Raw genomic sequence first — 54246 nt, forward strand, 5'->3', positions numbered from 1 at the left:
ATATATCAATTACTATAATAACGTAAGAAGAAAAGTAAATTTAAAAGGCAAGACTCCTGTTGAATACAGAAATCTTGCCTTAGGAAAATAGCTTAATCAAAAAGTTCAACTTTTTGGGTTCACTACACAATAAGGCAAGACTAGCCTTTTTAATTTATTAAATTTATTGCCTAAGTGTTAAGAAATAATGCCTAAGTGTTAATTTGACGTAAATTTATCATTCGTTTTGCTTAAGTGTTTGATTTTTATACGTAACTGTAATAAGTAAAGAAAGTGTTGGAAGCTATAACATGTGGTAAAGTTAAATAAAGCACTTTAAGAAGGGTGTGTTACGATGTTAAAAAATGAAGTTCAAAAAATAGCTGTATCAGATGATACTATGATTGAAACTTTAGTAGATACCGCAGATAATCAAGCAGTTGGGATCATACATATATTTCATGGTATGTCTGAACATATGGAACGTTATGATGCGTTAGTTCAAGTATTAAATCAAAATGGTTACCACGTTATTCGTCATAATCATCGTGGTCACGGTAAGGAAATTGATTCTAAACGAGGACATTTTGATTCTATTGCACAAGTTGTACAAGATGCATATGAAATTCAAACTACTTATCGGTCTCAATTTGAGGATCATCTACCCTACATTGTTTTAGGTCATTCAATGGGTTCTATTATTGCACGTCAATATTTGCAACAACATTCTAATGAAGTGGATGGCATGATTTTATCAGGTACAGGCTTATTCCCAATGTGGCAAGGTGTTTTTGTTATTCCATTATTGAAATTAATCACCTTGATAGGTAGTAAGAAACGAATTACAAAATGGCTTAATTATATTATGGTGCAACAGTTTAATAAGCCTTTTAAACCATTGCGTACTCCGAGTGATTGGTTAAGTTCAGACGAATCACAAGTAGACGCATATGTGAATGATCCTTATTCTGGATTTTTAGTATCAAATCAACTGATATACAGTGTAGTGAAAAGTATGATTCAAACAGGTCGACACCGTAATATTAAGAAAATTAAAAGTGATGTGCCAATTTTAATGATATCAGGTAAAGAAGATTCTTTTGGTGAACAAGGTAAAGGGGTACGTCGACTTGGTCAAAAGTTAAAAAAAGGTGGAATAGAACATATTACAATACAGTTATATACCAATAAGCGTCATGAAATTTTATTTGAAAAAGACCATGAAAATGTATGGAAGCATATGTTAGACTGGATAAGTCGTCAAATTATACGTAAAAAATAAAGTGAGTGATAATGTGAAGCAAAACAAACCATTCTTGGTCGTTATCGTAGGGCCAACAGCAAGTGGGAAAACAGAATTAGGGGTTGAACTGGCTCGAAAAATAAATGGAGAAATCATCAGTGGAGACTCGATGCAAGTTTATAAGTATATGGATATTGGAACAGCCAAAGTGACTAGAGAGGAAATGAAAGGTGTACCTCATCATTTAATAGATATTTTAACACCAGATGAAACTTTTTCAGCTTATGACTTTCAACAACAGGCTAAAAGGCTAATAGAAGACATTTCGTCTAGAGGTAAGATACCTATTATTGTAGGAGGCACGGGTCTATATATTCAATCAGTGATTTATAACTATGCTTTTGAAAAAGAAGAAATATCTGATCATCAACGCCAAAAAGTACAGGCACAGCTGAAAAAGTTTGATGATTATTCGAATGAAGCATTGCACACCTATCTTGGCACATTCGACCCGAAATCCCAGGAGAATATACATCCAAACAACCGTCAACGTGTCCTTAGAGCGATAGAATATTACTTGACTACAAAAAAAATTTTAAGTAATCGCAAGAAAAGTACCCAATTGACTGAAAATTATGATACATTATTAGTAGGGATAGAAATGTCGCGTGATACATTGTATTCACGAATAAATAATCGCGTGGACATTATGTTGTCTCAAGGTTTATTGAAAGAAGTGCAACAACTTATTGAATTAGGTTATGAAACGTATCAAAGTATGCAAGCAATTGGGTACAAGGAATTAGTCCCAGTTGTTAAAGGTGAGATGCCACTCGAATTGGCAACCGAAAAACTTAAGCAAAACTCACGTCGTTATGCTAAACGACAACTTACGTGGTTTAAAAATCAACTTAATGTTCATTGGTTAGATAGAGAGAAGATGTCACTTACTTCAATGTTATCTGAGCTCACAACCCGAATAAATCAAAGGAGCAATTAACATGGTTGAGAATCAAAACATTCAAGACAAATACTTAGAAAACTTTAAAAATGAGGAGATAGAAATCACGGTATTTTTAACGAATGGATTTCAATTACGAGGAAAAATAGAAGATTACGACAGCACAGTAATTGACTTTTTCTCACAAGGAAAACATCATGTAATTTACAAACATGCAATCAGTACATTTTTAGAAGGTACAACAGAGGCATAAAAATGACATGCGTTTACGATAAGGCAAATCACATCGTAAACATTTTCCGAACTCATGGGTTGATAGTTCATTGTTGTAAAAACGAAACCCCTAAGTAACTAAAACAGTACGGTGTTGGACACATTAAAACATCTTAATCCAACCTCGTACTGTTTTAAATTATTATAAAATTGCTTCAATATCCTTTTTAAGATTTGAAGGTGTTTTCTGAGGTGAGAAACGTTTGACCACATTACCTTCACGATCTATTAAAAACTTAGTAAAATTCCACTTTATACGTTCTCCAAACATCCCTGATTGATGTGATTTTAAGTATTGAAATAAAGGATGCGCATTGTCACCATTAACATCAATTTTTTCGTGCATTGGAAAAGTCACACCATAGTTCAATTTACAATTAGCTTCAGCTTCAATACTTGACCCAGGTTCTTGTTTCCCAAATTGGTTGCTAGGGAATCCTAAAACAATAAAACCTTGATCTTGGTATGTTTTATATAATGTTTGTAATCCTTCAAACTGTGGCGTAAACCCACATTCACTTGCTGTATTCACAATAAGTATCACTTGGTCTTTATATTCTGATAATGGATATGTTGTACCATCAGCTCGTGTCACTTCGATATCATAAAAATTCATTATATTCACCCCTAAAATCACTATATCACAATGAAGGAAATTCGTCTCAATGCATAACCTATGATAGAATACAATATAATACATATTTTTAAAGCGTGGTGAAAATATTGACAAGTGATATGCATTCTACTCAAATCGAAAGAGAAAAAGCATTGCTTGTAGGTGTTGATTTATTTCAATCAGAATACGATTTTGAAAGTACAATGGATGAATTAAGTGCACTAGCAAAAACCTGTCAACTTGATGTTGAAGGTACATTTGAACAAAGTAAAAATCAGTTTGACCAAAAATATTATGTAGGTAAAGGCAAACTTCAAGATATTCAAGACTTCGTACAAGCTCAAAATATAGAGGTCTTAGTGGCAAATGACGAGTTGACAACAGCTCAATCTAAAAATCTCAATGCTACTTTGGGGATAAAAGTTATTGACCGGACTCAGCTCATTTTAGAAATTTTTGCAATGCGTGCGCAAAGTAAAGAAGGGCAACTTCAAGTTGAATATGCACAATTAGATTATTTACTCCCTCGATTAGCAGGACATGGTAAGAGTCTTTCTAGGCTTGGTGGCGGTATAGGTACTAGAGGCCCAGGAGAGACGAAGTTAGAAATGGACAGACGTCATATTAGAACGCGAATGAATGAAATTAAACGTAAACTTCAAAAAGTGACTGCACATCGTGAAAGATATCGTCAACAAAGAATAAATCAAAACGTATTTCAAGTTTCCTTAATTGGTTATACAAACGCAGGGAAATCATCTTGGTTTAACCAATTAACAGACGCTGAAACGTATGAAAAAGATCAATTGTTTGCGACTTTAGATCCCAAGACTAGAAAGCTTAAAATAAATGAAGGATTTGAATTAATTATTTCTGACACAGTTGGATTTATTCAAAAGTTACCAACAACGCTTATTGAAGCTTTTAAATCAACGCTAGAAGAAGCGAAGCAAGCAGATTTATTACTTCACGTGGTCGATACAAGTCATTCTGAATATAAAATACAATATGATACCGTCAATCAAATCATTAATGAACTTGAGATGTCACATATTCCACAAGTTGTTTTATTTAATAAAAGAGATTTAAGAGACTCAAAAGCTACAATCCCTGTAATCGGAAAACCGTCTATTTATGTGTCGGCATATATTACTGAAGATATCGAAAGCGTGAAATCTATTTTATTTGAACAAATTAAAACTTTATTTACGTACTATGAAGAAGTACTTCAAAGTGATGAGGCGGATAGATTATATGACCTCAAACAAAATACATTAGTTGATAGTTTGACCTTTGATGAAAGTAATCAAACGTATATTGTCAAAGGATATCGAAAATAATTAGAAAGAAGTAGAGTTATGGAAAAATTAAAGAATCTTATCAAAGATGTTGAAACAACATTAGAACCCTATTTTAAAGAAATCGAATACCGTGCCTTTGAAAATCAATCACGGGTATTAGATGCATTTCATAAAGTTAAAATAACTGAAACGGATTTAGTTGGTACAACAGGATATGGTTATGATGATTTAGGACGAGATCATTTGGAGGCTGTTTATGCTGAAACGTTTAAAGCAGAAGATGCCTTAGTAAGACCGCAATTAATTTCAGGTACACATGCTATCACGGTCGCATTACAAAGTCTTTTAAAACCTGGAGATACACTCATGTACATTACAGGTAGACCTTATGATACTTTGTTGGAAGTGATTGGTGTCAATGGCAATGGTATTGAGAGTTTAAAAGAATATGGGATAGCATATAAAGATGTCGCACTAAAAGATGGGGTAATTGATGTAGAAACCGTGCTTAAATCTATAGATCAGTCCACTAAAGTAATTGCTATTCAACGCTCTAAAGGATATGATCAACGCCCTTCAGTTGCTATAAGTGACATTGAAAAAGCTATTAAGCAAATCAAGGACGTATATCCAGAGATCACTATTTTTGTTGATAATTGCTATGGAGAATTTGTTGAAACCCGTGAACCTATTGAAGTTGGAGCAGATCTCATGGCAGGATCACTGATTAAAAATCCAGGGGGTGGTTTAGCTAAAATTGGAGGTTATATTGTTGGGCGAAAAGATTTAGTTGAAAGATGCGGCTATCGTCTCACAGCTCCTGGTATTGGAAAAGAAGCAGGCGCCTCTTTGAATTCTTTACAAGAAATGTATCAAGGTTTCTTTTTGAGCCCTCATGTCGTGAGTCAAAGTTTAAAAGGAGCTTTATTTACTAGTTTGTTGCTAGAACGATTAGATATGCGTACTACACCGCGTTATGATGCACATCGTACGGATTTGATTCAAACTGTTACTTTTGATACTAAAGAACAGATGATAGATTTTTGTCAAAGCATTCAACATGCTTCGCCAATCAATGCGCATTTCAGTCCTGAACCAAGCTATATGCCAGGATATGAAGATGACGTTATCATGGCAGCTGGTACGTTTATTCAAGGTTCTTCTATCGAATTATCAGCAGATGGACCAATTCGTCCTCCGTATGAAGCTTATATTCAAGGTGGCTTAACATATGAGCATGTAAAAATTGCTGTAACGAGAGCAGTTGAAAAACTTATACAACAAGGTCTTATCGCTATATAAAACCATTTTAATCAAGAGTTAAAAATTTCATGTCAGGTTTTCTTACATATTTTTGAAATCACTTTTAAGGTATGCTATCTTTAGTGTAAGTTCACAAGTCAAGGAGATGTGGGAAATTGGATAATGATAAAATACGTCGCAATATGCCTGTATTTCCGATGAGCGTTGTGAGTAAGTTAACTGAACTGACACCAAGACAAATTCGCTATTATGAAACACATGAATTAGTTAAGCCCGCTCGAACAGAAGGCAATAAACGATTGTTTTCTTTAAATGACTTAGAGAACTTACTTTCAATTAAACATTTACTTGAAAAAGGGTTTAATATGAAAGGAATTAAACAGATAATGTGTAACACTGAACCTAGAGCAAATGATGATGAGGCAACACAGTTAAGAAAACAGATGTTAGTTGACACGACTCAAAAACCGCAACATGAATCAATTCCGTTAAATCGTGGCGACCTATCACGTTTTTTTAAATAAAAAATTACTGGGGGACAATACCTTATGTCAAAACAAAAGTTCACAAAAGATGATATTCGACATTTTGCAGAAGAAGAAAATGTAAGATATTTACGTTTACAATTTACTGATATTTTAGGCACAATTAAGAACGTAGAAGTACCTGTAAGCCAACTTGAAAAAGTGTTAGACAATCAAATGATGTTTGATGGTTCTTCTATTGAAGGATTCGTTCGTATTGAAGAATCAGATATGTATTTATATCCGGATTTAGATACTTGGGTTATTTTTCCATGGACAGCAGGACAAGGCAAAGTAGCGCGTTTAATTTGTGATATTTATACAACAGACCATAAACCATTCGAAGGGGATCCACGTAGTAACTTAAAACGTGTACTTAAAAAAATGGAAGATATGGGATACACTGATTTCAACCTAGGGCCTGAGCCAGAATTTTTCTTATTTAAATTAGACGAAAAAGGCGAACCTACTATGGAACTTAATGACCACGGTGGATACTTCGACTTAGCGCCTACTGATTTAGGTGAAAACTGCCGTCGTGATATCGTTTTAGAACTAGAAGATATGGGCTTTGACATTGAAGCATCACACCATGAAGTTGCGCCAGGTCAACATGAAATTGACTTCAAATATGCAGATGCAATTTCAGCATGTGACAACATTCAAACATTCAAATTAGTTGTAAAAACAATTGCACGTAAACATAATTTACATGCGACATTTATGCCAAAACCATTATTTGGTGTAAATGGAAGCGGTATGCACTTTAACGTTTCATTATTCAAAGGTAAGGAAAATGCTTTCTTTGATGAAAATGGAGAAATGCAATTAACTGAAGACGCGTATCATTTCATTGCAGGTTGTATGAAAAATGCACGTGGTTACACTGCAGTATGTAATCCACTTGTAAACTCATATAAACGCTTAGTACCTGGTTATGAAGCACCAAGTTATATTGCATGGAGTGGTAAGAACCGTTCACCATTAGTACGTGTCCCAACTTCACGTGGATTATCAACACGTGTTGAAATCCGCTCAGTTGACCCATCTGCAAACCCTTATATGGCATTAGCAGCAATTTTAGAAGCCGGATTAGATGGTATTGAAAATAAATTAGAAGTACCAGAGCCAGTAAATCAAAACATTTATGAAATGAATCGTGAAGAGCGTGAAGCGGTAGGTATTGAAGACTTACCTTCTACATTATATACAGCATTAAAAGCAATGCGTGAAAATTCAACGATTAAATCAGCATTAGGCGATCATATCTATAATCAATTCATTAATTCTAAATCTATCGAATGGGATTATTATAGAACACAAGTGTCTGAATGGGAAATTGACCAGTATATGAAACAATACTAAGCCAGAGAACCCTTGAAGCTATTAGCTTTGAGGGTTTTTTATTTGCACCCGGTTTTTATTTTTTTATTCAATTGGGTGCAAAATGGGTGCACACTTATCCGAAAAGATTGTTATTATTAATAAACTTTTCAAAGTCTTCTTTAGCTTTCTTATTCATATTTTCAGTTACATGACTATATACTTGTTCAGTAATAGCCATCGTCTTATGTCCCAGGCGCTCTTGAATGACTTTCATTGGTACATTACTTTCTAATAAAAGCGTTGCGTGTGTATGACGTAATTTGTGAATACTCAAACCATTTCCTTCACCTAATATTTTTTCAGTGACATATTTCATCGTGTTGTGTGTAGTACTTCGAGGAATTGCGTCGCCGAATTCATTACAAAATATAAAATCATGCGTGTCATTATAAACATCTTCATTAACTATTCGATTTGCATTTTGTAGATATTTGAATTTGGTTAATTCTTTGGCTAATTCGTCAGTAATATATATCATTCTATTCTCTTTATTTTTAGTAGTATTCCATCTATCGTGCTTTTGGTCGTATGACTTAGTAATAGATAACGTTTTATCTTTGCTGTTGTAATCAGACCATTGCAGCGCATTAGCTTCGCCTACGCGTATACCTGTTTCGAGCATTGTCCTGAACATATAATATTGATGAATATCCCTTTTTTTAACCATATTTAGAAATGGTTTGATTTTTTCTTTTGGTAAATACTGAGCTTTTTGTGGTTCGTTTAAATCTCGATGTTTAAGTTCAACGCCTTCACATGGATTAGCAACTAAAATGCGATCGTACACTGCTCTTTGTAATGCTCTTTTTAAAAATGAATGTGATTTTTTAATAGTGGATTTACTGTATTTTTTATCGATTAAATCATTAATGAATTCTTGATGTTTTGAAGGTGTGATATTTTTAATAGGGATATTCCCATAAAATTTTAACACGCGCATCTTAGAGAATTTTTCGATTTCAATCGTACTTTGGCTTAGTTTATTATTTCTCCAGGTTTTTGAATAATATTCCAACCAATCTTCGAGAAGGTAGTTAATAGTTTCATTCATACCTTGATTCATAGAGTTTTCAACTTCGATAGCAGCACGTCTAGCCTCTGCTTTAGTCATGAATCCACTTTTAGATATAGATTTTCTATTTCCATTTTCATCGGTATAAAAAATGCGATATCTCCATTTCTTTCCTCTTTTTTCAAGTTGCATAAAAAATCACTCCTTAATTAGTAAAAAAGTAAAAAATAATAAGGGTACAGGAGTACCCGATGAATTGCAAAAAAAAGACACCTATATAAAATAGGTGCCACTTATAATTATAAGATTAAAGGTTTACTATTCATAAATGAATAGCGAATATCAATAATGTTTAGGGAATCTCCCTTATATATTAGTATAGTAGCACCTTATTCAATTCTTGGCAAGGAAAGTAAATCTGAATTTATTTGATTAATGATTGCTAAAAGCGTTATAGCGTCCACACTTACATTACTAATTTCTTTAGGATAAATATTTTTTATCCTAAACTTACTAATTGGTTGAAACGAATTAACACAGGCAAAACTGGTGTTTTTTAATTTTTTTAGTTTTTCAATAGCGTCTTTAGCTTTTTTGACGTCTTTATTAAGCTTATCGATTTTTTTCGAAGATGAACTTTCCCACTCTATAAATTCAGCAAACTTTAGTCGAATCTCTTCATCAGACATCACATGTGGATTAAATTCGTTTAATTCACTCAAAATATTTTCATAATTTTTCTTTTTGTCATTCAATGTATCTAAAGCTTTTGTTATATATTTTAGTTTCATATCAATATTTATCTTTAGGTACTTAGGATTATACTTTGAAGAAAGTGGAACAACGTTTATTATATCTTCTTTGTGGCTATCATTACGATTCATGACTATAGCAAAGTGTGAGTTTGAAAATTCATGATTAACATTAAGTCCAAAGTCAACAAATACAATATCACCCTGTTGGAATTTAGGGTAATAACCCTTGTGCTTCTCCTCTGATTCAAATTTACGTAATAAATAATCAAGTTGATAATCTATATTCTTAAATTTAAAGTCACCAGAGGTTTTTAACTTATGAATTCTTTGATTAAAATTAAATTTTGACATTCCATCCCTCAACCTCCAATCCTTCTCACCTCAAAAACTCTTAACGGTTCAAACGTAATAGAGTAATTGGCGTAGTTAGTTCCAATACCATATTTATTTTTGTAATGTTCCAATGCATTGAGATTATTTAAAAACAAAATGTAAAAAACTAATTAATCTCACATGCGTAATTATCATTATCTCTGTCTAATTTTGACGCATACGCAGCGTGCCCGGCAGGAACACCATTAGGATGAACTTCTCTTAAAGCAGTACAATTAGGGAATGACTCAGTATTGCTAGTTGATTGTTCTGAATCTTCGGATTGGCCAACATCAGATGAAGGATTATCTACTTGATTTTCGGTAGTAATATCTTCATTCTCATTAGAGTCGTATACATCTTTTTGTTTTTTCTCAAATACTGAGTCTATACTCCATATACCAATTTTTTCAGATTTTGCTTGTTCTTGAGATGTTTCAAGTGTATCTAAATATCTTGTATTAGGCGGATAAGCATAAGCAACTTTTGCTAAACCTTCTCTAACTAATATATTGTTTAGCATTTCTCCATCAACATATATGTATGCTAATTTTCTATTGTATTTATCTTCTTTTTGACCAACGTCAAACTCTACTTCTATCTTCTCAGCATTAGTTAATAATTCAGCTGTTCTATCTGAAGCTTCTTGGCCGAATGGTTGTTTACCGACTTTTGGGTGTTTAGTTTCAGGTGTATCTATAAGTAAAAATCTAAATGATTCTGTTCGACCATCATAATTAAATTTTGCAGTATCACCATCAACAGTAGAGACAAGTTTGACAGGTATCCTATCTTTTGTTCCTGGGTTCAATTCTTTTTTGTCTTTGTTATTTGACTTCTCATTAGATATATTTTGTGATTTAGATTGGTTAGTTTCTTCTTTTTTATTACTTTCTTTTGAATCATCAGTTTTATCTTTATCAACAGCTTCTTTCGGCTTGTTTTTCTCTTCGGTTACTTTATCTGTATCATCGTTACTGTTACCGTCTGTAAAAATAGCAGAACAGCCACCGATTAATAATAGAATTAAAAAGATGATCCCAAAGCACCCTAGGCAGCCTGAACAGCCGTTATTATTTTCTTTTTTCTTTTGATTTTCTTCCATTATTAATTCTCCTTCATTCAATTGTTTTATATTCAAAAACTCTTAACGGTTCAAAAGTAATAGGCGTAATGGTGTAATAAAAAAGGGTAGGCGTGCTACCCTGAAAATTATTCGAAACTTGAAACTATAAGACTACGAACATTACCGTCATCAGTTAGTGATAAAGTGACGTAATAATCTTTATTTAAAGATTCAGAATGATATTTTTGTTCTGTGTCTGATTTATTAGAAACAAATTCAGCATCTTTTGCCATCAAATCTTTCGCATGTTCATTCAAGAAGTTTTTATCTGTATTTTTATTTAACGGTAAATTAGAAAAATCTTTTTCAGCTTGTAATATATCGTCGTTGTCACCTAGTATATAAGTCATATCATCAATAACCACAGGATTATTATTGTTATGCTTTTTAGTTAGCTTTCCATAAACCGTGTTATCTTCCGGTCTAACTTTTTTAGTTTCAGATGTTTTATCTTCTTGCTTTTCTTTTTCTTGTGTTTTTTTATCGTCTTGTTTTTTAGATTGTTCATCTGTTGCTTTTTGCATTTGCTTTTCAGTATCTTTTTTCTGTTTATCTTCATCGTTGCCAAATAAGGCGCTGCAACCACCAAAAACTAAAATAATTAACAGAATGATACCTAAACAACCAAGACAACCTTTTTTGTTTTCGTCTTTTGTCTGCGACATTTATATGTCCCCTTTAAATTTTATTTATATTAAACGCTATAGCGTCAAATATCTTTGTATATTATGAGTGGCTCAAATTGGATTATGTAGTTGTTATGTCTGACTGATAAGCCATATTTCAATTTATAGTGATTAATGCAATTTTCTACAAAACTTTTAGACACTTCAAAATAAAGTGACATTTCGTGCAAATTGTGCACACCATACTCAAAGGCGTCTACGATACCTTGTAATGTTATAACTGATTCATACGCCTCTCTACGGGCTTTTAATTCAAATTTACGATTGAGTATATTTGATTGATCTAAAATATTACCAGAAGACAAATAGTAATGTGCAACTTCTTCCGCTAACACTTCATGCTTTTGGAAACCGGTTAAATTTCTATCTATTAGAATTACATCATTGTCTAAAAAGCCTTTAAAGTCTCCAGGTAATTCGAATTTATCTTCCACAGTTATGTATTGATGTTTCTGTAATAATTCTTCGTATTTCCCCAAATTCCATCAGCCCTTTATTTATTTGTCTCTTGCTTTTCTTACCATTTCCGCAAATTCTCTAATTTTAGCGAGTTCCTCTTCTGAAAAATCCCCGTCTAAATGAGCAGCGATAGTATCTTGTTGTAAACTTTTATCTTCTGTAATGTCAGAGGGCATCACGCCAAAGTAATCAGCAAGTAATTCAATTTTATCTCTTCTCGGATATTTAACCGCATTTATCCAACTACTAACTGTTGATTCTTTTAAATCTAAATCTTTAGCCATATCCGTTTGTGTTTTACCTTTACGTTCTAAAAGATTTTTTAAATTTTTTGAAAGAACTTCTTTAGCCATTTGATTGCCTCTCTTCTTATTTAAGTGTTGTCTAAATTATATTAAAAAGTTTACAAAAAGTAAAGCCTTTTTCTAGAAAAATTTACTTAATGTGTTGACACTTTACTTTTAGTGTAGTAAATTAGGTACATACCTTACAGGGAGGTGACAACATGACAGACACGATCGAGACTCTTTCTCTGAAAAGTGCAAGAACCGAATTCGATTATACGCAAGAGCAAATTGCTGATAAACTAGGGGTTTCAAGAGCACAATATATTGCGTGGGAAAGAGGGGATGTAGTACCTAAAAGCATGGTCGTTTATGCTTTAGCTTACATCTACGGGATTAATGCTGACTTATTAAGAGTTAGCAAAAAAATTTAACACCAACTTCACTTTTAGTGTAGTTTAGAGGAGGATGAACAATGCAACTATTACAGGAAGTCAAAATCGAAAACAACTCGAAATTAGGGGCAGTTGTTTCTAGTCGAGTAGTAGCAAATGAATTAAATAGAACACACAAAAATGTAATTAGAGGATTGGAGAAAATTTTAACCAGCTCAAATGTGAGCTCGTTAATCGTACTTAGTGAATATAAAGATGCTAAGGGCGAAACTCGAAAAGAATACCTACTTACAAAAGACGGATTCACTCTCTACATGTTCAACATTCAAGGTCATAACGAATTTAAAATGGCATACATTAACAGATTTAACGAAATGGAAAACGCACTTCAAAACAAATTGCCTGGAACTTATAAAGAGGCATTAACTCAATTGTTGGAAACAGTTGAACGTAATGAACAATTAGCACTTGAAAATAACATGCAAAAGCAAAAGATTGCGGAATATGAACCTAAAGCATCTTATTTAGACACTATTCTTAACAACAAGAGTTTGGTGACAGTCGGACAAATCGCAAAAGATTATGGTATGTCAGCTCAAGCACTAAACAAGTTGCTGCATGAATTGAAAGTACAGTACAAACAATCAGGACAATGGTTACTTTATTCAAATCTACACGACAAAGGTTATACACATTCTTCTACAACGGAGATTGAACATAAAGACGGTAGCACATCGGTTCGCATGAACACTAAGTGGACGCAAAAAGGTCGTCTATTCATCTACGACTTACTTAAAGACAACGATATTCTACCCACAATCGAACAAACAAATTAAGGAGGGATAAAAAAATGAAACTACTCAAATACACAAAAATAGCACTCCTAATCATCATCTTGGCGGAGGAGATTAGGAATGCTAAAAGTATAAAAAATCATAAACATGGCATTAAGTTATCAATTAATAAAAATAAATGTTTGATAACTAATTATTGAATACGTGGTAAATAATTATCTTCTTTTTCATTATAGTCTAAAGCCCAATTACTTTTAATGACTATTATTTCTGGAGTTTGAATAAACATGATGTTAAAGCCATTATCATATTTTTGTTCCGTAATTTTTAAATCATTTGTGTGATAAATTTCATCACGGTGAAATTCATTTTGCCAATCCCCTTCTGAGTCAAGCCATGGAGTATCAATGCTTATTTCAGTAGTACCACCATTTTGAGGTGGCTTTATTTCATAAGTGAAAGGAAATCTTTGAACATTTACCATCCTATACACCCCCAATCTACGCAGTAGCGTTATAAACATTATACACAAAATTAGATTGAATAATGACAAAAGTAGAAGATTAACACAAAGGAGGTTTTTATATGGTTCAAACAATACAAGTAACCGTACCAATCCCAAACGATCATATCATCATTTCAAAAGTTGAATATCAAGAACTATTAGATAATCGTCCAATCAATATGACTTTGCAGGAAGTTGCTGACACTTTCCCTTAATTTATGAGACAACATATTTATTCATATTTATCACCTCCTTAGGTGATTATACCAAAACAATCGAACAAACAAATTAAGGAGGATAAACAATGCAAGAGGAGAACAAAGAGTTAGAAATAAATTTAAATATTAATGTAAAAAACCGCAATGAACTAAATGAATTGTTGGAGGCAATTCAAAAAGACATTGCAGCTTTAAAGAATGATTTTGACAAATTAAATCAATTTAATATCAAGTTCGATTTAGAGTGATTTCAGAAGAGCAACTCGGACATTTAGCTTTGTAATTTCTGAATTTGAAAGTTCGCTTTTTCTCACAGATAGGACATTTCATCTTCTTATCGAATTTAGCTAATTGTTTATTAAAAGCTTTTCTAAAGTCTTTATCGAATTGTTTTTCATCAAAATCAATTGAAACACCATGCTTTTTAGCCATAAACATCACCTCCTTATTAGGAGTATAGCAGAAAGGAGCGTACACGATTGAACGAATTACAAACATTAATTGAACAAACAAATTAAGGAGGACAAACAATGCTAAATATCCAAATCGACGACGAATTAATTAACGAATTAGTAGATAAAAAGGTAGAAGAAATTTTATCTAATTACAAGAGAACGTTAGTAACAGTCGACATAAAAGATCTGGTTGAAATTACAGGGTTAAGTAAGTCGACGCTAGAAAAGAATATTATTACTCAACCTGAAGTGATTGAAGTTACACGTCGAATTGGTTCACGTGTACTGTACAAATATCCTGATGTTATTGGCGCTCTATCGAAAGTTATAGACAGATTAGGGGGTGATTAACAATGTTAAAAGAAGAAGTCGAAAAAAGATTGTATCGCATACTAAAACACAAAAATAACTCATCATTTTTTAAAAGTGACGAGTTAGAGGATTTAACGAAATTATATAAAATTCTAAATGAAAGCAATTATAAAAACATCACTTTTACAGATATTACACCAGCCATATCAATCATAAGTATCACAAGTGTTATTATCACAATCTTAATAAAGTTGTTGTAATCATCACCTTATCAATTAGTGACTTAATTATAGCAAAAAGAAGAGACGAGCAAATCTTTGGAGGTGATTAAGTGAACAAATTAATAGCTTGGTTTATGACGTTTATCGTCGCGTTCATAACATTGACATTTTCAGTGTTTGCAGGCGTGCATTTCACGACGCTAATCATCATAGTGTTCGTGTCTGAAATAGCGACGTATCACGCAACGCTATACGTACTGAATGAATTAAAAAAGACTGAATGCTAACCACCATTAGCAAACAGTCGGAATTTAAACAAAATTAATCGAATTAATTATATCACAAAATTTAGGAGGAGTTAATAAATGACTAACTTATTCGATCTAAATCAAAACGAACTCGCTATTTTAGAAATGCTTGAAAATGAAGAGTTGAGTTTTGAGGACGTAAAAGACACTTTGGACTCAATTCGAGAAGAACAAAAGCGTAAATATGATTTCATGCAAAAAATGATTCTGTCATTAAAAGGTGATGTAAACACGTTAAAAGAGCGTGAAACTTCACTAAGTAAACGAAGAAAATCGTACGAGAATAAAATCAAATCACTTCAAAACTACATGTTAGATTCAATGAAATTTAAAGGTGAAACAAAATTCAAAACAGAAGAGTTCACATATTTCATTAGAAAATCTGAATCGACTCAAATCGATGATGAAAGTGTAGTACCTGATAAATACAAAGAGGAACAAGCACCGAAAATAAACAAAGGTCAAATTAAAAAGGACATTAAAGCAGGCATTGAAGTTAAAGGTGCGACACTCGTCGAAAATGAAAGTTTAGGGGTGAGATGATGGCAGAACTAAATCTATATCAAAAAATAGCAGATGTTAAAGCAAACATAGACGGCTTTACTAAAGATACTAAAGGTTACAACTACAGTTATGTGAGTGGTTCGCAAGTATTACACCGCATCAGAAATAAAATGATTGAACATCGCTTATTGCTTGTACCTAGTACCACGCAAGAAAACTATAAGCAAATAGAAGTTACTAGATTCAATAAAAAGGCAGGGCGTGAAGTAACTGTATCAGAGTTTGTTGTTGAAATGCAATTAACTTATACATGGATCAACGCAGATAAACCTGATGAACAAATGGAAGTTACATTCTATTCAGTAGGTCAGCAAGATGATGTATCGAAAGCACAAGGAACAGCATTAACTTATTCAGAACGATATTTCTTAATGAAGTTCTTCAATATTCCTACAGATGAAGATGACGCAGACGCAAAGCAAAAGAAAGAGCAGTACACAAAACCTGATGAAAAAGCGATTGGAACCTTAAAACAAGAAATGCTCAAATTTAGCGAACTTATGCAGTCGTTAGGTAAGCAAGTGAGTGTTGATGATGTGCAAAGACAATTGGGCATCAATGACATTCAATCTTTAAGCAACAGCCAAATTAGCGCATGTATCAAAAAGTTAGACAACTGGACTAAACAAGCAAAGGAGAATGAATAATGTTTAATAGAGTTGTATTAGTAGGACGATTAACAAAAGACCCTGAATTCAGAACGACGGCATCAGGTGTAGAAGTAACAACATTCACACTTGCGGTAAATCGCAATTTCAAAAGTAAAGACGGAAAACAACAAGCTGACTTTATTAATTGCGTTGTATTCCGCAAGCAGGCTGAAAACGTCAAAAACTTTTTAAGTAAAGGTAGCTTAGCAGGCGTTGATGGACGGATGCAATCACGCAGTTATGAGAACCAAGAAGGCCGACGTGTATATGTCACGGAAGTTGTGTGCGACAGTGTGCAATTTTTAGAGCCTAAATCAAACAGCCAGCCACAACAACAAGGGCAAGCGCCTGTGCAAGAGAATCCATTCGCAAATGCTAATGGACCGATTGATATTAATGATGAAGATTTGCCTTTTTAAGCCACATAGCGAGGCGATAACATGCAATGGATAGATAAACACCAAAAACAAGATAACGGCTTATACAGCGTCGTTGTTCGTAATGTAGAACTGTCTAATAAAGAACTATTAATTTTGGATAACGGGCTTGATGTAGAAGTCGAGGTCACGCCCGTTGATCCATACGCAATAACAGATAAGCAACGACGAAAAATATTTGCGTTGTGCAATGACATCGAAGAATATACAGGGCAACCACGTGAGTATATGCGTTATATGTTTATGGACTATGTGTCGTTTGTTGAGGGATACGAAAGGTTGTCACTCAGCAATTGCAGCAGGACACAAGCGAATCAAATCATCGAGGTCATACTCGATTGGGTGTTTCACAACGACGTGCCACTCAATTATAAGACAAGCGACCTACTCAAAAATGACAAAGCGTTTCTGTATTGGTCAACAGTGAATCGCAACTGTGTTATATGCGGTAAGCCGCATTCAGACCTTGCACATAGACATGCAGTTGGTAGAGGACGAGACCGCACTAAAATCAATAACTACGATAATCAGGTGCTAGCGCTATGTCGAGAACATCATAACGAGCAGCATCAGATAGGTATAGATAGCTTCAATAAAAAGTACCACTTAGAAAACTCGTGGGTCGATGTAGACGACCGCTTAAATAAAATGTTGAAAGGAGGAAAAAGTACATGAATAAAAAAGATTACGTCATTTATTTATCATTAATTCTTTTAAATTTAATAGCGCTTGTCCTTGCGGTAATTTCTCTGATAGTTCAGTTATAAGAACACCTTTGCTAGTGAATATTTCAAAGTCATATGAACCTAGCGTATTTTCAGAATCTATTACTACAAATGCTTTTCGTGCTTCGTAAGCACCTAAATTGATTGGGAAAGAAGTGCTTTCATTTCTAATATATTTACCTTTTGTAAGCAATGTTTTACTTTGTAATGATTTGATTTTTAAATCTCTATAGTTATCTATCAAAATAAGTTTTGTTATAGATACAGGATTTTTAGTTTCATTTATGAAATTGAATTCGAAAACATTTCTTCTGTTAGCAACAAAGTGATTTTGTAGGTCTACTGATAACCTCAACTTATTTTCCTTAAAATCAATATAGAATTTGTAAATTGTTAAACCTAAAGATATTGCGGAAATTATTATCGCAATTAATGATAACCAAAACATATTTTTTCACCTCAGAAAGATTATATCAGAAAGGAGAATCGAAGTGTCTGAACAACCTAGTTATTATTCAATCATAACTGCAAACGTTAGATATGATAATAGATTAACAGATAGTGAAAAATTACTTTTTGCGGAGATAACAGCACTTAGTAATAAATACGGTTACTGCACTGCAAGTAATAATTACTTTGCAAAATTATACGAAGTCTCAAAAGTTACGATATCACGACGTATATCTAATTTGAAATTACATGGTTATTTACAGGTCGAAATTATTAGAGAAGACAAAGAGATCAAACAAAGAAGAATGTACCCATTAACAGAAAATATAAGACCTATTAACACAAATGATAATACCCCTATTAACAATTCTGTTAATACCCCTATTATCACAAATGTTAAAGAGAATAATACAAGTAATAATATTACAAGTATTAATAGAGACAGAGACGAGACGTCAAAATTATTCAAAGTGATTAGTGAAGAAATAGAAATTATTAGAAATCCACTTAAAGCTCAAGAACTAGAACAAGCAATAGAATCCTTTAAAGAAAATAAAACTGAAATTGTAGAGGTAGCTATTAAATATTGTAAAGAGAACAACAAAGGTATTAACTATCTAATCAAAGTTTTAGAGAATTGGAATAAATCAGGCGTAACAAATAAAGAAGAAGCTAAACAAAAGGTTGCACCTAAAAAACCAAATGACTTTTTAAGTCGAAAAAAACAAGAATTATTTGGAGGTTGATAATATGGCGATGACTGAACAAGAAGCCTTCACACTCATATCGTTAGTAAGCGATAGTTACAATATGGAATTTAACGAGACAAAGTATCAGACGTGGTCATCTATACTTATTAAAGAAGGACACTATGAATCTTCGTTAAGAAAGTTAAAGAAGTATATTAAAGAATCTCAATATAAACCAACGTTAGCTGACGTACTCGCAATTAAACCACAAGGCGTCGTGATGAAAGAAACAGCTATCGAAGAAACACATGAATATAAAGTAAAGCATGACGCTGAATACGCGGAAGAGTGGCGCAAAATTCAAGAGCGAGGTCGTGCATTTATTAGGGAGCTACGCAGCAATGATTGATCGCATAAATACAGAACAAGCAATCGTAACTAACTTGATGAAACACCCAGATTTAATCAGTAAATTTAAGCTTAAACCTCATATGTTTTTAGATGAGAATGTTAAAAAAATCATAGAACACATTCTTGAAACAGGCAAAGCAAATGTTAATGAGATTTATTTTAAGGCACGTGATGATAAAGATTTCATCGATATCAAAAAGTTCAATCAGATTGTGAAGTCTGACGCAGCTGATCGCACTTTCTTCATACAAGACCAAATGAACTTGATTAATCACTATGCAATGCAAATCGCTATAGAGAAATCACAACACTTTTTAGAAATGCCAACAAGAACAAATTTCAACGTATTAATTGATGAGCTAGAACAACTGAAAGAGTTGAAAATTGAACAAGGTGCAAAAACTGATGAATTTCTAGCGAAAGTGATGGAATCGGTGTTGAGTGATAAGCCAAAAGAAATGATAAAAACAGGATACCCATTATTAGATTACAAAATTCACGGTTACGAAAGAGGACAACTGAATGTTATAGCGGCGAGGCCTTCGATGGGTAAGACAGGTTTTGCACTACAGACTTTATGGAATATCGCGAAACAAGGTTATGAAGTATCATTTTTCAGTCTTGAAACAACAGGTGACCGAATTATAGAGCGACTAGCAGCAACTATAAGCGGTGTTGCACTCACTGATATTAAACGACCGCAAGAATTGAACGCTGAAAATACAAACAAAATCATGCAAGCGCTAGATATGATTAAAAAGCACGATATTAACATCTATGACGAAAGTAGACTTACACCTTCAAGAGTTCGAGAGCAAGCATTTAAAGAGTCTGATAAGCCTCAAATCATATTCATTGATTACTTGCAACTAATGGAATCAGACACACCTACAAATGACAGACGTGTTGACGTTGAAAAGATAAGCCGTGACCTTAAAATCATCGCTAATGAAACAGGTAGCGTTGTAGTACTTTTATCACAACTTAATAGAGGTGTAGAAGCACGAAATGACAAACGCCCAATGATGAGTGATTTGAAAGAGTCTGGTGGTATAGAAGCTGACGCTAGCATGATTTTTATGTTGTATAGAGATGATTATTACAATCGCGACGACGAACAAGATAGTGACAAATCTGATTTAGAAGTGAATATTGCGAAGAATAAAGACGGAGAAACTGGTGTTGTCAACTTTGAATATTACAAATCTACACAGAGGTTCTTCACATGAATATCTTAGAATTTCAAGAGTTGTTGAGGTTGTTATACACAGAAGATTACCAAAAAGATAATTTTATGAAATTTAAACTATTGCAGTTGGGGTGGGCTGTTGAAAGATTGTTAGAACGAAATGAATTATCTTTATTTGATGATTATGATGAAAAGTCAAAATTGATATATCAAGAGGCAGATATGGAGCAAAGGAGCAGACATGAAAGAAGCTGAAATACAGAAGCAAATAATTGAATCTTTGAATAATTCTGAATGTAAGGTGTGGCGTGCTAATGCTGGAATGATTCGAGTAGGTAAAAGGACGTTGAAACTTTTGCCGAAAGGATTTCCTGATGTTTTCGGAGTAAGACTAAAAGACGGCAAGTTTATAGCAATTGAGATTAAAAAGCCGAATGGCAAATTATCAAGTGAACAAATTGAATTTCAAAATTGGGCGTTAAAACACAAGCTCATATACGGTGTTGCATATTCAGTAGATGACGCACTAAAAATCATTGAGGAGGTTGAATAATGTTCAACTTATACAACGAACGTAAAGAAGCGTTAGTCGTTGTACAAAAGCTAGATGACTATTACAGAGTTAAAGGTTTATCAGGAGGACAACTTGAATTTGTGGACGATGAAGTTGAAGACATTGAAACGTTTAAAAATACATTTGGATTACTCAGTTACGAAGAACTAGGACAAATTGACATGAACGAGTTATTAACTTTTTAGGAGGATAGAGTATGACATTAAAAATTAGAAGTGTAGACGGGCGAATCGTACTAACTGATGAGCAAGTGCAACAAATGCATAAACACGATTTAAAACGTGAACACGTATACAATAGAGTGATTGTTCTAGGGTGGTCAGTCGATAAGGCTGTTAGCACATCGGTGGGAGGAAAACGACATGAAAATTAAAGATTTAAAAATAGGTCAAAAAATTAATTTAGAATATGGTCAACAGCGTTATCGAGATACTGATGATGAAAGATGGATTTGTGAACCTTTAGAAGCAGTTGTAGAAGTGATTGAAATAAATGACGATGAAGCAACCGTAAAATTTAGAGACGGACAATTAATGAAAATTGATAATAGCAATAATTGGGAGACGTTGCCAGTGAATAAAAAAATTGAAAGACCTTCGCATTACGGTTCAAGCGACATTGACTTAATAGATTACTGGTGTATTAGATATACGCCGCAAGAATTAAGAGGAGCATTTAAGTCACAAATGAGTAAATACATTGACAGATTAGGTTATAAGGATGAGGAAATTAAAGAGTTAGATAAAATGATAGATTATGCAATGCGATATAGAAATCATTTGGAGGATAAACGATGAAACAAGTCTATTTAGGCGGCGGGATGTTAGATCTAGGTGACCAAATGCGACGTGAATACGAAAAAGCAGAATTGACTAAATTAGGTTACAAAGTTTATGCGCCACAAGATGACAAGGATATTAATGACAAACACAACGCTCATCAAGATGATTTAGCAGAACGTATTGTGGATAACGACACGCTAGGTATGACGACAAGTCAAATACTAATATTCGATTACCTACCACACAATCAAGGCACGATTTGCGAAATGGGATTTGTACAGTATATGCTTAAAGATTTATCAAGATTAAGTACGTCTATTTATGCAATGCCTAAAGTATATGTCCAATGTACAGATATTAGACAAGGTACAGGTCATATATCTAAAGAGCAGGACAGACAAGAGTTTTCAATTAATCAATATGTATACGGAGTAATTTTAGAAATTACAGAGGGCAGAGGGATTCAAACATTTGATGAGATACTGGAGGAATTGAAAAATGAGTAAAGGTTTCAAGAGTAGATATCATCTCTATGACGCTCAAAATGAGTCACAGTGCGTTGTAATTCCTTCTGAGTATAAAGTATCACTGAGATGTTATAGCACGTATAACAAGCAATTTAATGGCTTATACAGTGTGGAAGAATTAGAAGAACTGAAACGCAAGAGAAATTGGAAATCAGGTGTTTAGGTATGCGTAGAGAATTAAGTAATAGTAAAGTCAAAACGTATAAATATAATACGTACGGTAAAACACCAACACAAATACAACAAGAGTTACAAAAGAAAGGCGTACGTGGATTTGTAGTAAACATAAACTACAATAGCGTACAAATGATAGTAAATCATAAAAATAAGAGACGAAACGAGGAGATATTGCATGACATTCAAAGAACAACGCAACACGTTAATTGACGACATAAAAAAGTTACGTGAAGAGCGTGATGAATTAATTAAAGTTAATAAAAGATTGACAGATATGATTGAAGATATTGAAGCGTTTGTGGACTACAAGCGTGAGGTTAATCCTAGTAATCGTGCTTATATATCTATTAGGCATGGATTAGATGAAATTTTAAGAAAGTGAGAGGATAGTATGAATGAATTAATTAAACAAGTTGAACAATGGAGCAAAGACAAAAATTTACACGAAGGTAATTCAGATAGACAAGCGCTTAAATTTTACGAGGAAGCTGGGGAAGTAGCTGCTGCTCTCTCTCGTAATGATATGACTGCACTTAAAGATGGCATAGGTGACACAATTGTGACACTGATTATACTAGCGCAACAACATGAGATGACAATTGAGGAGTGTTTGCGATATGCGTATAGCGAGATTAAAGACAGAAAAGGAAAAACGATCAATGGAACATTCGTCAAAGAAGCAGACTTGTAAAAAGGATATATTACAACGTGTTAAAGAGGTGCTGGGGAAATGACACAGTATTTAATCACTACATTTACAGATTCAACAGGTCAAACATTCACAGAAGCAACTAAAGCGCGGGAGAATCAAACGTTTGCTATTGTGGAAGCAGAGAGTAAAGAGGAAGCGATTAAGAAGTATGGGGAGGAACGGAAATGATAACTCTGATTTCAGGAATATTACTATATTTACTGCTCACAATCTATATGCTAGTTTTTATCACCGCAGAATTTAGAAGAAAGCTTTTATCACGAAAAATAATTCATTTATTTATAGATTCCATTCATTCAACTATGTACGTATCACCAAACAAAACTACGACAGATGATGAATTGAAGACAATCATCGATAAGTATAGCGACACGTACAAAGTAAAAATTGTTGAGCCGAATACAAGAATCAAAGGTATCAACACATATGTAGTAGATTTCACTAAAGATAGAAAGGGCTGATACGAATGATTAAACGAATCACTAAATTAATCGTTACATTAGCAGCATACGAGCTGATTAAGTATGTAACGGAACAAGCAATTATCGTATTAACATCAGTTGATGATATAGATATGACTTTTGCAGATTGTGACCACATGCATTTAAATAATTTAAGAGCGGAGGTGAGTGAATGATGAAATTCATTTATGATTTGATAGCATTAATAATCGCCTTAATGATCACTTTATTTATTTTCGACGAATCGTTAATTATACTTAATACCTTAGCGATATTCGGCGCTTATAAATTAATAGATTCTTTTGCAGAAAATATAATTAGAGGTGAATAGAATGAATCAAGAATTGTTAGGTGGCATTTATACTCTTGCTGGTGGTGTTCTTTTGTATTCTATTAAAGAGGTAGTTAGATTCTTTGTAGATTCTAATCTACAACGTAAACAAATTAATTTAGAGAAGATATACCCAATCTATTTAGAGTGTTTTAAAAAAGCTAAAATGATGATAGGAGCGTATATAATTCCAGTAGATCAGAAAGAATTTTTAGACTTTTTTGATGCTGATATATATAAAGAGTTGGATAAGCGAAGCCAAAAAGCATATAGAGATATTGTTGCTTTTAGGCAAATAATTAATTTGTCTAATAGAGTTAAGGTTATGGAAGATTTTAAGATGGATTTCAGAAATGAATTTAGTATCAATCAAATATTCTTTCGTAATTCATTTGTTATTGAAACTATAGATGTAGTGTCAGAATATGAAAAAGACATATCCTATTTAAAAAGTATAATAAATAAAATGGAGGCTAAAAGAGAATATATTAGTACAGATAGTTTTATAACGCCTGAGTATCAAAGAAAGATAAATGAATATAACTTGTATCTTGATAAATTTGAAGAGGAATTTAGAAGACATTTTAAAGTCGATAGAATGACCTTAAAAGAAAAAGTAAAAATATGGTTAAGTCGAAAGAACATTAATCGGTTTGATAATAAGTAATGTATTAACGAGAGTTAAAGAATTACTGAAAAAGGAGTGATGCGCGTGGTTGATATGGCAGATATTGTGAAAACGTCAAGAATATACAAAGATATGTCACCAGAAGAAAAACTTAAATATGAAGACGAGTTTGTCAAAAGAATCAAAGAAACGAATCTCAGTGTGCACGATATAGATTTAGAAGAAGAGTTGATAAGTTTCTTCAGGTTCGTGGTCGATTTAGTTCATTATATGGATAAAAAGGACGAAGAGTGATGAGTTCAGAAACATTACTTATACCGAGATGATACGAAAATTTAAATCATATAAATAATATTTCGTCAAGGTGTCACTACTAGGTCACTGTAACAGGTATAATATAAGTAGCGGTGACATCTTACATATGTGGAGGTTCAAGATGAAATTAGGACGTGCTGACATTCCAAAATTAGAAGAGTACTGGTGTAATTATAATAATGTTAAAGGACAATTAGCATATCGACGCTATGAGTTATTGTATCAACCACATGATGAAAATATAGGTGGTGGTAAATCTAATCTACCTGGTAGGCCTGTAGAGCGCGAAGTGGTTAAGCTACATGAAGATAATAAGTACAGAAACTTATCGGAAATTGTTAAAGCAATTGAAGATGTGTACAACAAAGCAAGTAAAGAACAAAAGCTCATTGTTAAGTACAGATATTGGGAAGAGGACTTAACGATTTATGAATGGCCTGACATCGCTCATCAACTTACTAAATTAAGAGACGATGACAAGATTATTAGTCGTGACGCAGTACTTAGAATGCGTAATCAATTAATGCGTGAGACCGCTAAACGAATCGGTTGGATTAGCTTTGAGTAAGCGCACTTCTAACATACTGTAAGTGCGGCCTAAAAAAATTTATTATGGTACTATAAAAGATTGTATCTGATGTGTGTATTCGACACATACTATATTCTACTTACTATATTCTACGAGGCGATGTTCTACCCCAACATCGCCTTTGTATATGCTTATATGAGTTACATACACACGTATATGTAATTGATATGAGTGTATACTCAAATACAATATCTAAAAAAAAATCACTTAAAGGCATTGTGTATATTGCACAGTGTCTTTTTTGTTATAAAATACTTCACATATGTTATTATATATGTAGGAGGTAAATCAAGATGAGCTCATCAAAAGAAGTTATTAAAAAGATTGAGCAAGATGGATGGTATTTAGTAAGAGTGGTTGGTAGTCACCATCACTTCAAACATCCTAATCGTAAAGGTAAAGTCACTATTCCGCATCCGAAGAAAGATTTACCGCGCGGAACAGAGCGCTCAATCTTAAAGCAAGCAGGACTATTATAGTCCTCTTGCATCTTCTTGATATGGAGGGATTAATGTGAAGTATCATTTTTATGCAGTATTGCAACAAGAAGGTAATAGTTACAATGTTTACTTTCCTGATTTGCCTGGTGCAATAACTTTTGGCGAGGATATCGAGGACGCCGTATTTATGGCACAAGATGCTTTAGAAGGTCATTTGTTAGTTATGGAAGATGACCATGATGATATACCTGAACCATCTGAATATAAGGAACTTATTAATGGCTTAGATGATAATGAACAGTTACAGTTAGTCACTGTAGACACTAAACTTGTTAGAATAAAAGAAGAGAATAAGACAGTGAATAAGATGGTTACATTGCCTCACTATATGGTTGTACTAGGTAAAGAGAAAGGTATTAACTTTAGTCAAACGTTACAAAGAGCATTGAAAGAAGAATTAAATATATAAGTTAAAGACATCACATTACGTGGTGTCTTTTTATTATTTTATGTGAGGTTTAGCGATGGATATAATAATCGTGTATGGTCCACCAGCAAGTGGTAAGACTACATATGTTAAACAACATATAACTGATGGTGATATGGTCTATGATTATGACGCTATATCACAAGCAATAACGTTTAGTAGTTATCAACAATACGTGGCACAAGCTCATGATACTTGTTTGCTTGTACGTAATATGATGTTAGATTATGCGCAACATATCGATAATGGCAAGCTGTATATTATTACTACTTATTTGTCAAAGAAGATAACTGATAGAATACCTAACTATCACACAGTTAGAATGGACACAGATATAGACACGTGCATTGAACGTGTGAACAGTAGCGATAGACCCGACAAAGATAAAGTGAAGCAAGTGATAAGAGAATGGTTCAATAACGGTCAAAGCAAACCAGCTAGTGACCGTAAAGTAGATAAAGAAACAATGAGGTTCTATAAGTCAAAAGAGTGGCGCAAGGTGCGTGAGCAAGTACTGATTAGAGATAACTATGAATGTCAAGAGTGTAAGAAACAAGGAATTGTTAAAACGATTGATCCAACGAAACATAAATCACTAGATGTTGACCATATTAAAGAATTGGATAGTTATCCTGAACTCGCATTAGACATGGACAACTTAATTACATTATGCATTAGTTGTCACAATCGAAAACACAATCGATACCAATCAAATCAAATTAAATCAGAAAAGAAAAAGAAATGGATTGGAGATGAATGGTGGTAAACATAAATCCCCCCCTACCTAAAAAATCGCGTCAAATCAAGCTCGGGGAAACGGGGCAGGGGGTCTTTTCTCCACATTTGTCACTGTTTTGTCACGCATAACCCTAGACACAATCAGAAAGGAGTATAAACATGAGAGATAGTAACGCAATTAAAGAACATGAAGAGCGTGTGAATCAAGAAAAAGAACGTTTAAATAAAATATTTAAAGAAATACCTGATGATAAAAAGAAGGCTACTCAAGGCCTCATAATTCAAGCGGCACGCATGCGCGTCTTGTTAGACGACGCTTGGATTGATATTCAAAAGAATGGCGATTATGAGCTGTTTACGCAATCTGAGAACACACCTGCGTATGAACGTGAGCGTCCAATTGCAAAGTTGTATAACTCACGTGACGCGTCGTATCAGAAGATTATTCAACAGTTAATCAAATTATTGCCTGATGAAGTCGTCGAAGAAAAGAAAGCAGACAATACGCTTAAGGGATTACTGAACAATGAAAATAAATAAGCATGTGCAATGGTATATCGACAAATATAAGCATGGCGAAATCATATTGAATAAAGAACGTCGATTACTGATTGAACATTTAGAGCTTAATATATTACATCGTGACGACTTGTATTTCGACCACGATCAAATCGAAATGTGTATTAAATTCATTGAAGCGTTGTACTTTAAATTGCAACCTTTTCAAAAGTTCTTGATCGCATTCATCTTTTTATTCGATGAAGATGATGAACTGTACTTTGAACAATTCTTTTGGCTTGTTGCACGTGGTGCAGGTAAAAACGGACTTATTAGTGGACTATCGAATTACTTCATTAGTGAATTGCATGGTATTGACAATTACGATGGTACAGTAGTGGCGAATACTGAAAAGCAAGCAAAAACATCATTTGAAGAAATGCACCGCGCAATCATACGCAATAAATTATATGACGGTGCAGTGAATGATGAGGAAGGTGCAGGTATATTTGAGCTCACGAAACTTAGAATTACATCTACTAAAACATTTAGTAAATTTGAGTATGCGACTAGTAATGCAGGTTCTAAAGACGGTGGTCGCGAAGGTTTCATAATATACGATGAGATTCACAGATATGAAAATAATGACATAGTAGACGTATTCTCGAGTGGACTTGGTAAAGTAAAGCACCCTCGAGAATTTTTTATAGGTACAGACGGATTCGTTCGTGAGGGATTTTTAGACAAGATGAAAGAGCGTTCTATGGAAATATTAGAAGGACGGGCTAATGATGACAGATTGTTTCCGTTTATATGCCGACTTGATAATAAAGACGAAAAAGATAATCCTGACATGTGGTCCAAAGCAAATCCAATGTTCGAAGAGCCTATGAGTGATTATGGACGACGATTATTCAGAAAAGTGTTAAATCAATACAACGACCTGAAGCATAATCCAAGCGGATACGAAAACTTCATGACTAAACGTATGAATCTACCTGAAGAAGATTCAAATAAAATTGTTGCTTCACGTGATGATGTGTTAGCGACTAGTCGTGATATCCCACCACTTAAAAATAAAACAGCAATTGGTGGTGTAGACTATGCAAGTATTAAGGACTTTGCAGCTGTTGGATTACTGTTTAAAAATGGCGATGATGTTGTGTGGGTATCACATTCGTTCGCACGCAAAGAATACTTAGACCAAGCTAAATTAAAACCTCCAATTAAGGAATGGGAGCGACAAGGTCACTTAACAATTGTTGATGAACCTTCAATTAATCCTGTTCACATTATCAATTGGTTCGTTAATATGCGTGAGAAGTATGCAATACAAAAGATTGTAGCGGATAACTTCCGCATGGATTTACTTAGACCATTATTTGAAGAAGCGGGATTTGATATTGAGGTTATTCGTAATCCGCGTGGTGTACACAGTAAGCTAGCACCACGAATAGAAACGTTATTCGCGAACCACAGAATTATCTTTGGAGATAATCCTTTAATGCGATGGTACACAAATAACGTTGCGGTACAAGTTAAAAAAGACGGTAATAAAGAGTTTATCAAGAAGGACGAACATCGTCGTAAAACAGATGGATTTCACGCATTTTTGCATGCTTTATATAGTGTAGATGAAATACAAGAAGTCGACCTTAACAAAGCGTTCGACTTACTAGATCAACTTAACTTCTAGTTAGAAAGGAGGTGATTCATTGGGATTCTTTAGTTCAGTATTTAAGCGTAATTTAGAGATTCGCGACATGTTAGAACTTGATTTAGCGATTGATCCGGCAGAACGTTCATATTTGAAACGCATGGCACTAGAGTCTGTAATTAACTTCATCTCACGTACATTCAGTCAATCTGAGTTTTGGGTAAAAGACGGACAAGAATTAAAAGAAGACACACTGTACTACAAATTAAATGTTAGACCAAATAGCGATTCAAGTGCGTCTGATTTTTGGCATAAAGTCATATACAAGCTCATTTATGATAATGAGGTATTAATCATCAAAAGTGATAGTGATGAGCTATTAATAGCGGATGACTTTTATCGTGAAGAATATGCAGTGTATGAAGATATTTTCAAAGACGTTGTAGTAAAAGACTATAAATTTGGTCGCACATTTAAGATGAGTGAAGTCATTTATTTTAATTACAATAACGATAAGTTACAACGCTTTGTTGAGTCACTTTTTGCGGATTATGGCGAACTTTTTGGACGTATGATGGATACACAACTTCGTAAAAATCAAATTCGTGGTGTTGTTAGTGTCAATTCTGGAGCAGGTAATATTGATAATACTCAAATGACGCGACTACAAAAGTATATTGATAAGATTTACAACCAATTTAAAAACAATGGCGTCGCGATTGTCCCTGAAATTTCAGGGTTTGAGTATAAAGAATTGTCGAAAGACAGTGTTAATGGTACTGATAATGGTGCGGAGAACTTACAGAAACTTAAACGTATGATTATTGATGACGTTGCTAAAATCGTAGGTATCCCATCGAATTTGATTCATGGTGACGTTGCGGATTTAAGCAATGCAATGGACGCTTACATTGATTTTTGTATTAATCCTTTGATTTCGAAAATAGAAGATGAGCTTAACAGTAAATTCTTTACTGAAGCGGAATACTTGAAAGGTAAGCGTGTAAAAGTTGTTGGTATTAATGCGGTTGATCCAATTAAAAATGCGGAAAAAGTCGATAAATTAATTTCGTCAAGTGCCGCAAAGCAAAACGAAGTGCGTGAACTTCTAGGACTTGCACCTGTTGAAGATGGAGACCGATTCATACTGACTAAAAACTATCAAACAGAAGAAGTTTTGAAAGGAGGTGCTAACGAGAATGACGACGAAACAAGAACTGATGAAAATAGCGTCTAAATACAGTTTTAAAAATGAAGTGACAGACGATAAAGTGATTCTTACTTTAAGTGGGCCAGTTGCACAAGAGTCTTTTTTTACAGATAAAACAATTAACGCTCAAGACATTGCAGAAACACTAGATGATGTAGATAAAGATATCGTAATCAGACTTAATAGTCCTGGTGGCGACGCGTTTCAAGGTATTGAGATTTACAATTACCTTAAAAATCACAAGTCACACATTACTGTAGAAGTCACTGCACTAGCAGCGAGTGCCGCTTCAATCATCGCAATGGCCGCAGACGAATTAGTAATGTGTAAAGGTTCATCACTAATGATTCATGAAGCGTCAACAATTGCAATTGGTAATAAATCAGAGGTTAAAAAGGTCATCAACGCACTTGAAACAGTAGACGCTTCTATCGTTGAAGTGTATAAAGACAAAACTGGTTTAGACACTGATGAAATTGAACAACTCATGAGTGATGAAACTTGGTTCACTGCACAACAAGCAGTTGATAAAGGATTCGCGGACAAACTAGACACGGTTGAAACACCTAAAGAAACTGAAAGCACTGAAGAAAAAGATGAACATATTGCCGCAATGATGAATGAAGTTGAAAATTTAAAATCAGAATTGGCAATGTTCAAAAACAATCATAAACCTAAAAAGAAACGTTATTTATAGGAGGTCATTAAATGGTAGTTAAATTCAAAAATGACATTGAAAACAATGTTAATCAACTTAAGCAAGAATATTTTGAAGCGGTACGCAATGACGCGGACGCCGAAACAATCGAAAACAAATACGGCGAGTATATGGCGGCATTTTCTGCTAACTTACACGACAATGTGTTAAAACAAGCGCGTGAAGAAGTGTATAATACATCAACTGACAAACAAGTGAGAATGAATCGTGGCGAAAACATTCTAACTTCAGAAGAATCACGTTTCTTCACAAATTTAGTTGCAGATGACGCAGACTTAGACACGTATAAAGAAGAGGTAATTTTACCTGAATCAACAGTATTACGTGTGTTTGAAGATATGCAAAAGCAACGTCCACTATTATCTAAAATTAATTTTCAAATTGCAGGAATTAAGACACGTCTTATTGTAGGAGACCCGAAAGGAGCAGCGGTTTGGGGAGAAGTTTTCGGTAAAATTCAAGGACAAATTGAAGCAAACTTTAAAGAATTAAACTTCTCACAAAACAAATTAACGGCATTCGCAATTGTACCTAAAGACATGTTAGAGTTTGGTCCTGAATGGATTGAACGTTACGTACGCTTACAATTAGCAGAAGCGATGGCGTTAAAACTAGAAGAAGGTGTGGTTAAAGGTAAAGGTGCCGCTTCAAATCAACCGTATGGATTAACGAAAGAATTAGAATATGATGAAGATGGCAAAACAGTAACTGGCGCAACTGACAAACAGTCATCTGGTACATTAACATTTGCTAATGCGCGTAAAACAGCAACTGAATTAGCAGGTGCGTTAACTCAATTATCAACTAAAGAAAATGGTTCACCTGTTGATGTTTCAGCTGGCGTAACTTTACTTGTTAATCCACAAGACCAATTCTATGTGAAAGCACAAAATACTATGCAAACTGTGAACGGCGCATGGGTAACGTCATTACCTTTCAACGTTGACGTTGTTGCGTCTGAATTCGTTGAACCTAAAAAAGCAATTTTCTTTGTGGGTAGTCGCTACTATGCAGTTCAAACTGGTGCAGTATCAATTAAGTCATATGATCAAACATTAGCATTAGAAGACGCAGACGTATTCATTGCTAAACAATTTGCGCATGGCATGCCTGACGATAACAAAACTGCACTTGTGTATGATTTAGACTTAAACCCTAAAGCACCTGAAGAAGAATCTACTGGTGGATTAGGCGGTTCAAGTGACTTAAGCGTTTAATTAAGTGAGGTGGTTGCATGATTACACAAAACCACGTTAATGAAATGAAACGTCGTTTAAAGATATTTCACACGTTCGAAGACGAGCACATTAAAGATTTAATTAAACAATCGTACGCAGACATTGAAAGACGTTGTCAATCATTCGATATTGACAATAATGAAGTCGGTAAAGAACTTGTATATGAACGTGTGAGATACGCGTATAACGACAGTTTAGAATACTTTAATGAAAACTTTTTATCACAAATAACTTCATTTGCATTAAGCAATATGAAGGAGGTTGATTATGAACAAGAATTATAGACCACCAAAAATTAGCAATGGGGACTTACGTGTACTTGTTGCTTTTTTTCGTATGGTTGAAAAAGATGGTCCATTTCCAGGAAGCAAAAAGAAAATAAAAGCGTTCGAGACGTTATGTGAAATATATGAAAGTTCAACTAAAGATTTAGAGCGTGTGGGTAATGTTACAGGTTCACACACAATCACACTCAACTATCGTAACCCACATCAAGACTATCAAATTAAGCACTCAGACACGTTTGAACTCGTACATGACTTATATTCAAACCTTACATTTAAAGTGGTCGATTTTGCTCCTAATTCAAGTAATAAAGAGATGATTAAAGTTGTAGGTGTAGCAAATGACAATTAAATTAAAAGGTATGCGTGAGTTAGAAATAGAGTTAGAAAAACGTTATGGACGTGCGAAAATGATACGTATTATTGATGAGGCTCTAATGGCAGGCGGCAAAGTGATTGTGAATAATATCAAACAGAACTTTCAAAGCTTTAAAGATACAGGTGCAAGTATTGATGAAGTCACGTTATCAAAACCTTTTACGATTAATGGGACGCGTACAATTAAGATTCATTGGAAAGGTCCTAAAGGACGTTACAGAATTATCCACTTAAATGAATTCGGAACAATCAAAAATCCTAATCCTCGAGGAAAAGGTGCGATTGATCGTGCTCTTAGAAGTGGAAGAGAAGCATATTTTCAAGTCGTAAAACGAAAGTTAGGTAAATGATATGAAAGATATATTAATGGAAATCTATAACGTGCTTATTAACGACACACTTGTACAAAAATACGTTGATAAACGCATTAAATTTTATGAATATCCTGAACCATCTAGTATTAGCCAACCTTATATTGTGATGAGTGAAATTGATGATACATTGCCCGCAGAATACGCAGACAATGACAACTTAGCGCTCAGTTACCTTGTACAAATTGATGTGTTTGTACCTGAATCTGACGACTACGAAGCGTATTTTGTACGCAATGAAGTAAGTTATCATATTTCACGATTATTGAAAGAACTTTTGAAAATGGAAAACACCTCAAACGCAAAACCAGAATACGATAAAGATTTAAAAATTTACAGGTCCGCTCGTAGGTACGAGGGGACTTTTTATCGTTCTGAATTAAATTTTTAGGAGGAAACAAATATGGCAAAAAAATACAATGCATTTACTGGTGTAACAGGTTTCTACTATATGCCTTTAAATTCAAGTGAGGTTAAATCAATTACTGAACCTGAACGCATTAAATATTTACAAGAAATTCAAGTATCTAAAGAGCAATCAATCGAAAGAGCATACGGAGATAATAGTGTAGCAGAGCTTGCCGTATCAAACGGTACTGTTGAACTAGAATCAACATTCCACCACTTACCGATTGAAGATAGAGAAGTATTATTCGGTTTAGATAAATCTGATGATGGTGTGATCGGTGTAGGTAATAATACACCACCATATGTTGCAGTAATGTTTGAGAAAACAACTGAATCAGGTTCGTCTGAATATGTTGGATTACTCAAAGGTATGTTCACATTCCCTGAAGTTTCAGGACAAACAAAGGAAGACGGTGTAGAGTTCTCTCAAGACCAATCTACAGCTGAATTCATGCCTGCTGAAGTTGAAGGCTTTGATAAAGAACAAACCATGCTTTTAGGTCGTGATGAAAAAGGCACAACTACAATGCGTGACACTATTTTCAAAAAAGTCTTCGGTAAGGAGCACCCAGACGCAAAAAAGTCTGAAGAGCTTTCTGAGGAAGAAGAGTCAACAGGTGGACTTGGCGGCTCTAGTGATTTAGGAAGCGATCTTGGTGGAGATTCTGAAGGATTAACAATGTAATAAGTGAGGTGCTAATGTATGGCTAAATATGAAGTATTACATGATTTTGTTGATTCACAAGACAATGACAAATTGTATAAAAAAGGACAATTCTATCCACGCCCACCTAATAAAAAGGTAGACGCGGAACGTATTATGGAATTGTCAACTTTAGACAACAGACGAAAACTTAAAGTAATCAAACCAATTGATTAAATTCAGGGGCATTGCGCCCCTTTTTTATTTGCAAATAAAAATTAAGGAGACTTATTATGACTAAAAAAATTAACTTTATTCGATTAGTAGTGTTAGATTCAGAAGGTAATGCAAAAGAGGATAAAAACGGCAATCTTGAACTAGAAACATACTTCACACCAAACTTTATTCCATTCCGTAAAATTTACGAAGCCTCTGAAATTATGGAAGGGACTTCAGAAGATGGCAAAGAATTAAGTGAAAAAGAAATGTTTAAGCGTATGACTGATTTCATCGTAAGTGTATACAAAAATCAATTCACTAGCGATGATTTATTAGATAGATTACACGCACCTGACGCAGTAACTGAAATTCATGCACAAGTTGAGTTCGTCGCACAAGGTCAAATGGATGACGACAGAAAAAAGCAATTAGCGAAAATGATTTAAGTGATAAGTTGATCACATGGACTGAACATAAAAACAATTTGAAAAAAATCGCATATCAATTCATGAAAGAAGGCGGAAAAGATATTAACGATATTCTTGATATGCCTTTTTCATTTTTTATGGACATCGTCGAAGAAAGTAAAAGAAAAGAAGTGAAAAAGCAAGACAGTATGCTAGACGCATTCACTAATTTATAAGTAAGGAGGTGTAGCGTATGGCAGAAAGAATAAGAGGATTACAGATTGACCTATCTATGCAAGATATGGGTGTCGCACGTACGCTTTCAGGTATTCGACGGAGCTTCAGGCAACTCAATTCTGATTTAAAGTTATCTGGCAACAATTTCAAGTATTCTGAACGCTCAATGTCAAGTTACAAAAATCGTATACGTGAGTTAGACGCCGCAACAAAGCAACAACGTAATAATGTGAAAGACTTACGTGCACAATATCAACAAGTAGCACGTGAACAAGGCGAAAACAGTGCTAAAGCAGTACGATTGCGTACTGAGTATAATAAGCAAGCTGATACGTTGAATAGGTTAGAACATGAATTAGAACAAACTGTAGAAGGATTCAAAAGGTTTCAACGTGAAGCACAAGAAGCCGCACGTATATCTAATAGTTCATTCGGTCGATTAGGTCAAAAATTTACAGATATAGGACCAAAACTTACTAGTGTTGGTGAATCGATGAAGAGTGTCGGGCGTTCAATGAGTATGTATGTAACCGCACCAGTTGTAGCCGGATTTGGATTAGCCGCGAAGAAAAGTATTGACTTCGACGATTCAATGCGCAAAGTTAAAGCGACGTCAGGTGCAACTGGTAAAGAGTTCAATTTGTTAAGAGACAAAGCGCTCGAGATGGGCGCCAAAACTAAATTTAGTGCTAGTGAATCCGCAGAAGCTCTTCAATATATGAGCTTGGCCGGGTGGGATACCAAAGATATGCTTAACGGTATTGACGGTGTCATGCAGTTAGCGGCCGCTTCAGGCGAAGACCTAGCACAAGTGAGCGACATCGTAACTGACGGTTTGACGGCATTCGGTCTCAAAGCTAAAGATAGTGGCCACTTTGCAGACGTGCTAGCACAAACAAGTTCTAAAGCTAACACAGATGTTAGAGGCTTGGGAGAAGCGTTTAAATACGCCGCACCAGTTGCAGGTGCACTAGGATATACTATTGAAGATACATCGATAGCGATTGGATTAATGAGTAATGCGGGTATGGTAATGCTCGAACACACAGTAATGTGTGCGTAGAAATCGGTGAATTCGGTAGAGGTTAAGTCAAAAGATATACTAATACCGAGCCAAGCGTGTGAATGTTCAAGAAGTAACACGAAGGTGTAGAGACTAGAGGTTGAACTAGAACGAGTAATAATACCTCCACGAGCGCCGATTGTCCTATTAGGATAAAGATATAGTCCGACACTCGAAGGAAACTTCGAGATTGTAGGGTAAACTCCTACAAATAACTGTTGATTAAAGGTGAAAAAGCAGGTACAGCATTACGTACTATGTTTACCAACCTTGCAAAACCTACAAAAGCGATGAAAAATGAGATGGAAAAGTTAGGTATATCTATCACAGACAGTAACGGTAAGATGCTACCAATGCGTGATGTTATGGATCAATTGCGTGGCAAGTTTAAAGGACTGTCAAAAGACCAACAAGCAAGTGCTGCTGCTACCATTTTTGGTAAAGAGGCAATGAGTGGAGCGCTTGCTGTCATCAACGCGTCTGACGAAGATTATAAAAAACTAACTAAGTCTATTGATAATTCCGCAGGAGCAAGCAAACGTATGTCAGATGAAATGGAAGGTGGCATAGGCGGTTCGATACGTAAGATGAAATCTGCTATTGAATCACTTGCAATAAGCGTTGGAGATGTACTTGCACCTTACATTAGAAAAGCCGCAGAAGTTATTGCATACCTTGCAGAAAAGTTCACTAAAATGCCAGGTTGGGTAAAAACCGCAATTGTTGCATTTGGTGTGTTTGCGGCGGCATTAGGACCAATCATATTAACGGTTGGTGCATTTACTGCGGCAATAGGTAGTATCATGACAACGTTAGGTCCCGTATTAGTAGGAATTGCTAAAGCCGGCGGATTAATGAGTTACTTAACATTAAAAGCACCGCTTCTAGCAAGAGGTTTAACTCTTATTGGTGGAGCGTTTAAGTTTATGTTAGGGCCAGTTGGAATCGTAATCACTGCAATCACGTTATTAGTTGGTACATTTATACATCTATACAAAACTAATGAAAAGTTTAGAAAAGCGGTAGATAAAACGTGGAATGCTATTAAATTTGCAATAATAAAACCAGTTTTATCAGCCAAACAAAATTTGACAGTCTATTTTAATCTAATTAAAGCGACGATTATCGTCGTTTGGAACGCGATCAGAACTTATACAACATCAGTGTGGACATACATTCGCAACACAGTAGTCAATCTCGCTAAATCGATATGGATAGGTATTCGCAGTGCGTTTAATGCGTCATGGGCGTTCATACGTTTCGTGTTTACTGCAATACGTAACTTTATTGTGAGTATCTGGACGAATATTAAAAATAGAACAATCGCGATAATTAATTCAATGGTTGCGATTACACGTTCAGTATTCAACAACTTGTATAGCTTCAGTAAGAGTTTATTCAACAGGTTAAGAAACTTCTTAGCGTCAATCTGGAACAATATTCGCAACACTGTAACGAATCACGTACGTAATATGTTCAGTGCAGTACGTAATATATTCAACTCACTGTCATCAAGTACACGTAGTATATTCAATAACTTACGCACGTTCTTAGTAGGATTGTGGTCAAATGTACGCTCACGTGTTACGTCTATCGTTAGAGATTTGTGGAATAAGGTTCGTGCTACTTTCAATAGTTTATTGAGCGGCACACGTAACATATTCAACAAAGTTAAAAGCACGATGACGTCGATATGGCAATCTATTAAACGTTCTGTCACAAGTATTGCGGCATCACTGTGGACTAGTGTTAAACGTACGTTTAACAATATGGCAAGTGGACTAAAAAATATCATCGGTAGAATCAAGAGTCATATTACTGGTATGGTTGACGCTGTTAAACGTGGTTTAAACAAATTGATTAAAGGTGTCAATTGGGTAGGTAGTAAACTCAATATGGACCCAATTCCAGAATTTAAGTTTCACACTGGTACAACGTCAACGCATACACAAAATGTTGTAACTAATGGTAAAGTGAACCGCGACTTATTCGCGACAGTTGGTGACAAAGGTAAAGGCAATGGCCCGAACGGTTTCAGACACGAAACAGTGATACCACCAACGGGGAAAGCGTTCATTACACCAGCAACAGACACGACAATACCATTATCAAAAGGTACACGCATTTTAAACGGTCAACAAACTTACGACATGTTAAACCAACCACGCTTTAGCAACGGTTCAGCTCCTAAAAAATCAAATAACATGTTTAGTTTATTAGGTGGAGGCAAAAAACCTAAAAAACATAAGCGTGGCGATGATTTAGTTGGCGACGTTCAAAGCACGCTTGGTAAAGCAGGCGCAAAAACTAAAGCATTAGCCGGACATATTGTTGATGGTAGTAAAGCAACAGTTAACGCCACTTTAGATGTCGCTAAAAAAGGTAAAGATTACGCGATTAAAGCAATCGGCGATGTACTAGATTATATCGACAATCCCGCAAGTTTAGTGGATAAGGTCATTAAATCATTTGGCTTTAACTTTGACTTTGTTAAAGGCGACTTACTTAAAAATTTAATGAATGCAATATACAAAAAAATTAAATCAGCTGTTACCAAGCTATTTAAAACATGGCTTGAAGATGCAGGTGGTGGCGACGGCGGATATATTGACTTATCTAAAGGTATAAATTTCGGCTTCCATCCAACAGCAGCATCAGCAGCGGCAGCAGGTTACCCATTCGCACGAGCACACCATGGCTTAGATATTAACTATAAACATGATAAAGTTTACAGTACGATGAGCGGAACGGCTAACGCTTCATATGGTTGGAATGGCGGTTTCGGTAACATGGTAAAAGTTGTTAATGGCGCTTTAACGTCGATTTATGGCCACTTGCATAAATTAGCATTCACAGGAAGTAAAAAGGTGCGACCTGGTACGTATTTAGGTATTTCAGGTGGCGACCCACGTGAAGATGGACAAGGTGCAGGGAGCTCCACAGGGTTACACCTACATTATGAAATGCAAAAAAATGGAGTACCTTTTGACCCTACAAGTTGGCTAAAAAAGAATAACGGGGGCGGAAAAAGCGGCGGCAAACAAGCACCATCGGCATGGCGTTCTACAATCGTTAGAGCCGCGAAACGCATGGGCGTAAGTCCAACTAATTCACAAATCAATGGTATTATCGCACAAATCCAACGTGAAAGTGGTGGCGACGCTAGCATTATACAAAGTGCCGCATTAAGAGATGGTAATTATGGTGCAAATAGAGCACGCGGACTATTACAGTATGTCCCAGGAACATTTAACGCCTTTGCAGTTAAAGGTCACACAAACATTAAGAGTGGTTACGATCAATTACTGGCATTCTTTAACAATTCAAATTGGGCTAACGACATTCAGTATGGTCGCTCAGGTTGGGGACCACGCGGACGTCGACGTTTCGCTACTGGAGGCCTCATCAAAAACGCTGGTTGGTACAACATAGCGGAAGGTGGTTATCCTGAGTGGATTATTCCAACTGATCCATCAAGACGAAGTGACGCTATGAAGTTATTAGCATTAGCGGCTCAAGACATTGACAATGGTAAAACAACAGGAAACAAACGCCCTGGACAATTACCACGCGTTAACTCAAATGACAACACTGCTTTACTGTTACAAATGATTGAAAATCAACAAGCACAAATCAATGTGCTTATGGAAATTGCACGTAGTAATAGTGAGATTGCTAATAAAGACTTTAATCCAGTCATTGACGAAGACGCATTCGAACGTCAACACAATAGATATCAAGATAAACGCGAACGTCGTGAACGCAAATCAAACATGTTTAGAGGTGGTGCATTCGCAACATGACAAATGAAAATATCATAGTAAATAATAAGAAAATTGATTGGTTATTTATTGAAAGAGGGTTTAAAATACCCTCTTTTAATTTTGCAACTGAAACTGAAAAGGTACCAGGACGACCAGGTTCAATAATGAAAAGACGTGAACTAAATGGGTATGAATTTGATTTACCTTTAATAGCGCGTAACGATTATTTAGTCGGTCGTAAAACACATGATGAAATACTTAATGAACTTGTGAAGTTATTCAATTACGATGAACCAGTGAAATTACAGTTATCGAACAAATCGTGGCATTGGTGGGCTTACTTTGATGGTCCTATCGAAATTGTGAGTAATAACAATGGTTTTGTGAGTTTCACAATCAAAGTAATACTCACTGATCCATATAAATATGCAAATGAAGGTAGTCAAAACACTGCTATACAAGACCAGGTAAGTATCGTCAATGTTGGTAATGCGAATGTTAAACCGCACTATACACTAACTGCATTGAAAGATACACCTTACTTGCATTTGAGTACTGAAAGTAATAAATATTTAGCATTTGGAGAACCTTTTGTAGTAGGTACAAACATTACTGATAAACGACCACGTATATTACTAGACGCAATGAATACTTTAGTTGGTTGGTCACACATGCCTACAAGTGAAAATATTTCTGATAACTATTCAGGTGGCTTAATCGAAGGACAAATGACAACAAATGTCAGTAACACTGCAATCACACCTCAAACTTATGGTACGCACGATACAGGTTGGCATGGTCCTGCAATACGTAAATCACTTAGTAAAACGTTACAAAATTGGAAAGTCATTTGTTCATTGAAGATATTTCAAAAGGACAACAAAGGTATTGCAAAAGGCTTCTATCACTTTACTGACGAAGCGGGTAAATTAGTTGCAAGTTTAGGACTTGTGGACGATACAGTTGCGGTTGGTGGTACTAAAGCGGTTGTTCAAATCTATGATGAATATGGTAACCGTAAAGAGTTATTGAATTACTTAGGAGATGAAGGCGCTTCATATAACGATATGGAAGTGTACTTATTGTTGCAACGTCATAATGATAAGTTCATTGTAAAAACTTGGGCTTACTATAAAGACAAAAATGGGCGTACACAACAACATTCACGACTGAATTTTGACAGAAGTTTTAATGATAGAGGTAAGCAATATAATCGACCAATTAGACAAGTGATTGGTTATGTTGCGCGTCATAGTGATTATCCAGTTTTACCTGTTTATTTAACACGTCTTGAAGTCATCGAAATACTTGATAATGTTGGTTACGACTATTTCATTAAACAAGGTGATGTGGTCGAAATTGACACAGAACGTGAAGTCGCTTATGTGAATGATATACCGATTAAGACTTATAAAGATTTTGCGAGCACTTATTTCAGTATTGATAAAGCTCATCAAGAAGTGATCATACACCCTGAAAAAAACTTTGATACAGTCGTGAAATGGCAAGATAGGTGGTTATAAGCATGATACCAATTTTAAAATATAATGAACAAGGCGAACTCAAACAAGTTGATGAAATTGCAAAACGCGACTTATATAAAGCTGTGCATTCACGCAAAGCAGAAAATGATGAAGAAACGTTCACAGGGACATGTACGAATCTTTATGGCGATATATTAGAGGACGCATACAGTTATATGCTAGTGCCTTACGACGCAGGATATAGAGAATTTGTGGTTAACCACACAGAACAATATGATGATGTGATTGATTTTGAAGCGGACGCGTCTTACTTTGAATTTTTGAAGAAATCTAAACCACGCGAACCAAATAAATTAGAAAAAGTCACATTACAACAAGCGATTGAGTTTTGTTTACAAGGGACAAGGTTTGAACCTGGCGAAATCGAGTACGCAGGCACTCAAACAGTGTCATGGACTGATTACAATAGCCCGTATGATATCTTAAAAATCATATGTACCGCATTTAACGTACAATTCGAATCACGCATTATCGTTGACAACAACAGTGTTGTGAATCGATATATTGATGTACGTTTAAAAGGTGCTTTATTTAATGGCAAAGAGATTATACGTGGTAAAGATTTAATCAGTCTAAAACGTACTGTAGATAAATCTGAGATTGTGACGGCATTATATGCAGTGGGACCAGAACCTGAAGAAAATAAGCAAAGAGTTACGACTATTGTTACTGATGATAATGCGCAAGAAAGATGGGGCGAACCTGATGGACGTTATAGATGGGACGTCTACAGTCCTGAAACTGAAGATAACAACATGACATTACAACGACTCACGACGCTTGCAAAAATGGCACTCAATAAGCGTATTAATGCAGCCGTAAGCTATGACATAGAGCAATACGATTTAGAGTACTATTATCCACATGAAAAGGTTCGTTTTGGCGACTTAGTACGCATTAAAGATATTGAGTTTAAACCACCTTTATACGCAGAAGCAGAAGTAATTGAAATGGAACGTGACTTGATTAATCCTAGTGATACAAAATATAGAGTCGGTAGTATCAAAGAGTTTAAAGAATCTGATTTACTTCAGAGATTCGGTTTTCTGTGGGTATCGATTAAACGTAAATTAGATGACAATATCAACAACGTGAACACGATCGTGAATCAAGTTGTCGATAAAGAGTTGCAATACGTCGAAAAGAAAATCTTTAAATCTGAGACTGAACCAGAAAACGCGGTCGATGGTATGTACTGGTTCGATACGTCGAATGACAGAGTTGGCGTACTCAAAAAACGTGTGGACGGTCAGTGGGTTAACGTTAGTGAAGAAGAGCGTAATGAGATGGGTGGATTAAGTCGTGAAGTTGCGTTATATCGTTCACTCATGACCACATTTGAGAATCTTGCTATACAACATCAAAAGTTATATCAAGAAGTCACTGAAATCACGAACAGTCCTTATTTAATTAGTGAACAAATCAAAGGTAACGTCAACACTAATCTAAACGCACTAGTAAGTGTGTATAACAATATAAAAACGCGACTTGATAGTATCGATGAAGATACCGCAACAATTAAGTTTTTAATCGATACACAAGCGTTATTTCAAGATTATAGAGCGAAGTTACTTACACTAGATAAAAGTGTTAAAACAGCCAAAGTGGCGATTGATGACCGTTTAAAAACCTTACAACAACAATATACAGATGAAAAATTTAAAAATGCCATGAAACAAGTAGCTGATACCTTTGGTATTCAACAGGATGAATCAGGACGTTTTATCGGTCCTCCAGAAACAGTTGCTCGTATGATAGATGCCTTACGGACAGAAACTAAAGAGGAAATGTCAACGTTGTTAAAAAGAGCTGAATATCAAACAGATAAAGACGGAATTGTTGAAAGGTTAGATGCTGCTGATTCCGAACGTAAACAGTTAGCCAACGAGATTACAGACAGAGTTACACTCACAACATTTAATCAAGGTATCAGTGACGCGAAAGTTGACGCGACAACGAAAGCAGATAATGCAGAATTAAATGCGAAAGAACATACTAATCAATCTATGACTGTAGCTAATTCATTAGCAAAAGACTATTCAAAAACCGCAGAAACAAATGCGAAGGCGTACGCGGATACGTTGAAAGCACAACAAGACAAGACACTAACGACGTATGACACTAGAATTACACAAAATGGTAAAGATATAGAATTACGTGCAACTAAAGAAGAATATAACGCGTCTAAAAAGTTACTTGATAAAACGATAGCGCAAATCGTTAATTCTCACACAGGCATATCGTTAAGCTATAACGACAATGGTTCTGTGTCTGATTTAGTGCTAGATAATCAAGGTATAGCGCTCAATTCAAACTTGATTAACATTAATCAAGGTGACGTGAGTATTCAAAATGGTGTAACGACTATTAAAGATTTAGTTGCGAACAAAATCAAAACAGGACAACTGTCATCAGTTGACAATGGTCTAGTGTTTGACATTGATAAAAACGTGATGAACGTTTATGAAAGTGGTGCGATTAACTTCTATACGAAAGGTCGTATCAGTTTTAACAGTGGTAACAGTCGTTTAGATATATTTCAACAAAACACGAGTGATGGGCGTAACGTTTTACATTTAGGTGGAGACTTGTTTGCTTACGGTACAGGCGTTACAGACCCAAATAGAGCCGCGTATACAGGTTTATCGATATATCCAGGTTTTGGAGCGATTCGATATTCCGCAAATCAACATATATTTACGGCTGGTGGCACTGGCGGTGTATTAGGTTGGGGTATGGATTTGAGAGATAGAAACAACTCATCTAATCCTATCATTACACTGAAACCGTACTGGAATGCAGGTACTAGACCTAATTATTACTTAGGTTACCACGACGCTATTTTATCAGGTGTTTATACCGATAAATTATACGGCTTACAATGGCTCAATGATAAATTATTTATTAAAAACGTCACATACAACAATCGTGACAGTGTAGCAATTACAAATGGCACAGGCGGTTGGGGCTTGTTATTCAGTGATTCTGTGTACATTTACAACGGTACAACGAACAGGGTATACACTAACTTATTATCACTCACTAAAATGGCGTAAGGAGGCTTAACATGGACATTTCACGCTCAGAAGAGTTACTAGCGCAAGAAGTCGCAACGAAATCAATTACAATCGCAAAGTATCAAGCGTATGTAGAGGAATTGCAAAAAGAGATTGAAAAACTAAAAGAAGCACAGGCTAGTGAAGAGTAATCACTGGCCTAATTTTTATATAAAGGAGAATTTTTATGTTACAAAATTACAGAAAGCAAGTTACTATTTTTTATCTAGTTGAGGTTAATATTACAGGTGGAGAACACTATGCTAATCCTTTAGCTAAACAGTGGAACACTAACGCATTCATGACTGTGAGTACACCAGACCAAGCGCACAAATTCCAAGACAAGCAATCCGCAATTAAAGTTGCAAAGATTCAAAATATGTTGAGTGAAGCATTAGGTTCAACAAATCGTGTTTATGTGTGCGAAGGTGTAACGAATAACACACTTTATGATGAAAACGGGGAAGTGACAGAACCTGAAAGTTTTGAACCTGAACCTAAAAAATAAAATGTAAGTAGGTGAGTTACATGTGGAACCTAACAAGCTTTTAGACCACGAAAGTAGATTAAGGAGATTGGAAAAAAATGACGATAAAATTTTTGATTCATTAGAAGAGATTAAAAACGCTCAACACGGACAACATCTAATTAATCAAAAAATGGACTTCACCTTAGACGCGATAAACCAAGATAGAGAAAACGAAAAAGAAAAGAAGAAAGAAAATGATAAGAATATCAAAGACATGAAAATGTGGGTTCTAGGTTTAGTAGGTACAATTATTAGTACGATTATCATCGGTATTTTACGTTTATGGCTTGGAATTTAAAGGAGGTGAGTGCTTATGCTAAAACTTATCGTCGGAGCTTCACTGTGGACATGCGTTTGGTTTGGAGTATGTAAATAACACTAGTTGCGGATACCTTTCGAGGTGTCCGTTTCTTTTAGGAGGTTAATTATGCAAGATAAAATTAAGCAATTCGTGGCTTTAATTGGTGGTTTTTTAGGTGCACTATATCTAGCATTAAATGCAAGTGGTATTAGTGCGGAGTGGATTAATCCACGAGCAGTTGACGCATGGATTAACGTTGCTAATACCGGTGTGCCTTTATTAATGGTAGGTTACGGTATTTGGAAAAACACATTTATCGTTAAAAAATCAGCGCGTGAGCAAGAAGAGTATTTGAAATCGAAGGGATTGAAGTAATATGAAATTAAACGATACTGAAATACTAGAAGGAATTGGCAAAGTTGAACAAAAAGAGATTGACAACATTGAGTTAGAAGACCACAAAAAAGATGAATTTATCGGATTACAAGCTGATATTGAGGAGGCTTCATTATGGGATACAAAATAGTGAATATGTGGACACCTTCATATTTATACCCTTACAAATCGCCATACTATATGCAACCAAATAAGTTAGCGATTCATAATACAGGTAATACAGTGAGCGCACGCAATGAAGTGACGTATATGAATAGTAACTACAATTACGTATCATATCACGTTGCAGTGGACGAAAAAGAGGTCGTGCAGGCAATACCATTTAATAGAAACGCTTTTCACACAGGAGATGGAATTGGCGCAAATTCGGGCAATAGAACGGCCATAGGTATTGAAATCTGTTACTCAATGGACAATGGTTATAGTGGTGCTAAATCTGAACGCTACAAGCAGGCAGAGGATAATGCGGCGTTATATGCGGCTCACGTGTTACACCAGTACGGCTGGGGAATTGATAGAATGTATCAACATTATTGGTACAGTGGTAAAGATTGCCCACATAAAATGCGTGCTACAGGAACATGGGGCGAATTTGAAAATAGAGTACAACACTACTTAAATCAAATTAAATCAGGCGAAAAGATTACACAACCACAAGCAAAATCAACAACTTCAAAAGTTGGCGAATGGAACAGAAATCAATATGGTACTTTATATAAAGAAGAAAAATTCAGATTCACTGCAAATTCGGATATTATCGCTCGTTTAGAGGGGCCTTTTAGAAGTTGTCCAGTTGGATATACATTCCAAAAAGGCGGATATGTAGATTATGACGAATTGATGTTACAAGATGGCCATGTTTGGATTGGATATACTTATAAAGGTATACGTTACTACTTACCTATTCGAACATGGAACTCACAAACTGGTGCTGTTGGTAAGCTACGGGGTACTATTAAGTAGTTAAATATGCTATACTATAGATACAACCTTTCAGTAAGCTTAGAAGCGGTCATTGTACCGCTTCTTTTTTTATGTTACACTATACATAGACCGACTCTATATAGTAATATTTTTATAGGATAGTCATTGCGACTGTCCTATTTTTGTGGTATATTTAATTCACGGTATCAAGATACCGTTAGCTTATTTTTATTCGGGTGGCGCGTTTTTGTGAGTGTAATATAATACACTTGTATGTACATTATATTCGCCACTTGGCCGAAAAGGTAGTCATAGCGACTACCTTCTTTTTTTATGCTTAAAATAATTATCAAAAAAATACCTTCGTTATTTTAATGATAGAGCGAATTTGCTATACTTTAACAAGTATATAAACATCATATATCAAAATATGATTAATAAAAGAGGTGTTACAATGGATTACAAGCCTTTAAAGATACTATTTCATATGTATGGTTGGGAAAATATGGAAACGGAGTATGAAATGAGAAAAAATAGTTATTCATCTTATGTGACTAATATATTTATAAATCCAATACAAGACGAAAAACAAAAAAGAGATGTTAGTTACCCTTTGTTTTTTATTGTAACTAAAAGTTTAGCTTCAGACTTAGAAAAGGTATTGAATAATTCTGCTAAAATCCAGTATTTATCCTCACTTCAACCTGGCATTGCAAATGATGCATATATAAAACGTTTACTAATTAATGAACTTCAAAGCACTAACGAAACGGAAAATGTAAGAAGTACAAAAAAAGAAATTGCAGCCTCTATAAATAAAACTAAAGGATCAAATAAAAGATTTGATGGACTCGTTGATCAATACTTGATGATGAAAAGTGGAGATATTGAGTTTAATACTCTTTCAGACATAAGAAAAATATTTGATTCCATTGTTTCAAGTGAAATAAAAGAGAAAGATTTACCTGATGGTAATTTGTTCCGGAAAAATTCAATAGGGGTATATGATGAAGGTAAAAATAAATGGATTCATAGAAATGAATTTACAGAACCAGAAATTTATGAATTTTTGACTTTAATTTTAGAATTTATAAAGCATTACAATGCGCCAGAAGTATTTAAAATTATGGCGAGTCATTTTATGTTTGAATATTTACATCCATTTTATGATGGTAATGGCAGACTAGGAAGGTATTTGTTAGCTAAATTATTAAACGATAATTTGGATTCTTTTACTGCATTAACCTTTTCACATGTGGTAAATAGTAATAAAGGTAAATATTATAAATCTTTCGAAAATGCTTCAAATTTTTATAATAAAGGAGAGTTGACAAGTTTTATAGGGGATATGCTTCAAATGTTAATAGAAGGTCAAGAAACTATCATTGAAACATTTGAAAATAACAATGAAGTTATTGTTAGATTAGATAATGCATTGAAATCAAAGGATTTAAATAAGTATGAATACGCTGTTTTGTTCGTTTTATTACAAGATAAAGTTTTCGGCAGTAAATATTCAAGAATTAGTTTAAAATCGCTTAAAGAATTTGTTGGTTTTTCGAGATATAAAATTAATGAGGCTATTGAGATGCATAAAGATAAGCTTATACAAATTCAAAGAAATCCAGTCATTTATGAAGTTAAAGAATCTTTTATTGATGAGTTATTAACTGAATGATTGTCCCCTAAAATATTAGTGTTATAATATAAAAAAAGCGGTACACATCTGCGGAGTGTACTTAAGGTAACTGTTGCGACGGTTGCCTCTTTTTTTTATGGTATAATATAGGTATTAAAACGCATTTAACTTAATCATTCTAAATTAACCACACTAAAAAGTGTGGTCTTTTTTTATGCGAAAAAAAATTAAAAAAAGTTAGGGAAAAGTGTTGACTCATTCCCAATTGGGTAGTATAATTATATATGTAAGTTAGTTGATAGCTTACAAACCACCATGAGAGGAGGTGGTTAAAATGGAAGACATCATAAAAATGCTGATGTTCATTGTACTTGTGGGAATACAACGAACACCAGCAATTCTAAAACAACTAAGAAAATGGCATCTTGATTATCTAAATCATAAAAAAGATAATCAGAATAATGATTGATTCCAAAGGGGTTAATAGCCCCTTACCTCTTTTCATGGTTATTATATAATACAAGAAGGTGCATTTCAATTGTATATACTTATTTTCATATTAATAATTGTTATGGTGTTACCTGAAATTATCAAATTAGCTAGAGTGTTACACATGAGAAAACTAGGATATAAATATGAGGGTGATAAGCTTGTCAGAGTACAAAAAAACAATTCAAAAACTGCTAGATAGCAAAGTATCAGGTTATCAAATTCATCAAAGTACTGGTATATCACAGGGACGCATTTCTGACTTAAGAAGAGGTGCTAGAAAATTAGGTGGTATAACACTAGACACTGCCGAAAAATTATACAAATATCAAAAAGAAATCGAGGAGGAAACGAAAATGATCAAATGGACAGGAAAAACTACAAGCGGGGTACACACTTATAAAGCAGAAGGTAAAAATTACAAAGAACTTTATCACAATATCGTTGATAAATATGGTTATGACTTTTTAGATGCTGATGTATACGAGATTCAGTTACTTAAAAAAAATAATGAAGATTTAGAACGATACGATATTGATTCTGAAGGTATCGGAAATTGGGAAAAATACGAAGAGTTTGAAAGTGGCAATATCGAATATTTAGAAGATGAAGATTATCGTGAGTTAATCGAAAATAGTAAAGGTAATGCATATCATCAAGAATTTGAAGAAGTAGAATAAATTTAAGGCTAGGGTAAAACCTAGCCTATTTTGAATTGAAATTTTAAGGGCAAAAAAGGCGTTTTTATCAGGATTAAACCTAAATCTTGCACCCACTTTTCTATAATCTTAATTTTGGGTGCATTAGTGGGTGCAGAAGAATAAAAACCAATATATTTGTATGTGTTAAAATGTTGATTTTGCTAGCTTTTTACGGTTTAAAACGCTATTATATATCTTGAAAAAATACATAGAACGCAAGTGTCTGAATGGGAAATTGACCAGTATATGAAACAATACTAATCAGAGAACCCTTGAAGCGTTATGCTTTGAGGGTTTTTTAAGACTTTTGTCAATATTATCTTGTTAGGGGATTTCGAATCCTTTTACACTTGAGGTATAAAATAAGAGTTGGAGGTTTTTGATATGACAGGTCAAATGTATTTATCATTATTTATATTAAGCTTGCCGTTACTACTATTTATTGGCAGAAAAACGCATTTTTATTACTTAGATAAAAAGAAAGAAAAGAGAGAGGACTGAAATTCAAGCAACAATCAATAATTATTAGATAGTGGTGTATTAGGTATAAAATAATTAAAAAAACAGATAGAGCAAAGGGACGTATTTCTAATTTAAGAAGAGGTGTCATAAAACGAGTAGGTACTACTTTCGACACTCTAGAAATATACAATTAGAAAAAGAAAGTGATTAATTCCTACCTGTGATAGTTAGAATATGTATTAAAACTAAATACTGCACCCATTTGTCTAAATTATGATATTAAGCGCAGTATTTAGTACGATTAAATATTTCTATGTGTTAAAATGTCGAGTTTTACAGCTTTTTACTATTATTTGTGCTAAGTAAAACTATACACACATGTCTCTGAATGATAAATGACTAGTAAAAAAATCATATTTTAGGTGAAAATTTAGTCAAAAAAGAAATTAGGATGAAAGTAAGCTATCTGTAAAATACTACTGGAATTCGTTATTTATAATTTCAGACACTCTATTATTATATTCTTCCTGCGGTAAATCGTTAAAGTCCTTTTGTATTGTAAGTTGTTCAATTTGTTTTTGCGCCTGTTCAGACATTCCATCCACATTGAAATCTGTAGCAGGCATGCTATTTAAATCGATACCTTGCTCTTCGTTATATTGAGCTTGTACATCTTGTTCAGGAACACCATTTTGTGACACTTGCTGATTTTGCTCTTGAGCAGGTTCGTATTGTTGAACTTGCTGTGGTTCTTCACTTTGCTGATATTGTTCGACAGATTGTTCAGTATTTACTGTTTGTTCTTCATTTATAGCTTCAGGAGTTCTTTGTTCTTTATCCAGCTTCTTATTAACTTGTTTTTGTTCTTCTTTTTTGTATTCTTTTTTCTTTGTTTCTGCTTTAGGCTTATCTTGTTGTTCTTCACTTGTTTTTTCTTGTCCGCATGCAGCTAGTAAAATTGAACTAACAATTAAAATGGTAAATAGCTTTTCCATAGATATTCAACTCCTAAAATGTTTAATATAGATAATCATTCAATATTAATGAAATCCTTAAAAACTAATAATTTTGCTCATAAAATTTCAAGGCTTCATAAATTTGTTCCTCATCTTCGCCTTGGTAAGTCCCATTTTCAATCTCATACATCGTTTGTTTTTCACCAGAAGATAAACCATCACCTGTATTTTTACGCCATTCTTGATTAGGTAAGTTCATATATTTGTTGTTAGGATCGTATTGTACATAAGTTGATCCAGATGAAGCATAACTAGCATTAGTTTCGTTAGTGTATTGCATTTGGTCAGATTGAGTTGGTTCTCCTTGTTGATTCCAGTCTTGATCAGTAATCTCTTTATTATTTAAGATCTTGTTATCATCTTCATAATTCATTTTTTGTTGTTGATTATAGTCATAATATTGATCTACATTTGTCGATTGTGCGTTAGGTTGTTCCTTCTCTAAATCTTGTTTAGTATTTTTTTCATTAGTAGATTTCTCTTCTTTTTTATCTATTTTTACTTGATTAGATTTTACAGTATTTCCTTCTTTAGGCTTATCTTGTTGTTCTTCATTTATTTTCTCTTGTCCACAAGCAACTAAAACGATTGAGCTAATTAACAATAAACTCAATAATTTACGCATAAAAATCCCCCTTTATTTAAAAGAAAGGGTAGTGCTACCCTTAAAGTTATAAATTATCAATTCTCTTTCTTACCTTATCTACATCATAAATATGAATTAAATTTTAAATCGAATACTAAACAAATTGTTATACTTTTTAAGATTATGATTAGAAAAATACGAGTAACATTTAAAATTATTATACATTAATTCATTATAAAAGTGATACTTAATTTGAGATTATTAATAGTTTATTAGAAATGGGGATATATGATCAGTTTTAATTTGTAATGCATCAAGTCAATAGGGGAAGTAATATTTGTTGCTTTTATTTGATATTACGATTCATATAATAGTGCTATCAATATATATTAATGGGACAAGCTATTTCAATAGGTACTTGATAGGTACTTGTTAAGAATAAATTAAGGTGAAATGATAACATTTAGATTCTCAATGAAAAGGAGTAGCGCAAATATATGTTCATGCGCTACTCCACTAAATTTTTTGTAAAGAAACTTATTTCATTCCGTATGTTTATTTTTATCTCCGCTATCATTTCGCTTTAAAACAACTTGAATAATAAAGCCTCCTAAAATCCCTAATAATACCCCGATAAAAGCTCCAGCAATCAGAGGGAAATTAAAAACGGTTTGTAGAATAATACCAATAACAATGGCAAATATAATGACGAATAGGGAGAGACGATTTTCTTTTAATGTTTTCACGTTTAATCAACTCCTATTTTAAGTATAGCATGTATTGAGTTATTGTACTGTAGTAGCTATCATTTTATCTTATTGTGAACTATTGACCATTTTCTTAAAATTGATTATGATGAATCAGAATAAAAGTAAAAGGTGAGTATATGAAAAAAGTATCTAGTATTGTAATTCTTGGTGTTGTCATTGCAATTGTATTAATATTTCAATTTATAAATCATGATGGTCCATTTAAGGACACAGGTAATAGTAAACAAGATAATACATATTTGGTAAAACGTGTAGTTGACGGTGATACGATTGTGATAGATAAAGATGGAGAGGATGAAAAGGTGCGTTTGATTGGAGTAGATACACCTGAAACTGTCAAACCGAATACGCCAGTCCAACCATACGGTAAAGCCGCTTCCAATTTTACTAAGAAACATTTAACGAATCAACGTGTAAGATTAGAGTATGATCGTGAGGAAAAAGATAAATATGGACGTACTTTAGCATACGTTTGGTTAGGTGATGATATGTTTAATGTAATGCTTGCTGAAGAAGGCTTAGCACGTGCTAAATTTTATCCACCTAATGATAAATATCGTATTTTAATCGAACAAGCACAGAAAAAAGCGCAAAAGCAACAACTGAATATATGGGAACGTTAAATTGAAAATAGAGGTTAGACATAAGCCATGAACTATATGTCTAACCTCTATTCGTACTAATAAAATATGACTATCACAATAACTTAATGATAATGGACAAGGCAACCTTCTAGTCATTAGAATTTAAAGTGCTACGTTGAATTTCGTCAAATCCTTCTAGTATTTCATCAATTTCTTTAGCTTGTGCATCAGTAATTGTGATAAAAACTTTACGTTCATCTTCAGTTGAACGCTCTTTACCGATAATTTTTCTTTCGGTTAATGTTGTTAAAGATTTATGAATCTCCATTAAACTGAAATTAATTGATTGTTTGATTTTATGTAATGGAATACGTCTACTATTCGTATTTTTGAGATGATATATAAATAAGATATCATTGAGTTTAAGATTAAATTGTTTTTTTAATGAGCTGATAATTTTCTTACGATTTGCCTCATAGAAAAAAATTGACTCTGTATTTAATTCTTGTTTTCGACTCATAGTTTCACTCCTTCTCTTTATATTTGTTACTACGCCTTATATTATATTAAATTTTTTATACTTTTGAAAGAAAAAATCTTTGAAGTCATAAAAAGTACAAATTAATTTTTAAATATATATACATAACGCTAGAATGTAAGTAAAATTTTAGTGCAATCATAAAGTTATTAGGATAAACCACTATAATTATACAATAATGTCAAATTTCAACCAAAGAAAATTATATAGTTAAAGGCATAGTGTAATTTTTTAAACGGTCTTTTACTTTAACAAAATGAATAGAATATGTGTAATATGTAAATTTACGAGA

General features: G+C 34.2%; 79 protein-coding genes and 3 pseudogenes. 67 read left to right on the forward strand and 15 right to left on the reverse strand.

What is annotated here, in order from left to right:
- The first annotated feature begins 4 nt into the window (after window positions 1-4).
- The 4 genes from HHH54_RS11530 (at window position 5) to hfq (ending at window position 2436) form a co-directional block, all read left to right on the forward strand.
- The gene (locus HHH54_RS11530; RefSeq protein WP_432813794.1) at window positions 5-91 is read left to right on the forward strand and encodes an IS3 family transposase; all 87 of its coding nucleotides are present in this window, start codon (window positions 5-7) and stop codon (window positions 89-91) included.
- 243 nt (window positions 92-334) lie between these two features.
- Window positions 335-1261 carry an alpha/beta fold hydrolase gene (locus tag HHH54_RS05985; RefSeq protein ID WP_198617935.1) on the forward strand — a complete coding sequence of 309 codons (927 nt, stop codon included), beginning with the start codon at window positions 335-337 and terminating at the stop codon, window positions 1259-1261.
- A gap of 13 nt (window positions 1262-1274) precedes the next feature.
- Window positions 1275-2222 (forward strand): tRNA (adenosine(37)-N6)-dimethylallyltransferase MiaA, encoded by a 948-nt coding sequence (miaA, locus tag HHH54_RS05990; RefSeq protein WP_198617936.1) that lies wholly within the window; start codon window positions 1275-1277, stop codon window positions 2220-2222.
- Between the two features lies 1 nt (window position 2223).
- A complete protein-coding gene (gene hfq / locus HHH54_RS05995; RefSeq protein WP_198617937.1) occupies window positions 2224-2436 on the forward strand; it encodes an RNA chaperone Hfq in 213 nt (70 codons plus the stop codon).
- A gap of 162 nt (window positions 2437-2598) precedes the next feature.
- Here the strand turns inward: hfq and HHH54_RS06000 are convergent, their stop codons facing one another.
- A complete protein-coding gene (locus HHH54_RS06000) occupies window positions 2599-3072 on the reverse strand; it encodes a glutathione peroxidase (RefSeq protein WP_198617938.1) in 474 nt (157 codons plus the stop codon).
- A gap of 104 nt (window positions 3073-3176) precedes the next feature.
- Between HHH54_RS06000 and hflX the strand changes: the two genes are divergently transcribed.
- The 4 genes from hflX (at window position 3177) to glnA (ending at window position 7525) form a co-directional block, all read left to right on the forward strand.
- Window positions 3177-4412, forward strand: coding sequence for a GTPase HflX (gene hflX, locus HHH54_RS06005; protein ID WP_432813796.1), 1236 nt, complete (start codon window positions 3177-3179; stop codon window positions 4410-4412).
- 18 nt (window positions 4413-4430) lie between these two features.
- On the forward strand, window positions 4431-5675 hold the full coding sequence (locus tag HHH54_RS06010; RefSeq protein ID WP_198617939.1) for a methionine gamma-lyase family protein: 1245 nt from the start codon (window positions 4431-4433) through the stop codon (window positions 5673-5675).
- A gap of 116 nt (window positions 5676-5791) precedes the next feature.
- Window positions 5792-6160, forward strand: a complete 369-nt coding sequence (locus tag HHH54_RS06015; RefSeq protein WP_198617940.1) for a MerR family transcriptional regulator — start codon at window positions 5792-5794, stop codon at window positions 6158-6160.
- A gap of 24 nt (window positions 6161-6184) precedes the next feature.
- Entirely contained in the window at window positions 6185-7525 is a 1341-nt protein-coding gene (gene glnA / locus HHH54_RS06020; RefSeq protein ID WP_198617941.1) for a type I glutamate--ammonia ligase, read from the forward strand.
- 94 nt (window positions 7526-7619) lie between these two features.
- Here the strand turns inward: glnA and HHH54_RS06025 are convergent, their stop codons facing one another.
- The 7 genes and pseudogenes from HHH54_RS06025 to HHH54_RS06050 form a co-directional block, all read right to left on the reverse strand.
- Window positions 7620-8750 (reverse strand): site-specific integrase, encoded by a 1131-nt coding sequence (locus HHH54_RS06025; protein ID WP_198617942.1) that lies wholly within the window; start codon window positions 8748-8750, stop codon window positions 7620-7622.
- Between the two features lie 197 nt (window positions 8751-8947).
- A complete protein-coding gene (locus HHH54_RS06030) occupies window positions 8948-9664 on the reverse strand; it encodes a type II toxin-antitoxin system PemK/MazF family toxin (protein WP_198617943.1) in 717 nt (238 codons plus the stop codon).
- 8 nt (window positions 9665-9672) lie between these two features.
- Window positions 9673-9777 (reverse strand): annotated as a pseudogene (locus HHH54_RS11305) (toxin); the annotation flags it as partial.
- A gap of 35 nt (window positions 9778-9812) precedes the next feature.
- Window positions 9813-10790 (reverse strand): thermonuclease family protein, encoded by a 978-nt coding sequence (locus tag HHH54_RS06035; protein WP_198617944.1) that lies wholly within the window; start codon window positions 10788-10790, stop codon window positions 9813-9815.
- A 107-nt stretch (window positions 10791-10897) separates the two neighbouring features.
- Entirely contained in the window at window positions 10898-11476 is a 579-nt protein-coding gene (locus HHH54_RS06040; protein ID WP_198617945.1) for a hypothetical protein, read from the reverse strand.
- Window positions 11477-11520: 44 nt separating this feature from the next.
- A complete protein-coding gene (locus HHH54_RS06045; RefSeq protein WP_198617946.1) occupies window positions 11521-11976 on the reverse strand; it encodes an ImmA/IrrE family metallo-endopeptidase in 456 nt (151 codons plus the stop codon).
- 18 nt (window positions 11977-11994) lie between these two features.
- Entirely contained in the window at window positions 11995-12309 is a 315-nt protein-coding gene (locus HHH54_RS06050) for a helix-turn-helix domain-containing protein (RefSeq protein WP_198617947.1), read from the reverse strand.
- A 152-nt stretch (window positions 12310-12461) separates the two neighbouring features.
- On the opposite strand from HHH54_RS06050, the gene HHH54_RS06055 reads away from it, so the two are divergent.
- Window positions 12462-12674 (forward strand): helix-turn-helix transcriptional regulator, encoded by a 213-nt coding sequence (locus HHH54_RS06055; RefSeq protein WP_198617948.1) that lies wholly within the window; start codon window positions 12462-12464, stop codon window positions 12672-12674.
- Window positions 12675-12715: 41 nt separating this feature from the next.
- Window positions 12716-13471 carry a phage antirepressor KilAC domain-containing protein gene (locus HHH54_RS06060; protein ID WP_198617949.1) on the forward strand — a complete coding sequence of 252 codons (756 nt, stop codon included), beginning with the start codon at window positions 12716-12718 and terminating at the stop codon, window positions 13469-13471.
- A 151-nt stretch (window positions 13472-13622) separates the two neighbouring features.
- Here the strand turns inward: HHH54_RS06060 and HHH54_RS06065 are convergent, their stop codons facing one another.
- Complete coding sequence (locus tag HHH54_RS06065) at window positions 13623-13913, reverse strand: hypothetical protein (protein ID WP_198617950.1); 291 nt, start codon at window positions 13911-13913, stop codon at window positions 13623-13625.
- Between the two features lie 101 nt (window positions 13914-14014).
- On the opposite strand from HHH54_RS06065, the gene HHH54_RS11400 reads away from it, so the two are divergent.
- A complete protein-coding gene (locus tag HHH54_RS11400; RefSeq protein WP_269814016.1) occupies window positions 14015-14149 on the forward strand; it encodes a hypothetical protein in 135 nt (44 codons plus the stop codon).
- A gap of 89 nt (window positions 14150-14238) precedes the next feature.
- On the forward strand, window positions 14239-14400 hold the full coding sequence (locus HHH54_RS06070; protein WP_198617951.1) for a hypothetical protein: 162 nt from the start codon (window positions 14239-14241) through the stop codon (window positions 14398-14400).
- On the opposite strand, the gene HHH54_RS06075 is transcribed toward HHH54_RS06070, so the two are convergent.
- A complete protein-coding gene (locus tag HHH54_RS06075; protein ID WP_103211814.1) occupies window positions 14381-14584 on the reverse strand; it encodes a hypothetical protein in 204 nt (67 codons plus the stop codon). The genes HHH54_RS06070 and HHH54_RS06075 overlap by 20 nt on opposite strands.
- 98 nt (window positions 14585-14682) lie before the next feature.
- On the opposite strand from HHH54_RS06075, the gene HHH54_RS06080 reads away from it, so the two are divergent.
- From HHH54_RS06080 to HHH54_RS06110, 7 genes are all read left to right on the forward strand, one after another.
- Window positions 14683-14958: a hypothetical protein gene (locus HHH54_RS06080; protein ID WP_198617952.1), complete on the forward strand. Its 276-nt coding sequence runs from the start codon at window positions 14683-14685 to the stop codon at window positions 14956-14958.
- Between the two features lie 2 nt (window positions 14959-14960).
- The gene (locus HHH54_RS06085; RefSeq protein WP_198617953.1) at window positions 14961-15179 is read left to right on the forward strand and encodes a hypothetical protein; all 219 of its coding nucleotides are present in this window, start codon (window positions 14961-14963) and stop codon (window positions 15177-15179) included.
- A gap of 71 nt (window positions 15180-15250) precedes the next feature.
- Window positions 15251-15427, forward strand: a complete 177-nt coding sequence (locus HHH54_RS06090) for a hypothetical protein (RefSeq protein WP_198618025.1) — start codon at window positions 15251-15253, stop codon at window positions 15425-15427.
- A gap of 78 nt (window positions 15428-15505) precedes the next feature.
- A complete protein-coding gene (locus tag HHH54_RS06095; protein WP_198617954.1) occupies window positions 15506-15991 on the forward strand; it encodes a siphovirus Gp157 family protein in 486 nt (161 codons plus the stop codon).
- Window positions 15988-16659, forward strand: coding sequence for an ERF family protein (locus HHH54_RS06100; protein ID WP_198617955.1), 672 nt, complete (start codon window positions 15988-15990; stop codon window positions 16657-16659). Before HHH54_RS06095 ends, HHH54_RS06100 begins: the two co-directional genes overlap by 4 nt.
- Window positions 16659-17081, forward strand: coding sequence for a single-stranded DNA-binding protein (gene ssb, locus HHH54_RS06105; RefSeq protein ID WP_198617956.1), 423 nt, complete (start codon window positions 16659-16661; stop codon window positions 17079-17081). Before HHH54_RS06100 ends, ssb begins: the two co-directional genes overlap by 1 nt.
- Before the next feature lie 21 nt (window positions 17082-17102).
- Window positions 17103-17774 carry a putative HNHc nuclease gene (locus HHH54_RS06110; RefSeq protein ID WP_198617957.1) on the forward strand — a complete coding sequence of 224 codons (672 nt, stop codon included), beginning with the start codon at window positions 17103-17105 and terminating at the stop codon, window positions 17772-17774.
- A 15-nt stretch (window positions 17775-17789) separates the two neighbouring features.
- Here the strand turns inward: HHH54_RS06110 and HHH54_RS06115 are convergent, their stop codons facing one another.
- Complete coding sequence (locus HHH54_RS06115; RefSeq protein WP_198617958.1) at window positions 17790-18272, reverse strand: hypothetical protein; 483 nt, start codon at window positions 18270-18272, stop codon at window positions 17790-17792.
- 43 nt (window positions 18273-18315) lie between these two features.
- Between HHH54_RS06115 and HHH54_RS06120 the strand changes: the two genes are divergently transcribed.
- The 47 genes and pseudogenes from HHH54_RS06120 to HHH54_RS06345 all read left to right on the forward strand — a co-directional run bounded on the left by HHH54_RS06120 (window position 18316) and on the right by HHH54_RS06345 (window position 50499).
- Window positions 18316-19020 (forward strand): helix-turn-helix domain-containing protein, encoded by a 705-nt coding sequence (locus HHH54_RS06120; protein ID WP_198617959.1) that lies wholly within the window; start codon window positions 18316-18318, stop codon window positions 19018-19020.
- A 4-nt stretch (window positions 19021-19024) separates the two neighbouring features.
- A complete protein-coding gene (locus HHH54_RS06125) occupies window positions 19025-19372 on the forward strand; it encodes a replicative helicase loader/inhibitor (protein ID WP_198617960.1) in 348 nt (115 codons plus the stop codon).
- Complete coding sequence (locus HHH54_RS06130; protein WP_198617961.1) at window positions 19365-20603, forward strand: DnaB helicase C-terminal domain-containing protein; 1239 nt, start codon at window positions 19365-19367, stop codon at window positions 20601-20603. The genes HHH54_RS06125 and HHH54_RS06130 overlap by 8 nt, the downstream gene beginning before the upstream one ends.
- Entirely contained in the window at window positions 20600-20818 is a 219-nt protein-coding gene (locus HHH54_RS06135) for a hypothetical protein (RefSeq protein ID WP_198617962.1), read from the forward strand. The genes HHH54_RS06130 and HHH54_RS06135 overlap by 4 nt, the downstream gene beginning before the upstream one ends.
- A complete protein-coding gene (locus HHH54_RS06140) occupies window positions 20805-21116 on the forward strand; it encodes a VRR-NUC domain-containing protein (RefSeq protein ID WP_198617963.1) in 312 nt (103 codons plus the stop codon). Before HHH54_RS06135 ends, HHH54_RS06140 begins: the two co-directional genes overlap by 14 nt.
- Window positions 21116-21322, forward strand: a complete 207-nt coding sequence (locus tag HHH54_RS06145) for a hypothetical protein (protein ID WP_198617964.1) — start codon at window positions 21116-21118, stop codon at window positions 21320-21322. Before HHH54_RS06140 ends, HHH54_RS06145 begins: the two co-directional genes overlap by 1 nt.
- Window positions 21323-21333: 11 nt before the next feature.
- On the forward strand, window positions 21334-21510 hold the full coding sequence (locus HHH54_RS06150; protein WP_198617965.1) for a hypothetical protein: 177 nt from the start codon (window positions 21334-21336) through the stop codon (window positions 21508-21510).
- Complete coding sequence (locus HHH54_RS06155; protein WP_198617966.1) at window positions 21500-21934, forward strand: DUF3310 domain-containing protein; 435 nt, start codon at window positions 21500-21502, stop codon at window positions 21932-21934. Before HHH54_RS06150 ends, HHH54_RS06155 begins: the two co-directional genes overlap by 11 nt.
- Complete coding sequence (locus tag HHH54_RS06160; RefSeq protein WP_198617967.1) at window positions 21931-22425, forward strand: nucleoside 2-deoxyribosyltransferase; 495 nt, start codon at window positions 21931-21933, stop codon at window positions 22423-22425. The genes HHH54_RS06155 and HHH54_RS06160 overlap by 4 nt, the downstream gene beginning before the upstream one ends.
- Window positions 22426-22611: 186 nt before the next feature.
- Window positions 22612-22833 (forward strand): hypothetical protein, encoded by a 222-nt coding sequence (locus HHH54_RS06165; protein WP_198617968.1) that lies wholly within the window; start codon window positions 22612-22614, stop codon window positions 22831-22833.
- A complete protein-coding gene (locus HHH54_RS06170) occupies window positions 22799-23005 on the forward strand; it encodes a hypothetical protein (RefSeq protein WP_198617969.1) in 207 nt (68 codons plus the stop codon). The genes HHH54_RS06165 and HHH54_RS06170 overlap by 35 nt, the downstream gene beginning before the upstream one ends.
- Before the next feature lie 9 nt (window positions 23006-23014).
- Window positions 23015-23314 carry a MazG-like family protein gene (locus HHH54_RS06175; protein WP_198617970.1) on the forward strand — a complete coding sequence of 100 codons (300 nt, stop codon included), beginning with the start codon at window positions 23015-23017 and terminating at the stop codon, window positions 23312-23314.
- 39 nt (window positions 23315-23353) lie between these two features.
- The gene (locus HHH54_RS06180) at window positions 23354-23503 is read left to right on the forward strand and encodes a DUF1381 domain-containing protein (RefSeq protein WP_198617971.1); all 150 of its coding nucleotides are present in this window, start codon (window positions 23354-23356) and stop codon (window positions 23501-23503) included.
- Between the two features lie 298 nt (window positions 23504-23801).
- Window positions 23802-23972, forward strand: a complete 171-nt coding sequence (rinB, locus tag HHH54_RS06185) for a transcriptional activator RinB (RefSeq protein ID WP_198617972.1) — start codon at window positions 23802-23804, stop codon at window positions 23970-23972.
- Between the two features lie 156 nt (window positions 23973-24128).
- Entirely contained in the window at window positions 24129-24794 is a 666-nt protein-coding gene (locus HHH54_RS06190) for a hypothetical protein (protein ID WP_198617973.1), read from the forward strand.
- 45 nt (window positions 24795-24839) lie between these two features.
- Window positions 24840-25049: a hypothetical protein gene (locus HHH54_RS06195; RefSeq protein WP_198617974.1), complete on the forward strand. Its 210-nt coding sequence runs from the start codon at window positions 24840-24842 to the stop codon at window positions 25047-25049.
- A gap of 142 nt (window positions 25050-25191) precedes the next feature.
- Window positions 25192-25638 (forward strand): DUF722 domain-containing protein, encoded by a 447-nt coding sequence (locus HHH54_RS06200; RefSeq protein ID WP_198617975.1) that lies wholly within the window; start codon window positions 25192-25194, stop codon window positions 25636-25638.
- Window positions 25639-25952: 314 nt separating this feature from the next.
- On the forward strand, window positions 25953-26138 hold the full coding sequence (locus tag HHH54_RS06205) for a type II toxin-antitoxin system HicA family toxin (protein WP_198617976.1): 186 nt from the start codon (window positions 25953-25955) through the stop codon (window positions 26136-26138).
- A gap of 34 nt (window positions 26139-26172) precedes the next feature.
- Window positions 26173-26568 carry a type II toxin-antitoxin system HicB family antitoxin gene (locus HHH54_RS06210; RefSeq protein ID WP_198617977.1) on the forward strand — a complete coding sequence of 132 codons (396 nt, stop codon included), beginning with the start codon at window positions 26173-26175 and terminating at the stop codon, window positions 26566-26568.
- Between the two features lie 484 nt (window positions 26569-27052).
- Entirely contained in the window at window positions 27053-27352 is a 300-nt protein-coding gene (locus HHH54_RS06215; RefSeq protein ID WP_198618024.1) for an HNH endonuclease, read from the forward strand.
- A 131-nt stretch (window positions 27353-27483) separates the two neighbouring features.
- Entirely contained in the window at window positions 27484-27864 is a 381-nt protein-coding gene (locus tag HHH54_RS06220) for a hypothetical protein (protein WP_198617978.1), read from the forward strand.
- Entirely contained in the window at window positions 27851-29518 is a 1668-nt protein-coding gene (locus HHH54_RS06225; protein WP_198617979.1) for a terminase TerL endonuclease subunit, read from the forward strand. The genes HHH54_RS06220 and HHH54_RS06225 overlap by 14 nt, the downstream gene beginning before the upstream one ends.
- Window positions 29519-29537: 19 nt before the next feature.
- Entirely contained in the window at window positions 29538-30716 is a 1179-nt protein-coding gene (locus HHH54_RS06230) for a phage portal protein (RefSeq protein ID WP_198617980.1), read from the forward strand.
- Window positions 30679-31386 (forward strand): head maturation protease, ClpP-related, encoded by a 708-nt coding sequence (locus HHH54_RS06235; protein WP_198617981.1) that lies wholly within the window; start codon window positions 30679-30681, stop codon window positions 31384-31386. Before HHH54_RS06230 ends, HHH54_RS06235 begins: the two co-directional genes overlap by 38 nt.
- Window positions 31387-31397: 11 nt before the next feature.
- On the forward strand, window positions 31398-32624 hold the full coding sequence (locus HHH54_RS06240) for a phage major capsid protein (protein WP_198617982.1): 1227 nt from the start codon (window positions 31398-31400) through the stop codon (window positions 32622-32624).
- A 17-nt stretch (window positions 32625-32641) separates the two neighbouring features.
- Window positions 32642-32929 (forward strand): head-tail connector protein, encoded by a 288-nt coding sequence (locus tag HHH54_RS06245; protein WP_100008554.1) that lies wholly within the window; start codon window positions 32642-32644, stop codon window positions 32927-32929.
- Window positions 32913-33281, forward strand: a complete 369-nt coding sequence (locus tag HHH54_RS06250) for a hypothetical protein (RefSeq protein ID WP_198617983.1) — start codon at window positions 32913-32915, stop codon at window positions 33279-33281. Before HHH54_RS06245 ends, HHH54_RS06250 begins: the two co-directional genes overlap by 17 nt.
- On the forward strand, window positions 33271-33657 hold the full coding sequence (locus HHH54_RS06255; protein ID WP_198617984.1) for a hypothetical protein: 387 nt from the start codon (window positions 33271-33273) through the stop codon (window positions 33655-33657). Before HHH54_RS06250 ends, HHH54_RS06255 begins: the two co-directional genes overlap by 11 nt.
- Before the next feature lies 1 nt (window position 33658).
- On the forward strand, window positions 33659-34069 hold the full coding sequence (locus HHH54_RS06260; protein WP_198617985.1) for a hypothetical protein: 411 nt from the start codon (window positions 33659-33661) through the stop codon (window positions 34067-34069).
- A 12-nt stretch (window positions 34070-34081) separates the two neighbouring features.
- Window positions 34082-34771 carry a major tail protein gene (locus tag HHH54_RS06265; protein ID WP_198617986.1) on the forward strand — a complete coding sequence of 230 codons (690 nt, stop codon included), beginning with the start codon at window positions 34082-34084 and terminating at the stop codon, window positions 34769-34771.
- An 18-nt stretch (window positions 34772-34789) separates the two neighbouring features.
- Window positions 34790-34966: a hypothetical protein gene (locus HHH54_RS06270; protein WP_198617987.1), complete on the forward strand. Its 177-nt coding sequence runs from the start codon at window positions 34790-34792 to the stop codon at window positions 34964-34966.
- Window positions 34967-35022: 56 nt separating this feature from the next.
- Entirely contained in the window at window positions 35023-35394 is a 372-nt protein-coding gene (gene gpG / locus HHH54_RS06275) for a phage tail assembly chaperone G (RefSeq protein WP_198617988.1), read from the forward strand.
- A 62-nt stretch (window positions 35395-35456) separates the two neighbouring features.
- Entirely contained in the window at window positions 35457-35591 is a 135-nt protein-coding gene (gpGT, locus tag HHH54_RS06280; RefSeq protein ID WP_275322690.1) for a phage tail assembly chaperone GT, read from the forward strand.
- 17 nt (window positions 35592-35608) lie between these two features.
- A pseudogene (locus HHH54_RS06285) lies at window positions 35609-36622 on the forward strand (phage tail tape measure protein); the annotation flags it as partial.
- Between the two features lie 251 nt (window positions 36623-36873).
- The gene (locus tag HHH54_RS06290; RefSeq protein WP_198617990.1) at window positions 36874-40458 is read left to right on the forward strand and encodes a phage tail tape measure protein; all 3585 of its coding nucleotides are present in this window, start codon (window positions 36874-36876) and stop codon (window positions 40456-40458) included.
- On the forward strand, window positions 40455-41942 hold the full coding sequence (locus HHH54_RS06295) for a phage tail domain-containing protein (RefSeq protein WP_198617991.1): 1488 nt from the start codon (window positions 40455-40457) through the stop codon (window positions 41940-41942). The genes HHH54_RS06290 and HHH54_RS06295 overlap by 4 nt, the downstream gene beginning before the upstream one ends.
- Before the next feature lie 2 nt (window positions 41943-41944).
- Complete coding sequence (locus HHH54_RS06300) at window positions 41945-45019, forward strand: phage tail spike protein (protein WP_198617992.1); 3075 nt, start codon at window positions 41945-41947, stop codon at window positions 45017-45019.
- An 11-nt stretch (window positions 45020-45030) separates the two neighbouring features.
- A complete protein-coding gene (locus HHH54_RS06305; protein ID WP_198617993.1) occupies window positions 45031-45171 on the forward strand; it encodes a hypothetical protein in 141 nt (46 codons plus the stop codon).
- A 35-nt stretch (window positions 45172-45206) separates the two neighbouring features.
- Window positions 45207-45527: a hypothetical protein gene (locus HHH54_RS06310; protein ID WP_198617994.1), complete on the forward strand. Its 321-nt coding sequence runs from the start codon at window positions 45207-45209 to the stop codon at window positions 45525-45527.
- Window positions 45528-45549: 22 nt separating this feature from the next.
- Window positions 45550-45846 (forward strand): DUF2951 family protein, encoded by a 297-nt coding sequence (locus tag HHH54_RS06315; RefSeq protein ID WP_198617995.1) that lies wholly within the window; start codon window positions 45550-45552, stop codon window positions 45844-45846.
- Window positions 45847-45975: 129 nt separating this feature from the next.
- The gene (locus HHH54_RS06320; protein ID WP_198617996.1) at window positions 45976-46224 is read left to right on the forward strand and encodes a phage holin; all 249 of its coding nucleotides are present in this window, start codon (window positions 45976-45978) and stop codon (window positions 46222-46224) included.
- A 1-nt stretch (window position 46225) separates the two neighbouring features.
- On the forward strand, window positions 46226-46375 hold the full coding sequence (locus HHH54_RS06325) for a hypothetical protein (RefSeq protein ID WP_198617997.1): 150 nt from the start codon (window positions 46226-46228) through the stop codon (window positions 46373-46375).
- Window positions 46360-47208, forward strand: coding sequence for an SH3 domain-containing protein (locus HHH54_RS06330; protein WP_198617998.1), 849 nt, complete (start codon window positions 46360-46362; stop codon window positions 47206-47208). The genes HHH54_RS06325 and HHH54_RS06330 overlap by 16 nt, the downstream gene beginning before the upstream one ends.
- Window positions 47209-47623: 415 nt before the next feature.
- A complete protein-coding gene (locus HHH54_RS06335; RefSeq protein WP_198617999.1) occupies window positions 47624-48847 on the forward strand; it encodes a Fic family protein in 1224 nt (407 codons plus the stop codon).
- Window positions 48848-49142: 295 nt separating this feature from the next.
- A complete protein-coding gene (locus tag HHH54_RS11405; protein ID WP_269814017.1) occupies window positions 49143-49277 on the forward strand; it encodes a hypothetical protein in 135 nt (44 codons plus the stop codon).
- Between the two features lie 166 nt (window positions 49278-49443).
- A pseudogene (locus HHH54_RS06340) lies at window positions 49444-49641 on the forward strand (hypothetical protein); the annotation flags it as partial.
- 741 nt (window positions 49642-50382) lie between these two features.
- Window positions 50383-50499 carry a hypothetical protein gene (locus tag HHH54_RS06345; protein ID WP_198618000.1) on the forward strand — a complete coding sequence of 39 codons (117 nt, stop codon included), beginning with the start codon at window positions 50383-50385 and terminating at the stop codon, window positions 50497-50499.
- 437 nt (window positions 50500-50936) lie between these two features.
- On the opposite strand, the gene HHH54_RS06350 is transcribed toward HHH54_RS06345, so the two are convergent.
- The 3 genes from HHH54_RS06350 to HHH54_RS06360 form a co-directional block, all read right to left on the reverse strand.
- A complete protein-coding gene (locus HHH54_RS06350) occupies window positions 50937-51455 on the reverse strand; it encodes a hypothetical protein (RefSeq protein WP_198618001.1) in 519 nt (172 codons plus the stop codon).
- A 64-nt stretch (window positions 51456-51519) separates the two neighbouring features.
- The gene (locus HHH54_RS06355; protein WP_198618002.1) at window positions 51520-52101 is read right to left on the reverse strand and encodes a hypothetical protein; all 582 of its coding nucleotides are present in this window, start codon (window positions 52099-52101) and stop codon (window positions 51520-51522) included.
- A 503-nt stretch (window positions 52102-52604) separates the two neighbouring features.
- On the reverse strand, window positions 52605-52808 hold the full coding sequence (locus HHH54_RS06360) for a hypothetical protein (RefSeq protein WP_198618003.1): 204 nt from the start codon (window positions 52806-52808) through the stop codon (window positions 52605-52607).
- Window positions 52809-52948: 140 nt separating this feature from the next.
- Between HHH54_RS06360 and nucI the strand changes: the two genes are divergently transcribed.
- Window positions 52949-53455, forward strand: coding sequence for a thermonuclease NucI (gene nucI / locus HHH54_RS06365; protein WP_198618004.1), 507 nt, complete (start codon window positions 52949-52951; stop codon window positions 53453-53455).
- Between the two features lie 109 nt (window positions 53456-53564).
- On the opposite strand, the gene HHH54_RS06370 is transcribed toward nucI, so the two are convergent.
- Complete coding sequence (locus tag HHH54_RS06370; protein WP_198618005.1) at window positions 53565-53936, reverse strand: transcriptional regulator, SarA/Rot family; 372 nt, start codon at window positions 53934-53936, stop codon at window positions 53565-53567.
- Between the last annotated feature and the right edge of the window lie 310 nt (window positions 53937-54246).

This window comes from Staphylococcus canis, assembly GCF_016238445.1.
Taxonomy (GTDB): Bacteria; Bacillota; Bacilli; order Staphylococcales; family Staphylococcaceae; genus Staphylococcus; species Staphylococcus canis.

Bases quoted from the DNA above. Each gene is read 5' to 3' on its own strand.
- HHH54_RS06135 (WP_198617962.1), top strand. From the start codon at position 20,600: ATGAATATCTTAGAATTTCAAGAGTTGTTGAGGTTGTTATACACAGAA.
- HHH54_RS06295 (WP_198617991.1), top strand. From the start codon at position 40,455: ATGACAAATGAAAATATCATAGTAAATAATAAGAAAATTGATTGGTTA.
- HHH54_RS06220 (WP_198617978.1), top strand. From the start codon at position 27,484: ATGAGAGATAGTAACGCAATTAAAGAACATGAAGAGCGTGTGAATCAA.
- HHH54_RS06200 (WP_198617975.1), top strand. From the start codon at position 25,192: ATGAAATTAGGACGTGCTGACATTCCAAAATTAGAAGAGTACTGGTGT.
- HHH54_RS06060 (WP_198617949.1), top strand. From the start codon at position 12,716: ATGCAACTATTACAGGAAGTCAAAATCGAAAACAACTCGAAATTAGGG.
- HHH54_RS06080 (WP_198617952.1), top strand. From the start codon at position 14,683: ATGCTAAATATCCAAATCGACGACGAATTAATTAACGAATTAGTAGAT.
- HHH54_RS06270 (WP_198617987.1), top strand. From the start codon at position 34,790: ATGGCTAAATATGAAGTATTACATGATTTTGTTGATTCACAAGACAAT.
- HHH54_RS06190 (WP_198617973.1), top strand. From the start codon at position 24,129: ATGAATCAAGAATTGTTAGGTGGCATTTATACTCTTGCTGGTGGTGTT.
- HHH54_RS06085 (WP_198617953.1), top strand. From the start codon at position 14,961: ATGTTAAAAGAAGAAGTCGAAAAAAGATTGTATCGCATACTAAAACAC.
- HHH54_RS06245 (WP_100008554.1), top strand. From the start codon at position 32,642: ATGATTACACAAAACCACGTTAATGAAATGAAACGTCGTTTAAAGATA.
- HHH54_RS06205 (WP_198617976.1), top strand. From the start codon at position 25,953: ATGAGCTCATCAAAAGAAGTTATTAAAAAGATTGAGCAAGATGGATGG.
- HHH54_RS06125 (WP_198617960.1), top strand. From the start codon at position 19,025: ATGGCGATGACTGAACAAGAAGCCTTCACACTCATATCGTTAGTAAGC.
- HHH54_RS06070 (WP_198617951.1), top strand. From the start codon at position 14,239: ATGCAAGAGGAGAACAAAGAGTTAGAAATAAATTTAAATATTAATGTA.
- HHH54_RS06030 (WP_198617943.1), bottom strand. From the start codon at position 9,664: ATGTCAAAATTTAATTTTAATCAAAGAATTCATAAGTTAAAAACCTCT.
- rinB (WP_198617972.1), top strand. From the start codon at position 23,802: ATGATTAAACGAATCACTAAATTAATCGTTACATTAGCAGCATACGAG.
- HHH54_RS06025 (WP_198617942.1), bottom strand. From the start codon at position 8,750: ATGCAACTTGAAAAAAGAGGAAAGAAATGGAGATATCGCATTTTTTAT.
- HHH54_RS06170 (WP_198617969.1), top strand. From the start codon at position 22,799: ATGACATTCAAAGAACAACGCAACACGTTAATTGACGACATAAAAAAG.
- HHH54_RS06260 (WP_198617985.1), top strand. From the start codon at position 33,659: ATGAAAGATATATTAATGGAAATCTATAACGTGCTTATTAACGACACA.
- HHH54_RS06100 (WP_198617955.1), top strand. From the start codon at position 15,988: ATGATGGCAGAACTAAATCTATATCAAAAAATAGCAGATGTTAAAGCA.
- HHH54_RS06150 (WP_198617965.1), top strand. From the start codon at position 21,334: ATGACATTAAAAATTAGAAGTGTAGACGGGCGAATCGTACTAACTGAT.
- HHH54_RS06240 (WP_198617982.1), top strand. From the start codon at position 31,398: ATGGTAGTTAAATTCAAAAATGACATTGAAAACAATGTTAATCAACTT.
- ssb (WP_198617956.1), top strand. From the start codon at position 16,659: ATGTTTAATAGAGTTGTATTAGTAGGACGATTAACAAAAGACCCTGAA.
- HHH54_RS06370 (WP_198618005.1), bottom strand. From the start codon at position 53,936: ATGAGTCGAAAACAAGAATTAAATACAGAGTCAATTTTTTTCTATGAG.
- HHH54_RS06160 (WP_198617967.1), top strand. From the start codon at position 21,931: ATGAAACAAGTCTATTTAGGCGGCGGGATGTTAGATCTAGGTGACCAA.
- nucI (WP_198618004.1), top strand. From the start codon at position 52,949: ATGAAAAAAGTATCTAGTATTGTAATTCTTGGTGTTGTCATTGCAATT.
- HHH54_RS11400 (WP_269814016.1), top strand. From the start codon at position 14,015: ATGGTTCAAACAATACAAGTAACCGTACCAATCCCAAACGATCATATC.
- HHH54_RS06035 (WP_198617944.1), bottom strand. From the start codon at position 10,790: ATGGAAGAAAATCAAAAGAAAAAAGAAAATAATAACGGCTGTTCAGGC.
- HHH54_RS06155 (WP_198617966.1), top strand. From the start codon at position 21,500: ATGAAAATTAAAGATTTAAAAATAGGTCAAAAAATTAATTTAGAATAT.
- HHH54_RS06265 (WP_198617986.1), top strand. From the start codon at position 34,082: ATGGCAAAAAAATACAATGCATTTACTGGTGTAACAGGTTTCTACTAT.
- HHH54_RS06250 (WP_198617983.1), top strand. From the start codon at position 32,913: ATGAACAAGAATTATAGACCACCAAAAATTAGCAATGGGGACTTACGT.
- HHH54_RS06115 (WP_198617958.1), bottom strand. From the start codon at position 18,272: ATGTTTTGGTTATCATTAATTGCGATAATAATTTCCGCAATATCTTTA.
- HHH54_RS06300 (WP_198617992.1), top strand. From the start codon at position 41,945: ATGATACCAATTTTAAAATATAATGAACAAGGCGAACTCAAACAAGTT.
- HHH54_RS06050 (WP_198617947.1), bottom strand. From the start codon at position 12,309: ATGGCTAAAGAAGTTCTTTCAAAAAATTTAAAAAATCTTTTAGAACGT.
- gpGT (WP_275322690.1), top strand. From the start codon at position 35,457: ATGAAAGAAGGCGGAAAAGATATTAACGATATTCTTGATATGCCTTTT.
- HHH54_RS06350 (WP_198618001.1), bottom strand. From the start codon at position 51,455: ATGGAAAAGCTATTTACCATTTTAATTGTTAGTTCAATTTTACTAGCT.
- HHH54_RS06095 (WP_198617954.1), top strand. From the start codon at position 15,506: ATGACTAACTTATTCGATCTAAATCAAAACGAACTCGCTATTTTAGAA.
- HHH54_RS06055 (WP_198617948.1), top strand. From the start codon at position 12,462: ATGACAGACACGATCGAGACTCTTTCTCTGAAAAGTGCAAGAACCGAA.
- glnA (WP_198617941.1), top strand. From the start codon at position 6,185: ATGTCAAAACAAAAGTTCACAAAAGATGATATTCGACATTTTGCAGAA.
- HHH54_RS11405 (WP_269814017.1), top strand. From the start codon at position 49,143: ATGGAAGACATCATAAAAATGCTGATGTTCATTGTACTTGTGGGAATA.
- HHH54_RS06320 (WP_198617996.1), top strand. From the start codon at position 45,976: ATGCAAGATAAAATTAAGCAATTCGTGGCTTTAATTGGTGGTTTTTTA.
- HHH54_RS06325 (WP_198617997.1), top strand. From the start codon at position 46,226: ATGAAATTAAACGATACTGAAATACTAGAAGGAATTGGCAAAGTTGAA.
- HHH54_RS06010 (WP_198617939.1), top strand. From the start codon at position 4,431: ATGGAAAAATTAAAGAATCTTATCAAAGATGTTGAAACAACATTAGAA.
- HHH54_RS06335 (WP_198617999.1), top strand. From the start codon at position 47,624: ATGGATTACAAGCCTTTAAAGATACTATTTCATATGTATGGTTGGGAA.
- HHH54_RS06225 (WP_198617979.1), top strand. From the start codon at position 27,851: ATGAAAATAAATAAGCATGTGCAATGGTATATCGACAAATATAAGCAT.
- HHH54_RS06075 (WP_103211814.1), bottom strand. From the start codon at position 14,584: ATGGCTAAAAAGCATGGTGTTTCAATTGATTTTGATGAAAAACAATTC.
- HHH54_RS06330 (WP_198617998.1), top strand. From the start codon at position 46,360: ATGGGATACAAAATAGTGAATATGTGGACACCTTCATATTTATACCCT.
- HHH54_RS06305 (WP_198617993.1), top strand. From the start codon at position 45,031: ATGGACATTTCACGCTCAGAAGAGTTACTAGCGCAAGAAGTCGCAACG.
- HHH54_RS06165 (WP_198617968.1), top strand. From the start codon at position 22,612: ATGCGTAGAGAATTAAGTAATAGTAAAGTCAAAACGTATAAATATAAT.
- gpG (WP_198617988.1), top strand. From the start codon at position 35,023: ATGACTAAAAAAATTAACTTTATTCGATTAGTAGTGTTAGATTCAGAA.
- HHH54_RS06040 (WP_198617945.1), bottom strand. From the start codon at position 11,476: ATGTCGCAGACAAAAGACGAAAACAAAAAAGGTTGTCTTGGTTGTTTA.
- HHH54_RS06355 (WP_198618002.1), bottom strand. From the start codon at position 52,101: ATGCGTAAATTATTGAGTTTATTGTTAATTAGCTCAATCGTTTTAGTT.
- HHH54_RS06145 (WP_198617964.1), top strand. From the start codon at position 21,116: ATGTTCAACTTATACAACGAACGTAAAGAAGCGTTAGTCGTTGTACAA.
- HHH54_RS06310 (WP_198617994.1), top strand. From the start codon at position 45,207: ATGTTACAAAATTACAGAAAGCAAGTTACTATTTTTTATCTAGTTGAG.
- HHH54_RS06140 (WP_198617963.1), top strand. From the start codon at position 20,805: ATGAAAGAAGCTGAAATACAGAAGCAAATAATTGAATCTTTGAATAAT.
- HHH54_RS06255 (WP_198617984.1), top strand. From the start codon at position 33,271: ATGACAATTAAATTAAAAGGTATGCGTGAGTTAGAAATAGAGTTAGAA.
- HHH54_RS06180 (WP_198617971.1), top strand. From the start codon at position 23,354: ATGACACAGTATTTAATCACTACATTTACAGATTCAACAGGTCAAACA.
- HHH54_RS06000 (WP_198617938.1), bottom strand. From the start codon at position 3,072: ATGAATTTTTATGATATCGAAGTGACACGAGCTGATGGTACAACATAT.
- HHH54_RS06345 (WP_198618000.1), top strand. From the start codon at position 50,383: ATGACAGGTCAAATGTATTTATCATTATTTATATTAAGCTTGCCGTTA.
- HHH54_RS06175 (WP_198617970.1), top strand. From the start codon at position 23,015: ATGAATGAATTAATTAAACAAGTTGAACAATGGAGCAAAGACAAAAAT.
- HHH54_RS06235 (WP_198617981.1), top strand. From the start codon at position 30,679: ATGACGACGAAACAAGAACTGATGAAAATAGCGTCTAAATACAGTTTT.
- HHH54_RS05985 (WP_198617935.1), top strand. From the start codon at position 335: ATGTTAAAAAATGAAGTTCAAAAAATAGCTGTATCAGATGATACTATG.
- HHH54_RS06065 (WP_198617950.1), bottom strand. From the start codon at position 13,913: ATGGTAAATGTTCAAAGATTTCCTTTCACTTATGAAATAAAGCCACCT.
- HHH54_RS06110 (WP_198617957.1), top strand. From the start codon at position 17,103: ATGCAATGGATAGATAAACACCAAAAACAAGATAACGGCTTATACAGC.
- HHH54_RS06215 (WP_198618024.1), top strand. From the start codon at position 27,053: ATGAGGTTCTATAAGTCAAAAGAGTGGCGCAAGGTGCGTGAGCAAGTA.
- HHH54_RS06130 (WP_198617961.1), top strand. From the start codon at position 19,365: ATGATTGATCGCATAAATACAGAACAAGCAATCGTAACTAACTTGATG.
- hfq (WP_198617937.1), top strand. From the start codon at position 2,224: ATGGTTGAGAATCAAAACATTCAAGACAAATACTTAGAAAACTTTAAA.